The following is a 57,671-nucleotide window of genomic DNA, read 5'->3' on the forward strand; positions in this document are numbered from 1 at the left end:
GTAGTGATTGCAGCGGTCAGCGTTGTTTTACCATGGTCAACGTGGCCGATAGTACCGACGTTAACGTGCGGTTTTGTACGTTCAAACTTTTCTTTAGACATCGATTGTCCCTCTAAGACACGGATAAATCGGTGATATCACCACATCAACCAGGCGAAATGCCTGAATTGTTGAATACAGTAAAATTGAAACAGAGAGAAACGGGAAGGAGAAGTGAAGTGGTGCTGATACCCAGAGTCGAACTGGGGACCTCACCCTTACCAAGGGTGCGCTCTACCAACTGAGCCATATCAGCACGTATTGGAGCGGGCAGCGGGAATCGAACCCGCATCATCAGCTTGGAAGGCTGAGGTAATAGCCATTATACGATGCCCGCATCCTGAAACTCGGCTACCCAGTTCTTTCTGTAACAAAAAAAGAGATTTCTCTCTTTTTCAGTTTGAGCTGGCTAATTTTTCCAACCAGCTCCGGCGGCATTTACGCTGCCAGAAAGTGGTGGTGGGGGAAGGATTCGAACCTTCGAAGTCGATGACGGCAGATTTACAGTCTGCTCCCTTTGGCCGCTCGGGAACCCCACCGGACTTGATGGTGCCGACTACCGGAATCGAACTGGTGACCTACTGATTACAAGTCAGTTGCTCTACCTACTGAGCTAAGTCGGCATCAAGTAGCGCGCATTCTATGGATACCTGCGCGGTCATGCAACTAAAAATTTGCATAAAACGTTCTTTCGCTCACATTTTATGCGAACGCAGCGCTAAGCGATGTAAAAGTAGTCATTCCGGGTCAAATAATCAACATACAGGCATGATTTACATCGCATACACCGTAGCGTGACGGCTTCCGCGTAACGCAGCGCTTTCCATCTTTTTTCTTATTATTCCCGCCATCTGGTGTTAACCTCCTGCCCATTGTCCAAAATTAACTGTGTGATGAGCCACGTCCCGGCAGCATAGCGCTGGCTCACTGAAGCATGCTTATGAGCAAAAAAGAGCAAACGTTAATGACGCCTTATCTTCACTTTAACCGCAGCCAGTGGGCTGCCCTGCGTGATTCCGTCCCTATGACGCTGACGGAAGGTGAAATCGCACGGTTAAAAGGGATAAACGAAGATCTGTCCCTTGAAGAGGTGGCAGAAATTTATCTCCCCCTCTCTCGCTTGCTTAACTTCTATATCAGCTCCAACCTGCGCCGTCAGGCGGTGCTGGAGCAGTTCCTCGGAACCAATGGTCAGCGCATTCCTTATATCATTAGTATTGCGGGCAGCGTGGCCGTGGGTAAAAGCACTACCGCACGCGTGCTGCAGGCGCTGCTGAGCCGCTGGCCGGAACACCGCAGCGTTGAGTTGATCACCACCGACGGCTTCCTGCACCCGAACGAGGTCTTAAAAGAACGCGGGCTGATGAAGAAGAAGGGCTTCCCGCTCTCTTATGATATGCACCGTCTGGTAAAATTTGTCTCTGACCTGAAATCTGGCGTGCCGCACGTCACGGCGCCGGTCTATTCACACCTGATTTACGACCGCATCCCGGATGGGGATAAAACGGTAGTCCAGCCGGATATCCTGATCCTTGAAGGTTTGAACGTGCTGCAAAGCGGCATGGACTATCCTCATGACCCGCATCATGTATTCGTTTCGGATTTCGTCGATTTCTCTATCTATGTTGATGCGCCGGAAGATCTGCTGCAGAACTGGTATATCAACCGCTTCCTGAAGTTCCGCGAAGGGGCATTCACCGACCCGGACTCCTATTTCCACCACTACGCCCAGCTTTCTGAAGAAGAGGCGATTAATGTGGCCAGGGGGCTGTGGAATGAGATCAACTACGTGAACCTCAAAGAGAACATCCTCCCGACGCGCGAGCGTGCGAGCCTGATCCTCACCAAGAGCGAGAAGCACGCCGTCGACCAGATTCGCCTGCGAAAATAGTCAGGCAGACATAAAAAAACCGGCTTAGCGCCGGTTTTTTTTCGTTATGCGTGCGGCTTCTCGCCATTTTCATCCTGATCGACCGCAAAGCAGGCGACCAGCTGACCGCCATAATCCTTCAGTTGCGGCTGAAGCTGGGTGCACGGGCCAAAGCGGCGGCTGCAGCGCGCGTTGAAGGCACACCCCGGCGGCGGATTCAGCGGACTTGGCAGTTCACCCGTCAGCTTAATGCGCTCGCGACGATCGTCCGGGTTCAGACGCGGCGTCGCAGACAACAGCGCCTGGGTGTACGGATGACGAGGATTACTAAAGATCTGCTCTTTGGTCCCCTTCTCCACGCAGCGCCCCAGATACATCACCATCACTTCATCGGCAATATGCTCCACCACCGACAGGTCGTGAGAGATGAACACATAAGACAGCCCCAGATCCTGTTGGAGATCCATCATCAGGTTCAGCACCTGCGCGCGCACGGACACGTCGAGCGCCGAAACCGGCTCATCGGCAATCACCACATCCGGATCGAGCATCAGCCCGCGGGCGATAGCGATACGCTGACGCTGGCCGCCGGAGAACATATGCGGGTAGCGGTCGTAATGCTCGGTTTTGAGGCCGACCTTCGCCATCATCGCCAGCGCTTTTTCACGGCGCTGCTCTTTGCTCAGATTGCTGTTAATCAGCAGGGGCTCTTCCAGGATCTGTCCCACTTTTTTACGCGGGTTCAAAGAACCGTACGGGTTCTGGAACACAATCTGGATTTTCTGGCGGCGCAGCTTCTGCGCCTGCGGGTCGTGCTTGAGCAGATCCTGGCCCTGATAATAAAGCTCACCGCCGGTCGGGACTTCAATCATTGTCAGCAGACGGCCCAGCGTCGATTTCCCGCAGCCTGACTCCCCCACCACCGCCAGCGTTTTACCGCGTTCGAGATTAAAGGAGACGCCGTCCAGCGCTTTCACCAGGCGCTCAGGGGCAAAAATCCCCTTTTTCACCGGGTAGTGTTTTTTCAGGTTGATGGCCTGCAACAGCGGTTGTTGCGTGGTGGCCTGTTGCGTACTCATAGTGTTGGCCTCCCGGCATCATCGAGTGGGTAGTGGCATTTTGACTGTCGACCGTCGGCCAGCAGATTCAGCTCTGGCTCCTCAACGCGGCATTTGTCCGTCGCATACGGGCAGCGCGGATTAAGCAGACAGCCCTGCGGACGGTCGTATTTGCCCGGAACCACGCCCGGCAGCGACGCCAGACGCGCTTTGTCCTGAGCAAACTCCGGCAGCGCGCGCAGCAGTGCCTGCGTATACGGATGACGCGGCGCGCGGAAGATATCGTGCGAATTTCCGGTCTCAACCACCTGGCCGGCATACATCACGATGATCTTGTGTGCGGCTTCGGCCACCAGCGCCAGATCGTGCGTAATCAGCACCAGCGCCATGTTCTCTTTCTGCTGCAACTCCAGCAGCAGCTCGATGATTTGCGCCTGGATGGTCACATCCAGCGCCGTTGTCGGTTCATCCGCAATCAGCAGCTTTGGTCGACAGGCAATCGCCATGGCGATCATCACGCGCTGGCTCATCCCACCGGAAAGCTGGTGCGGGTATACGTCCAGCCGCGATGCCGGGTCAGGAATACCCACCTGGTTCAGCAGGTCGATCGCGCGCTGGCGACGGGTTTTCTTGTTACCACCCTGGTGCACCTTAATCGCTTCCATAATCTGGAAGCCGACCGTGTAGCACGGGTTCAGGCTGGTCATCGGGTCCTGGAAGATCATCGCCACTTCGGCGCCCACCAGCTGGCGGCGCTGTTTCTCAGAAATGCGCTTAAGGTCCTGACCGTTGAACTGCAGGTTTTCCGCCATCACGCGGCCCGGGTAATCAATCAGCCCCATGATTGCCAGTGAACTCACCGACTTACCGGAACCGGACTCCCCGACGATACCAACCACTTCGCCCTGATTGACGCTGTAGCTGATGCGGTCCACGGCGCGAAACGGGGTGCCTTCGTCGCCGAAGTGCACCGATAATTTATCTACATTTAATAACGCCATCTCGTGCCTCTTACTGCTTCAGTTTGGGATCAAGCGCATCACGCAGGCCATCACCCATCAGGTTAAATGCCAGCACCGTCAGCAGGATTGCCAGACCCGGGAAGGTGACAACCCACCAGGCGCTTTGTGCGAACTGCAACACGTCGGAGAGCATGGTGCCCCACTCCGGTGTTGGCGGCTGCGCACCCATGCCCAGGAAGCCAAGAGCGGCCATATCAAGAATGGCGTTAGAGAAACCGAGCGACGCCTGAACGATCAGCGGCGCAAGGCAGTTAGGGAAGATATTAACGAACATCTGGCGCATCGCGCCGGCACCCGCCACGCGAGAGGCGGTGACGTAGTCGCGGTTCACTTCCACCAGCACCGCCGCGCGTGTTAATCGCACGTAGTGAGGAAGCGCCACGAAGGTCAGCGCCAAGGCGGCGTTACCGATCGACGGGCCGAAGATCGCCACCAGCACCAGAGCCAGCAGCAGGCTTGGCAGTGCCAGCATGATGTCGACGATACGCATAATGATGTTATCAACGATGCCGCCGAAGTAACCGGCAACCAGGCCGAGGATGATCCCCATAATCAGGGAGAGCACCACCACCAGACAGCCAACCAGCAGCGACAAACGCGCGCCGTACATCAGACGCGACAGCACATCGCGGCCCACATCATCGGTACCCAGCAGGTGCGCCAGGCTACCGCCATCCTGCCATGCAGGAGGTGCCAGCAGCGCATCGCGGAACTGATCCGCCGGGTTATATGGCGCCAGAAAGTTCGCAAACACCGCAATCAGAATCATGATAGCGACATACACCAGCCCGACTACCGCGCCTTTATTGCGCTTGAAGTAGTGCCAGAACTCCTGCAGCGGCGTCATTGGAACCGGTGCAGCAACAGCTTTGTTTTCAGAAACCTGTGACATGATGGCCCCTTACTTCTTATGACGAATACGCGGGTTCACCACGCCGTACAGCAAATCGACCAGCAGGTTGACGAGGATAATCATCGTCGCGACCAGCAGCACCCCACCCTGCACCACCGGATAGTCACGGCGTTGCAGCGCATCAATCAGCCAGCGTCCGAGGCCCGGCCAGGAGAAGATGGTTTCCGTCAGGATCGCCCCCGCCAGCAGCGTACCCACCTGGAGGCCGATAACGGTCACCACCGGCAGCATGGCGTTACGCAGCGCGTGGACGATGATGACGCGCATGCGGGTTAAACCTTTGGCGCGCGCGGTACGGATGTAATCTTCACCCAGCACTTCCAGCATGGAGGAACGGGTCATACGCACGATCACCGCCAGAGGAATGGTGCCCAGTACCATGGCAGGCAGGATCATGTGCGCAACGGCATCAATGAAGTTGCCCTCCTCGCCCCAGATGGCCGTGTCGATCAGCATAAAGCCGGTTAACGGATTGGTATCATCAAGGAAGACCATATCGCTGACGCGTCCGGAGACCGGCGTCAGGTTCAATTGCACCGAGACCAGCATGATCAGCATCATGCCCCACCAGAAGATAGGCATGGAGTAACCGGTCAGCGCCAGACCCACGGCGGTATGGTCGAAAATAGAGCCACGCTTAACGGCAGCCAGTACCCCAACAGGAATACCCACCGCAGTGGCGAAAATCATGGCGCAGATGCCAAGCTCCAGCGTCGCTTTAAAACGCGGCACGAACTCGTCCCACACCGGAAGACGGCTTTTTAACGAAATCCCTAAGTCACCGTGCATCACGCCCCAGATATAGTGGAGGTACTGCTGCCACATCGGCTTATCGAGGCCGAGTTCAGCCAGCAGCTGCGCATGACGTTCAGGGGAGATACCACGCTCACCCGCCATAATCATTACCGGGTCGCCGGGGATCATATGGACGAAGGCAAAAGTGAGAAGGGTGATACCGATAAACGTCGGGATAACAAGTCCCAGACGTCGGAGGATGAACTGCAACATAACCCGGATTCTCTCTGATGACGCACGGCCAGTGGCGTGACGTCTGTATTGCTCACAAATCTTATTCCCTCCCCTTTCAGAGAGGCAATAAAGCACTGCTGCCGGGTGGCGCTACGCTTACCCGGCCTACATACCGTAGGCCAGTGCAAGCGCAGCGCCGCCTGGCGTTGCTTTTAATTATTCAACCGATACGTTTTCGAAGTGGTGTTTGCCCAGTGGATCAACCACGTAGCCCTTCACTTCTTTACGCACTGGCTCATACACGGTGGAGTGAGCAACAATCAGCGCCGGAGCCTGATCGTGCATAACAACCTGAGCCTGCTTGTAGAGTTCAATACGTTTGTTGTGATCGTCGGTCGCACGCGCCGGCTGGATCAGGTCTTCAAACGGCTTGTAGCACCAGCGAGAGTAGTTAGAGCCGTCTTTCGCTGCCGCACAGCTGAACAGGGTGGCGAAGAAGTTGTCCGGATCCCCGTTGTCACCGGTCCAGCCCATCATTACCGCCTGGTGCTCACCCGCTTTGGCGCGCTTCAGATACTCGCCCCACTCGTAGGTCACAATCTTGGCCTGAACGCCAATTTTCGCCCAGTCAGCCTGGACCATTTCCGCCATACGGCGTGCGTTCGGGTTGTACGGACGCTGTACCGGCATCGCCCACAGTTCGACGGTAAAGCCTTTATCCTGGCCCGCTTCTTTCAGCAGCGCTTTCGCTTTCTCAGGATCGTAACTGTAGTCCTTAACGTCGTCGTTATAGCCCCACATGGTTGGTGGGATCAGGTTCTTGGCAGCAACGCCCGCGCCCTGGTAAACGGCCTTGATGATCGCTTCTTTGTTCACCGCGTAGGTCAGCGCCTGACGTACTTTCACGTCATCAAACGGTTTCTTCTCGGTGTTGAAGGAGAGATAGCCTACGTTCAGGCCCGCCTGCTCCATCAGGTTGATGTTCTTGTCCTGCTTCATGCGCGCGATGTCTGCCGGGTTCGGGTACGGCATCACCTGGCATTCGTTTTTCTGCAGTTTAGCGTAACGCACGGATGCGTCAGGCGTGATGGAGAAGACCAGACGGTCGATCTGCGGCTTGGTGCCCCAGTAGCCCGGGAAGGCTTTATACAGAATACGGGAGTCTTTCTGGTACTGCAGCAGCTGGAACGGGCCGGTACCGATTGGGTTCAGGTCCACTTTTTCCGGCGTGCCGGCTTTCAGCATGTTGTCCGCATACTCTTTAGAGAGAATAGAGGCGAAGTCCATGGCCAGGTCAGCCAGGAATGGCGCTTCCGGACGGGTCAGCACGAACTGAACGGTTTTATCGTCTACTTTTTTCACTTCGGCGATCAGGTCCGGCAGACCCATCCCTTCGAAGTATTCGTAGCTGCCGCCAGACACTTTGTGGTACGGGTTCTGGGCGTTTTTCTGACGGTCGAAGGAGAACACAACGTCGTCGGCGTTAAAGTCGCGCGTTGGTTTGAATTCTTTGCTGTCCTGCCACTTCACGCCCTGGCGCAGGTGGAAGGTATAGGTTTTGCCGTCTTCGCTGATGTCCCACTTCTCGGCCAGACCCGGAATCACTTCCGTGGTGCCGGTTTTGAATTCAACCAGACGGTTATAGATCGGTACAGAGCTTGCGTCGTAAGTCGTACCAGAGGTAAAGAGCTGTGGGTTAAAGCCTTCCGGCGAGCCTTCAGAACAGTAAACCAGGGTTTTTGCCTGTACGCTTGCTGCCACGGTCATAGCCACCAGGCTCAGACCAAGCTTCAGCATCCCTGACTTCTTCAAGGAAATACTCATTATTCTGCTCCAATGTGATGTTTTGCTTTGTTGTGTTACGCCGCCAGACCTTTATTTATTTTTTACCCGGTCCGGTCGGAGGTGCCCGAAGGCGTTAAAGGGATGGAGAATCCTTTCAGAAGAGCGTTTGAGTTGCAGCGCAGATCGTCCCTGAAATGCCCCTCATGCCCTACAATCTGTCAACAGAATGTGAAAACGTCAATACAGGTGACGGGGATTTGCGCCGAGTGTGAGAAACCGCAAACAAAGATTAAAAAAACCCTGAACGCCAGTTTTCAGCAGGGAAATTTATGCTACTCGCCAACTTGCAGCACAAATATCTTCATATTTCGCAACAATCAGTGATTAACTTTTATTCAGAATGGGTAAATTTTCTTGCAGAATGGTGATTATCTGAGCACTAAATACCGCGAACGTTAAAACGCACAGCGAAAAATGCTGAGGTTATCCATAAGCAACGCGAAAAAAGATCAATCTATATATAAAAAAATACAATGGATTATGTCACAAAATCGTTAACAGGCAGGAAGAAGCGGGGATAAGGGGCATTTTACTGAATCAGGATGAGTAAGCCGTTAATGCAAAAAGGGCTAACCTTGCGGTTAGCCCTTTTCAGAATGTGGTCGGCGAGAGAGGATTCGAACCTCCGACCCACTGGTCCCAAACCAGTTGCGCTACCAAGCTGCGCTACTCGCCGAATGCGGAGCGCATCTTACTGCTGAGGTGCGCCCCCGTCAATCCCTTATTTTCAAAAAGCCATTCAACTGGCGATATTCTCGCCAGAGCAGCTACTGCGCGGCTTTTGCGGTGTTATCAGGGAGTTTACACCAGTTGTTGTTTTCGTTAATCCCACCGTTCGGTGAGGTATAGCCGAGGCAACCCATAATGGTGTCGTACAGCTCAACGTGACGGCGCGGCACCTTCATTTCCGCCTCTTTCTTAAGCTGAGCAAACATCTTCGCTTTCTCCGGATTTTCAAGATACTTATCCGACATCCACATGATCATCGGCACGCGGAACTGCTCCGGCGGTGCCAGCTTGCGCGGCGTACCGTGCAGGTGCTCTTTCTCATTAATGGACTCACCGTGGTCTGCGGCGTAGATAACAATCGCTTTTTTATCACGCAGTTGGTCAATCACGCGGCTCAGGAAGGTATCCACATACAGAACGGAGTTATCGTAGGCGTTGATCAGCTCCTGCTTGCTGCAGTCTTTATTAATGCCTACGCACTCAGGCTGCCATTTCGCGAAATCGCGCGTGTAACGCTGGTAATAACTGTAATGCGACCCTTTGGTATGCAGAATGACGAGATGTTTGCCCTGCGGGTGATTCTTCAGAGACTGGGACATCTCCTCAAGGAGCAGCATGTCGTCCACGTTTTTCCCGCGGTTGCGAGGCTCGGCACCAATCTGCTCACGATACGCGATGTTATCTGCCAGCGTGTTGGTGTAGAACCACATCTCACTTTGCATGGCGAACAGATCGGAGCTAAATCCAAGCTGCTTCAGCACGGCAAAGACGTTTTGCTCTTTGAGGGTACGCTGCGGGTTATCGCTCGCCCCGCCTTCACGCACAAACATACAGCGCAACGAGAGCTTCGTGGCGGTATCGCAGGAATAGCCGCGGTAAGCCACCAGATTCTTCTCCTGCGCCAGTTTCGGTGTGGTATCGCGGTCATAACCGAGGATACCCATATGATCCCAGCGCGTCGTTTCACCGATGACAAAGACTACGTAAGTATCATCCAGCCCGTCAGCCGGCGCCTGGTAGGTGAACTTTTTGGTCGGGTTAATCAGTGATTTCACATCGCTGGATTCGTCCGCCTGCGCCCAGGCGTAAAGACCTAACGCGGACAGCCAGTTGGACGGCAGATACGAGTTAGCCACCACGCCGCCATAGCTCGGCATATCCACGCCCGTCGCTTTTTCGATCCGTTTTTGCTGTTTTTCCATCAGGCGAATCGGCGCCCACACCAGCAGGCCCGCCAGCAGAACGACGGCGACGTTGCGGATGCGCTGTCCCCGGGTACGCAGCTGGCGTAACAGGGTATAACGGCAGGTATTACTCCAGATAAAGAAGAGCGGGATCAGGCAGGTCAAAATCGTCCATATGATGAACCCTTGACCCACCACCTCTTTCGAGAGGTCGATGTCCGTGGTCATCACCGAGGCGACAATACCGTAGCCAATGACCACGTTCATGAATGTCATGTAATAGCTTGCGGCGGCAGAGATAATCACCACCAGCGAGGCCAGAATTTGCCATGTACGTCGGCCAAAAAGTGAGAGCAGGCGTAACAGGAAGAAGGTTGCCAGGATAGAGCCAAACACTTCAATGACGGCAAAAATTCCATTTCTTACGCTGAGGTGTTCGAAATAACCTTCCACACGTCTGAACAGTACCGCGCCATTCAGAAACAAACCGATATAGACAGCCAGCATCAGACACAATCTTTGCTGGGTAAGAGACCTAATATATTTCATGCAAACAACCCTGGGGGAAGGGGTATAAAGATCCGCCGAATCTCAGTGAGAAAGCTGACAGAGTAAGTAGATGCGAGCGAAACCGTTATCAGAAACGTCTACAAGCGCGATAAGTAGACCACAGCGGGAAAGAAAAGTGGCAGCAGAGAGTGTGATCGAGGAAATTTTTTACAAAATAACAAGTCCGAAAGTGATGTTGAGATAAAAAAAGAGGCCCTGAGGCCCCTTTTCATCGAATCATGCATGCGCTTCTTTATACACCTCGCGCTGCGGCTGACGAATCGTTGTGGACAGCGCCAGCGAGATAATCAGCAAGGCAAATATCACGCAGAAGGTTACGTAGAAGCCACCGAACAGCGAGGCAATCAGCGACCCGCAGATACTGCCGATACCGAAGCCGAGATAAATGACGCCGTAGTTTTTCGCCAGATTGTTGAGGCCAAAGAACTCGCTCACCAGCGACGGGAAAACGGTAATAGTGCCGCCGAAGTTAAAGGCGACGCAGGCAATCGCCGCAAAGAAGGTCGCCTCGTTCAGCGGTGCAAACAGCAGCGCCGCCATGCCTACCAGAGAGATGACCTGCCCCAGCGTAATCACGCGGATGCGGGCGATTTTGTCAGACAGGATACCGAGCACCAGACGACCCGAGAGGTTAGCAATGGAGATGACCGTCACCGCATTCGCCGCCGTCGCGGCATCCAGTTTTACCATCCCCTGCGCGATATCCTTTGCCACACCGATGACATACAGACCGCTCATGCAGGCCGTCAGGAACATCACCGCCAGCATCCAGTACTGCGGTTTACGCATGGACTGCGCGAGGGTGAAATCATTCTCCACCACGCCGTTAACGGTTTTCACTTCCTGCTGCGGGGCATCTTTCATCAGCGTGGCGCCAAACAGAATCATCACCAGGACAATTGCCCCCCAGATCATGAACGTTTTTTCGAGGCCAACGGACGCCAGCAGTTGAGAGTCGATAAATTTAAAGCCAAGGCTGCCCAGGCCATAGGAGCCGATAGCAAACGCGGAGATCAAGCCTTTACGCTCCGGGAACCACTTCACGCAGTTCGACAGCGTCAGCAGGTAACCTGCGCCGTCCGCCAGCCCCACCAGCACGCCGGCGCTCAGCCACAGCATCATCAGGTTGCTGGAATGCGCCGTCAGGAAAAAGCCCAGGCCCAGCAGAATGCCGGAGGCCATGGTCACGCGCTTCACGCCGAAGCGTTCCTGAAGTTTGCCCGCCACGGAAGAGGAAATCGCTAATCCAAGACTCAGCAAGCCGAAAGAGAATGCCACCTGGCTTATCGGCGCGCCGAGCTTATCAGACAAGGCGCTGTTAAACAGACTCCAGGTATAGACCGAACCCAGTGCGAACTGGGTAATGATGGTGCCGAATAGCGTCAGCCAGCGCGTGCGGTTATAGGTTGAGGTGTTCATGGCAGTATCCTGCAAGAGAAATTAAGGAAATTCGCTGAGGACACGATAAACAAAACCCCAAAACGCCAGGGGTAAAACGGCATGAAATGCAGGAGAAACGGAATGAAATGCCTGGAAGCGGGAATGAACGACCTTGCCAGAGAAGAAAACGTTTAAAGGTGAGTGACCACTATCACCACACCCCTCGCCGTTATTGTATTAAATATGTTACCGCAGCGTTTAAAAAAGTAACAACCCTAAAATTTGGCGCTTAAGCCCAGGGTATACAAATATTCTTCTTCCGACTGCTGGTTGTAGCTGATCTTCGCCCAGGGGTGTAAATCGCCGTACTGGGTATCAACACGCCACCCCAGCGAGTTCACGCTGGCATGCCAGAGGGGTTCGGTAAGCGACTGCGCGGTGGTTGTATCACTAAACGTATTTACCGTTGAGGGTGGAGTGCCCTCTGTGCGCCACGCCATGACCGGCCCGGTTGTGATATGCCCCGCCACGGGAAAATTCCAGCCAACGCTCAGAACGGTTTCCGCATCCGAACCGGATGGGTCGTTCAGCGAAAAGCCCGCAGCATTCTGCGAATGGTTAATACGCTCCGCGAGAATATCTTCATAACGAGGTTGGTGATCGGCGTCCCATGTATAGCGTTCTGTCGTATTACTTTGTGCATCTGAAACGATATATTCCTGTTGCCACGCAAAAACGGTGTTACATATAAGCAGGCAGGCTGAAACGCCCACCAGGCCAGAAGCAGCATGGCGACCACTGATTTTTTTTATCATCATCAAAGCGACTCCAGAAAGAGCCGAGTTCGGCGATATATGTCATTGTTCGAAGAGGTATTAGGGCATATAGCCCTGTATTAACTATTGTCTCTTTAGCAGACACGTCAAGCCGGGCAGATTGAAATTTTTGCGTTTATCGTATCAGGAAGGGAGATGACCTATGCAACGTTGCGGTTGGGTAAGCCAGGATCAGCTTTATATCGATTATCACGACAAGGAATGGGGCGTACCGGAGACCGACGGTGAAAAACTGTTTGAAATGATTTGCCTTGAAGGCCAGCAGGCCGGTCTGTCGTGGATCACCGTTCTGAAAAAGCGTGAGAACTACCGCAATGCCTTCCACCGGTTCAATCCGGCTGCGGTGGCCGCCATGACCGACGACGACGTGGAAAGACTGGTTCTGAATCCCGGTATCATCCGCCATCGCGGTAAAATTCAGGCCATTATCGGTAACGCGAGGGCTTATCTGGCGATGGAGCAAAACGGCGAACCCTTCTCAGCATTTGTCTGGTCGTTTGTGGATAACGAGCCGAAGGTGACGCGGGCCGCCACGCTTGCAGAGATCCCAACCTCGACCCCTGCCTCGGATGCCCTGTCGAAAGCGCTGAAAAAACGCGGCTTCAAGTTTGTGGGCACCACCATCTGTTACTCCTTTATGCAAGCCTGCGGGCTGGTCAATGACCATATTACGGGCTGCATCTGCCACCCGGAGGGCAACCATGATCCGCAAATGGCACAGTGAGAATACCGCTCAGCTCCTGAGACTGTGGCTTGAGAGCACCACCGAGGCGCATCCGTTTATCGACGCCGACTACTGGAAAGCGAACGAAGCGCTGGTGCGGGATGAATACCTTCCCGCCGCCGAAACCTGGGTCTGGGAGGAGAACGGTACGCCGCGCGGTTTTATCAGCGTCATACAGTCGCAGTTTGTGGGGGCGCTGTTCGTTACGCCAGCGTATATCGGAAAAGGCATCGGGCGCGCGCTGCTGAACCATGTTCAACAGCGCTTCCCGCACTTAACCCTGGAGGTGTATCAGAAAAACGTCCGGGCGGTGAATTTCTATCATGCTCAGGGCTTTCGCATTGAAGACAGCGCCTGGCAGGATGATACCCAGCACCCGACGTGGATCATGAGCTGGCAGGCGGATCAAACGCCGTTAAGGTAAGCTCGGGCCCCTCATATTTCTCGACCCAGGCCAGCGCCGTGTTCCCTGCGCAACCATTCCCCAGCTTCGAGCTGGGGAGATCTTTGGTCAGCACGTTAACCGCCCCGTTTTTACAGATCCCACCTTCGGTGGGCTCAAGGTCGGGCCAGGCTCCCTGATGAATACAGATCACGCCTGGCTTAATCCCGTCGCTGACCACCGCCCCTGCCAGCACCTGTCCACGCTGGTTCCAGACGCGCACCACGTCACCGTCCGCAATCCCACGCGCTTTGGCGTCTAAAGTATTGAGCGTAATTGGCTCCCGCCCGGCGACCGCATACTGCTCGCGCAGAGAGGTGTAATTAAGCTGACTGTGCAGACGATGCGCCGGATGGGCAGACAGCACCTGCAGCTGCTCCGGCTGAGCGTTGCCGTGCCACTCGTCCGGCTCCAGCCACGAAGGGTGTGGCGGACAATCGGCATATCCAAAGCTGGCGATGCGCTCGCTGTAGATCACAATCTTGCCGCTCTCGGTTTTCAGCGGATGGTTTTCCGGGTCGCGACGGAAATCGGCGAAACGGACAAATCGGGCGTTCTGTTCGCTTTCCGGCATTTCGAGAATCTGGTTCGCCTCCCAGAATTCAGCAAATGGCGGAAGCGTCACGCCCTGCGCCGCACCACGCTGTCCGGCGATCTGGTAGAAACTCTCCAGCCACTGCAGGTCATTTTTCCCTTCGGTAAAGCGTTCGCGACCACCCGCTTCCCAGAGCTCGCTCAGTTCAGCAAACACGTCAAAATCATCACGCGCTTCATCACGCGGGGCCACCACGCGCTTCATCGGCACCATATGCTGGTTGCTGTAATCGCCGGTCATGGTGAGATCGTTACGCTCAAACGACGTGGTCGCCGGCAGCACGATATCGGCATGTTTGGCCGAGGCGGTCCAGAAGCACTCGGAAATCACCACCAGCTCCGGCTTTTGCCAGGCGCGGATCAGGCGATTGGTATCCTGATGGTGCGTGAAGTTTGCCCCGCCCGCCCACCAGACAAACTTAATGTCCGGGAAGTGGCGGTCCAGACCATTATGCTGATAAAAACCGCCCGGGTTTTCCAGGGCTTCAACGATTCGCGCCACCGGGATTTTATCCACGGCATCCACGCCGCCCTGCACCGAGCCTTGCAGGGACGCCAGCACCGCCGCTTTACGCGTTGGGTTACCGCCATTCGCAAAGTGATAGGAAAGACCAAAACCGCCGCCCGGCGTACCAATCTGTCCTAGCATCGCGGCAAGCGTCACCAGCATCCAGTGTTTCTGCTCGCCAAACTGCTGGCGCTGCATCCCCCAGCCGGACATTAACATCGTGGTATTTTTATGGAACAGTGCCGCCAGTTCGCGGATTTTAGCGGCTGGAACGCCACAAATTTTCGCGGCCCACTCTGCCGTTTTCACTACCCCATCAGATTGGCCCGTCAGGTAGTCGGCGAATTTGTCGAAGCCGGAGGTGCACCGGGCGAGGAAATCGCGGTCGTGCCAGCCGTTCTCCACCAGCGTATGGGCGATACCCAGCATCATCGCCACGTCGGTGCCCATATGAGGAGCAATCCACTCGGCGCTGTCGCCGAAGAAATCCATGGTTTCAGAACGCATCGGATCAATGCAGATCACGCGCTTGCCGCTTTTGCGCAGCGCGTCGAAATACCCAATCCCCTGCTCGTCGCTGGCATTCCAGGCAATTTTCAGCGTGTTCAGCGGGTTGGCGCTCCACAGCACCACCACGTCGGTGTGCTGCAGCACCAGCGGCCAGCTGGTCTGCTGCTGGTACACTTCGTTCCCGCCCACGACGTACGGCATGATCGCCTGCGCCGCGCCGGTCGAATAGTCTCCCAGATGACCGGTATAGCCCCCGGCCAGGCTCATGTAGCGCTGCAGCAGGGTCGAGGCCTTATGCAGCACGCCGTTCGAGCGCCAGCCATAGGAGCCGGCAAAAATGGACGACGGGCCATAGCTTTCGCGAATGCGCTTATGCTGCGTATGGATCAGCGCCAGCGCATCGTCCCAGCTCACGCGAACAAACTCATCCTGACCACGGATCCCCTGCGGCTTATCCGGCGAGGCCAGAAAACCTTTGCGCACCATCGGCCAGCGCACGCGCGTTTTGCTGTGCACCTGATCGCGTACGACGGTCTGTAACGAATTGGGATGTTGTGTTGGCAGTGCCCCACGGGACGACAGAACATTTTCGCCATCGGTTTCGACCAGCATCGGCCCCCAGTGGGCGGCGGTCAGAATGGTTTTTGTTGAGGTGCTCAAGCGTGCGCTCCTGGTTGCGTGCAGGTTTACGGCCTTCTCGTTGAGGCCGTTTATGGTTTGTCACAAATTTCAGAGTTATACCCGGAATTTTCTCCGTATCTGGACGTCATAATCAACTGCCACGCTCGCCGTGGCAAAGAATAAAAAGGATTAAGGAAAGAAGATGAAAAAACGCGTACTCGTTATTGCCGCTCTGGTGAGCGGTGCACTGGCTGTTTCTGGCTGCACAACCAACCCTTACACCGGTGAGCGCGAAGCGGGTAAATCCGGCATCGGCGCAGGTATCGGCTCGCTGGTCGGCGCAGGCGTTGGGGCGCTCTCCTCCTCCAAGAAAGACCGCGGCAAAGGTGCGCTGATTGGCGCAGCGGCAGGTGCGGCGCTGGGCGGCGGCGTCGGTTATTACATGGACGTGCAGGAAGCGAAACTGCGCGACAAAATGAAGGGAACCGGCGTGAGCGTCACCCGCAGCGGCGATAACATCATCCTGAACATGCCGAACAACGTGACCTTTGACAGCAGCAGCGCCACGCTGAAACCTGCGGGCGCGAACACCCTGACCGGCGTGGCGATGGTGCTGAAAGAGTACAACAAGACCGCCGTGAACGTGATTGGCTACACCGACAGCACCGGCAGCCAGGATCTGAACATGCGTCTGTCTCAGCAGCGTGCCGATTCCGTGGCCAGCTCCCTGATAACCCAGGGCGTTGAAGCAAACCGCATCCGCACCAGCGGCATGGGCCCTGCCAACCCTATCGCCAGCAACAGCACGGCGGAAGGTAAAGCGCAAAACCGTCGCGTAGAGATTACGTTGAGTCCGATTCAGTAATCCCCGAGGGAGAGGGCCGGGGTGAGGGCAACAGACCGCACACCCCGGCATGAACCACTTGCCATCGTTGATTTTCCCGCTAAGGTATTCTCACTAAATTCAGGGAAATCAGCGATGAGCAAACCAGCCCGGGCCACCATCAGCGACGTGGCGAAAGCCGCCAAAACCGGTAAAACCAGCATTTCGCGCTACCTTAACGGCGAGAAACATCTGCTGTCCGACGCATTGCTGGCGCGTATTGAACAGGCCATTGCCGATCTCGACTATCGTCCCAGCCTGATGGCGCGCGGGCTCAAACGCGGTCGCACCCGTTTGATCGGCCTTATTATCGCCGATATCACCAACCCCTACTCCGTCAACGTCCTCAGCGGTATCGAGGCCGCCTGCCGCGAGAAGGGCTTCACGCCGCTGGTCTGTAATACCAACAACGAAGTCGACCAGGAGCTGCACTACCTCGATCTGCTGCGCAGCTACCAGGTGGAAGGGATTGTGGTTAACGCAGTAGGCATGCGTGAAGAGGGCCTGAACCGCCTGCAGCAATCCTCCCTGCCCATGGTCCTCATCGACCGCAAAATCCCGGAATTCGCCTGCGATGTCGTCGGGCTGGATAACACCCAGGCAGCCACAACCGCGACCGAGCACCTGATCGAACAGGGCTTCGAAGCGATTCTTTTCCTGAGCGAACCGCTGGGCATGGTAAATACCCGACGCGACCGCCTGGCGGCATTTCGCGCCACGCTTGCGCGTTATCCCGGTGCGATCGCCGAAAATGCCGAAACGCCGCTTCACGAAGCCGACCAGATCGACAACACCCTGCGCCAGTTCCATACCCGCCATCGCGGGATGCGCAAAGCCGTTATCTCCGCCAACGGGGCGCTGACGCTTCAGGTCGCCCGCTCGCTCAAGCGCATTGGCCTGCACTGGGGCAGCGATATCGGTCTGCTGGGCTTTGATGAGCTGGAGTGGGCGGAGCTCGCTGGCGTAGGTATTACGACCCTTAAACAACCCACCTGGCAGATTGGCTATGCCGCTGTAGAACAGGTGATTCGTCGTATTGAAGGCACCCGCGATGCCGTACGCGAGCAGGTCTTCTCCGGCGAGCTGATCGTTCGCGGCTCCACCGCCCGTTAATTCCCCCTTGTGATAGCGATCATAAATTCGACATCCTGATCTTTTCTTTGGAACCGGTTCCATCTAGCGTAATAGTATTGATATGTTGCGATGGAGTCCGAAGATGGGCAGGAAAATCATGGTGGTCACCGCCGCGTATGGCACGGAACAGGTGCGACAGGCAGGCGGTCAGCGGGCGATGCTCCCCGTTATTGCAGGCGCAGGGGCAGACGGCGTGGAGATCCGCCGCGAACTGTTTAACAGCGAAGAGCTGCTGGCGCTGCCTGCACTGAGCGAATCCATCGAGCTAATGGGTCTGCTGGCGTGCTACTCCGCGCCCGCCGCCCTGTTTATGGCCGACGGCACCCTTAACCCGGACCTGCCCCGCTATCTCTCTGAGGCCAACACCCTTAACGCCCTGTGGCTGAAGGTTTCCCTGGGCCATTTCAGCGACACACAGCCTCTCGACGCCCTGCGCGCCCTGCTGAATGCCAGCGGTATGGCGCTTGTTGTGGAGAACGATCAGACCGACTGCGGGCAGCTCGTGCCCATGCGGCGCTTCCAGGCCGCCTGTCGGGAAATGGCGTTGCCCGTCACGCTGACCTTCGACATGGGCAACTGGCTGTGGGTCGGCGACTCCCCCGAAGAGGCCGCACGTCACCTGGCCCCTGCGGTGAGCTATATCCACGTTAAAGCCGCCGTGCCGCATAAAGATAACTTCCGCGCCGTGGCGCCGGACCGCGCAGACGCGCGCTGGCTGGATCTGCTCGGCCAGCTGCCTGCAGATGCTCCGCGCGGTATTGAGTTCCCGCTGGAAGGGGCGGATTTAACCGCCGTTACCCGTCATTACGTCAACCTGCTGCGCGAGGAGTAAATCATGCACAAAACGCTGGATGCCATCACGATCGGCGAGGCTATGGCGATGTTTGTCGCGACCGAAACGGGCGAACTGAGCGCGGTAGAGCACTTTATCAAACGCGTAGCGGGCGCAGAGCTGAACGTCGCGACCGGCCTGGCGCGTCTCGGTCTGAACGTCGGCTGGGTCAGCCGCGTGGGGGATGACAGCTTTGGCCATTTCGTTCTCGACTCGCTGAAAAAAGAGAATATTGATGCCGCAGGCGTCACCCTGGACGGACGCTTTCCTACCGGCTTTCAGCTTAAATCTAAAGTCGAAAATGGAACCGATCCCATCGTGGAGTATTTCCGCAAAGGTTCGGCGGCAAGCCATCTCTCAACGGAAGATTACCACGCCGGCTATTTTGCCTCCGCCCGCCATCTGCACCTGAGCGGCGTGGCGGCGGCGCTCTCTGACAGTTCCTATGAACTGCTGGACCATGCGGCAACGACCATGAAGTCGCTGGGCAAAACGATCTCTTTCGATCCGAATTTGCGCCCGGTGCTGTGGAAAAGTGAAGCGGAAATGGTCGAGAAGCTGAACCGCCTGGCGTTCCAGGCTGACTGGGTTCTGCCGGGCCTGAAAGAGGGGATGATTCTGACGGGTGAAAATACGCCGGAAGGCATTGCTGATTTCTATCTGAATCAAGGGGTAAAAGCGGTGGTGCTGAAGACCGGTGCCGATGGTGCATGGTTCAAAACGGCCGACGGCGAACAGGGCGCGGTCGCGGCGGTGAAGGTTGAGAACGTTGTCGACACCGTCGGCGCGGGCGATGGCTTTGCCGTAGGCGTCATTAGCGCCCTGCTGGAAGGCAAACCGCTGCAGCAGGCCGTCGCGCGGGGCAATAAGATTGGCTCGCTGGCGATTCAGGTGCAGGGCGACAGCGAAGGATTGCCAACGCGAGCAGAGCTCGGCGTTTAAATTCCCTCTCCCTGTGGGAGAGGGCCAGGGTGAGGGCAGCATGCCACACCAAATAATTAAGCCACCGTGTACCCTACAGACAACGGCGGTAACAACCTCAACAACAGAGGCAAGCCTATGAACAGTTCGACCAATGCAGTAAAACGCTGGTGGTACATCATGCCAATCGTGTTTATCACGTACAGCCTGGCGTACCTCGATCGTGCCAACTTCAGCTTCGCGTCCGCGGCGGGGATCACCGAAGACCTCGGCATCACCAAAGGTATTTCATCCCTGCTGGGTGCCCTTTTCTTCCTGGGCTACTTCTTCTTCCAGATCCCCGGCGCGATTTACGCGGAACGCCGCAGCGTGCGTAAGCTGATCTTCATCTGTCTGATCCTGTGGGGCGCCTGCGCGTCACTGACCGGCGTGGTGAACAATATTCCTGCCCTGGCGGCCATTCGCTTTATCCTCGGCGTCGTTGAGGCAGCGGTCATGCCGGCGATGCTGATTTACATCAGCAACTGGTTTACCAAATCTGAACGTTCACGCGCGAATACCTTCCTGATCCTCGGTAACCCGGTCACCGTACTGTGGATGTCGGTAGTCTCCGGCTACCTGATCCAGTCCTTCGGCTGGCGCGAGATGTTTATCATCGAAGGGGTACCCGCAATTATCTGGGCATTCTGCTGGTGGGTGCTGGTAAAAGATAAGCCTGCCCAAGCGAAGTGGCTTTCCGAAGATGAAAAAGCCGCGCTGCAGGCGCAACTGGATAAAGAGCAGCAGGGGCTGAAGGCGGTACGCAACTACGGCGAAGCGTTCCGCTCCCGCAACGTTATCCTGCTCTGCGCGCAGTACTTTACCTGGAGTATCGGCGTGTACGGGTTTGTGCTGTGGCTGCCGTCGATTATCCGCAGCGGCGGCGAGAACCTCGGCATGGTGGAAGTGGGCTGGCTCTCTTCCGTACCGTATCTCGCAGCGACCATCGCGATGATCGTTGTCTCCTGGGCGTCGGACAAGCTGCAAAACCGCAAGCTGTTTGTCTGGCCGCTGCTGCTGATTGCCGCTTTCGCCTTCATCGGCTCGTGGGCGGTGGGCGCGAATCACTTCTGGGCCTCTTATACCCTGCTGGTGATTGCCGGTGCCGCCATGTACGCCCCGTACGGTCCGTTTTTTGCCATCATCCCGGAAATGCTGCCGCGTAACGTCGCGGGCGGTGCAATGGCATTGATTAACAGTATGGGCGCGCTGGGGTCGTTCTGCGGATCCTGGTTCGTCGGCTACCTGAACGGTGTGACCGGCAGCCCATCCGCGTCGTACATCTTTATGGGGGTAGCGCTTTTCGCCTCCGTGTGGCTTACTTTGATTGTTAAGCCTGCTAATAATCAACAGCACCTCGTCGGCGCACGCCACGCCTGAATCCTTAAAAATCAACGGAGATTAGCATGAAGCCGTCCGTCATTTTGTATAAAGCTCTGCCGGAAGATCTGCAGAAACGCCTGGAAGAACACTTCACCGTTACGCAGGTGAAGAACCTGAGCCCGGAGACCGTGGCGCAGCATGCCGATGCGTTCGCCAACGCCGAAGGCCTGCTGGGTTCAAGCGAAAAAGTGGATGTCGCCCTGCTGGAGAAAATGCCGAAGCTTCGTGCTACCTCAACCGTTTCCGTGGGTTATGACAATTTCGACGTGGATGCCCTGAACGCCCGTAAAATCCTGCTGATGCACACGCCGCATGCCCTGACGGAAACCGTGGCAGATACGCTGATGGCGCTGGTGCTCAGCACGGCCCGTCGCGTGGTGGAAGTGGCCGAGCGTGTGAAAGCCGGTGAATGGACGAAAAGCATTGGGCCGGACTGGTTCGGCGTGGATGTGCATGGCAAAACGCTGGGCATCGTGGGTATGGGGCGTATCGGGCTGGCGCTGGCGCAGCGCGCGCATTTCGGCTTCAACATGCCGATTCTGTATAACGCGCGCCGTCATCACAGTGAAGCAGAAGAACGCTTCAACGCGCGTTACTGCGAGCTGGATACGCTGCTGCAGGAAGCCGATTTTGTTTGCCTGATCCTGCCGCTGACGGATGAAACGCGCCATCTGATTGGCAAATCCGCGTTTGAAAAAATGAAGAAGTCCGCCATCTTCATCAACGCGGGTCGCGGTCCGGTGGTGGATGAGCAGGCGCTGATTGAAGCGCTGCAAAGCGGCGAGATCCACGCCGCGGGTCTGGACGTGTTTGAGCAGGAGCCGCTTCCGGTGGACTCCCCACTGCTGAGCATGCCAAACGTCGTCGCCCTGCCACACATCGGCTCTGCTACCCACGAGACGCGCTACAATATGGCGGCGACGGCGGTAGATAACCTGATAGCCGCGCTTGCTGGAAAAGTAGACAGGAACTGCGTTAACCCGCAGATCCAACAGTAGAAACGAAAAAACCCGCCAGAAGGCGGGTTTTTGAATTTTGTGCTACTGGGTTGGAAGCTTACAGGCTTACAACGTTACCAGCTGCTGGGCCTTTAGCGCCGCTTTCGATGGTGAAGGAAACTTTCTGACCTTCGTCCAGAGATTTGTAGCCATCGTTCTGGATAGCAGAGAAGTGTACGAACACGTCTTTAGAGCCATCGTCAGGAGTGATGAAGCCGAAACCTTTATCAGCGTTGAACCATTTAACCAGACCAGTCATTTTAGCAGACATAGAAATTACCTTATTAACAAATATATTGTGCCTTCCGGCTTGATGGATTGCGTTACAGATTTTTAAGCGATGAAGGAAGGGTCACTACGAAGGGTATCTATGGATAACAATCTGGACTGCTTTACTAAACTGCTTTAGGTCTGTGTAACAAACCGACGCGAACAGTTATACCGATGTGGTAGAGGAATGACAAGCGTTATTTTCTGAATGCCGAAAAAAAAACCCCGCCTGAGGCGGGGTTTTTCGGTTTATTCTGTGGCAGCGACTGCTGCGCCCCACGCCTGGCTAAAGGCCTGGTGCTGGGCGGCCAGCGGCCCAATCAGCGTATTGTACTGACTTGCCTGCTGCGAGGTTGGGAACTGAATGCCGTTGGCAACAAAGCTCACCTGTGTCCCCTGCTGCGAGATGAAATCCCCGACCTGAACCAGCTGCTGAGTGAAGACCTGCGCGGCCGGAATCAGCGGTTGTATCGCTTCAGAGGGTTTCGTCACTACTTTCTCATACACTTTATCGAAGACCGGTTTAAGATCCTCGCCCTGCTTCAGCGCAGAACGTGACGCGTCAGCCTGCATTTTCGCATTTTGCAGCTGCTGGCTCAGCACGCCGAGCGCACCGTTGGACTGGCGCAGCGGCTCGCGCTGAGTCATATAATCCTGGGGAACACGGATGGCGTTCACGCTATCCACTACCGGGCGGATACCGGAGTCCATCGCCTGGCTCACCTGCTGTGAATACCCATAAAGAATGGCGTAATCGGACACATAGGGGCCAAACTGTTTTTTCTGATCCGCAGTCAGCGTCGGCAACCGCTCGCCGCTGCGCATCACTGTATTCTGCAGAAAATCGATAAACGCTTTGCGCTGATCGCCTTCTTTATCAAAACACCCACTCAGGCTAACAACCATCAACAACGCCGCAATAGGCGCAAACCAGCGAGAGCAGGACTTTCCTGTCGCCATTTTATTACTCCTTTCACCCAAAAAAGCGCACACCGGCACACGCGTGCCCGACGCTGACAAGGATAGTCCAGGTCAGCCTTGCAAGATACTCTTTTCATGTAAAACGACTATTGCCGATTTATTTCTTACTATTTACAAAAAAATACCTGGCGAAGCCGACATATGGTTAATCAGGGAATTAGCATAACTATCCAGATAGCTGAATCGCGTAAAGCGATCGTTACCGCACGATTAATCACAGCCGTGACGATCCTTGGTTTGTATTAGGGACTATTCTTAATTGGCTCTCTGATGTTCTTGATCACGATGTGAGATTTAAGAGGAGTTCTCAATGGAATATAAAGATCCTGAGTTTGAGCTGCTGAGCAGTCTGGAACAGATCGTTTTTAAAGATGTACCGCAGGCCATTACCCTGCAACAAAAATCCAATCCCTTTACAGAATATGAGCAATTGCGCAAAGGGACAGGACTGAAAACTGAAGAATTCGCCAGAGCGATGGGTGTCAGCGTGGCTATGGTGCTGGAGTGGGAGTCAAAACGAGAGAAACCCACCCCAACCGAGTTAAAGCTGATGCGCCTGATTCAGGCCAACCCTGCACTCAGCAAACAGATAGCGTAGTAAAGTTTGAACGCCCCCGCCTCTGCGGGGGCTTGTGTTTAAAGGCTCTCGAAACGCCAGCCCGTCTCTTCCCACACCATCTCGTGCGTCAACATTAACCCTTTTAAAAACGCATCATCGTGTGACACCACCAGCAGCGCGCCGGGGAAACCAGCCAGCGCCGCTTCAATAGCCTGCACTGAAGCCAGATCCAGATGGTTGGTCGGTTCATCCAGCAACAGGAGCTGCGTGGCCTCCCCGCGCCAAAGCACGCAGGCCAGCGCAGCCTTCAGACGCTCACCGCCGCTCAGTTCCGCCAGCGGGAGCGAGACTTTGTCGGCCCCCAGCTGAAGCTGGGCTAAACGGGTGCGTAACATACCCTCTTCCAGAGGCGTATTGCCCAGGTTGAGGTGCGTCATGACCGACTGCGACAGATCGAGCCGGGAAAGATGCTGATCGAGATAAGCACAGCTGACCGACACCTTGCAGGTTCCTGAGCGTGGACTAATGTCGCCGAGGATGGCTTTCAACAGCGTCGATTTCCCGCAGCCGTTCGGACCTTTTAGCGCCACGCGCATTGGCCCATCCATCCGCCAGCTAAGCGGAGGAACAGGCACATGCGGTAACACCAGATCTTCCAGCACCAGCACCTGTTTACCTTCCGGGATCTGACTCCCCGGCAGGGTAAACATCACCGGGTTATCTTCTTCAACCCGCTCACGCGCCTTGTTTACCGCGGCATTCAGGGCTTCATTTTGCTCGCTGTGCTGTTTTTTCCAGGAGCCAATACGTTCCTTTGCCGCGCCTTTGTATTTGACGCGTTCAAACGACGCGATATTCAGAGTATCGACGGTGCGTAATGTTTTTGCCGAGCGCCGCTGGCTGTCGTCATGCTCTTTTTGCATACGTGCGCGGGTGCGTTTGCGCTCCGTGGCCGCGTGCTCCAGCGCCGCGCGGGCCGCCTGCTGTTCGGCATCGCGCTGGGTTTGATAATCCGCATAATTCCCACCGTAGCTGCGCAGCCCGCCGCTGCTTAGCTCAAGAATACGCGGCACCTGCGCCAGCAGCTCACGGTCATGGGAGGCGACGAGCATGCCGCCCTGATAACGGGCAAGCTGGTCGTAGAACCACGCCCGTCCTTGTCGATCCAGATGGTTAGTCGGTTCGTCCAGCAGCAGGAAATCCGCTTCAGCCGTAAATGCCCCGCACAGCAGCGCGCGAATACGCTCGCCGCCGCTGAGCTCACCGGCTGGCTTATCTGGATCAAACGGCGGGAGTTTCGCCCGGGCAAACGCCTCGCCAAGACGTTCAGCTAAATCCCAGAATCCATCAAGCATTTCCAGATCGTCAGGCTGGTAATCGCCGCTGTCGATACGCGCTCGCGCCGCGAAGATGGCCTCGTACCCGAGCAGCTCAGCCAGCGTCGTGTGCGGCAAAATGTCCTGCTGCTGAGCCACATAGACATATGTTCCGGTACGTTCAATATGCCCGCTTGCAGGCTCATCAAGCCCCGCCAGCAGACGCAGCAGACGCGTTTTCCCGCTGCCGTTACGGCCAACCAGAGCGCACAGAGACGGCTCCAGAGAAAAACTCAGCGGACCAAAAAGGGTATCGCCCGTCGCAAACTGACAGGTGACCTGATGCAAAATAAAAGAAGGGGACTGCGCAAAATGAGCCATAAGCACTCCTGAATGAAATCAAAACATCCCCTGCCCACGCGGTGGCGTTTAGCAAGGATCGAAATTCATCAGTCGTGTTTGTTCATTTTTGGGGGGCGCTCCAGAGCGAGAAATTTAACGGAGATAAGGATAGCGGTAATGTGTTGACCATTTCAAGGTTAAATTTTCAGCGACACGGTATTAAAAAAACCCGCCGAAGCGGGTTTTGAGCATGTGTTACAACGGGCACATTACTGCAACAGCGAAATATCCGCCACGCGCAGGAACAGCTCGCGCAGTTTTTCGAGCATGGAGAGACGGTTAATACGCAGTTCTTTATCTTCTACGTTCACCATCACTTTCTCGAAGAAGGCGTCGATCACGTCACGCAGCTCCGCCAGCTCCACCAGCGCTTCCTGGTAGCGACCTTCCGCGAAGTACGGCTCGAGCTTGTCGCGCAGCACCACAACCTGCATCGCCAGGGCGATCTCTTCCGGCTCTTTCAGCGTCGCGGCGTTTACGCGCTCGTTCAGCGTCTCGTCGGATTTCGCGAGGATGTTGGATACACGCTTGTTGGCCGCCGCCAGGGCAGATGCCGCTTCCAGCGTACGGAAGTGGGAAACCGCCTTCATACGCGCATCGAAATCAGCCGGACGGGTTGGACGACGCGCCAGCACCGCCTGAATGGTGTCGACGGTGTAACCTTCGTCCTGATACCACGCGCGGAAACGGCCGAGCATAAAGTCGATCACGTCATCCACCACGTTCGCGTTGGTCAGCTTGTCGCCGTACAGACGCACCGCTTCTTCGGTCAGGGTCTGCAGATCAAGGTTCAGGTTCTTCTCAACGATGATGCGCAGCACGCCCAGCGCGGCACGACGCAGCGCAAACGGGTCTTTATCGCCTTTCGGATGCTGGCCGATGCCGAAGATACCCGCCAGGGTGTCCATCTTATCGGCAATCGCTACAGCGCAGGCAACCGGGTTGGACGGCAGATCGTCGCCCGCAAAGCGCGGCTGATACTGCTCGTTCAGAGCTACGGCTACGTCTTCCGCTTCGCCATCGTGACGCGCGTAGTGCATGCCCATTACGCCCTGGGTGTCGGTGAATTCGAACACCATGTTGGTCATCAGGTCGCATTTGGAGAGCAGGCCCGCGCGGGTCGCGTGGTTAACGTCGGCACCGATTTCACGGGCGATCCAGCCGGACAGCTCCGCGATACGGTCGGTTTTGTCGCGCAGCGTACCCAGCTGCTGCTGGAACAGCACGGTCTGCAGGCGCGGCAGGTTATCTTCCAGACGCTTTTTACGGTCGGTATTGAAGAAGAACTCGGCATCCGCCAGACGCGGGCGCACCACTTTCTCGTTACCGGAGATAATCTGGCTCGGATCTTTCGATTCGATGTTCGCCACGAAGATGAAGTTTGGCAGCAGCTTGCCGTCGTTGGCGTAAACCGGGAAGTACTTCTGGTCACCCTTCATGGTGTACACCAGCGCTTCTGCCGGAACGGCCAGGAATTTCTCTTCGAATTTTGCGGTCAGCACAACCGGCCATTCCACCAGAGAAGTGACCTCTTCCAGCAGGCTGTCGCTCAGGTCGGCATTACCGCCAATCTTACGCGCCGCTTCTTCCGCGTCCGCTTTAATTTTGGCTTTACGCTGTTCGTAGTCGGCAATCACTTTACCGCGTTCCAGCAGGATCTGTGGATACTGGTCGGCATTGTCGATGGTGAACTCTGGCTCGCCCATAAAGCGGTGGCCGCGGATCACGCGATCGGACGCCACGCCCAGAATGGTCGCCGGAATAACGGTGTCGCCCAGCAGCAGGGTCACGGTGTGTACCGGACGCACGAAGTGTACGTCAGACGCGCCCCAGCGCATCAGCTTAGGAATCGGCAGCTTCGCCAGAGAAGTGGCGATCATGTTTGGCAGCAGCGCTTCCGCGCTTTCGCCTTTCACGTGGGCACGATACAGCAGCCATTCGCCTTTATCGGTGGTCAGACGCTCGGCCTGATCGACGGTGATGCCGCAGCCGCGCGCCCAGCCTTCGGCAGCCTTGCTTGGCTTGCCTTCCGCGTCAAACGCCTGGGCAATCGCCGGGCCACGTTTTTCGACTTCACGATCCGGCTGAGACGCCGCCAGATTTGCCACTTTCAGCGCCAGACGACGCGGCGCGGCAAACCACTCAATTTTACCGTGCGCCAGGCCAGCGTTATCCAGCTCGGCGGTCACGTTCGCAGCAAAAGATTCAGCCAGGCTGCGCAGGGCTTTTGGTGGCAGCTCTTCGGTGCCGATTTCCACCAGGAAAGTTTTCTCAGACATGGCCGCCTCTTATTTGTTTCGGTTGCACATCGGGAAGCCAAGGGCTTCACGGGACGCGTAGTAAGCTTCTGCAACGGCTTTGGTCAGGGTGCGAATACGCAGAATGTAGCGCTGACGTTCAGTCACGGAGATCGCTTTGCGGGCGTCCAGCAGGTTGAAGCTGTGGGCGGCCTTCAGAATACGCTCGTAGGCAGGCAGCGGCAGCGGAGTTTCCAGCGCCAGCAGCTGCTGTGCCTCTTTCTCGTACTGCTCGAAGCAGGTGAACAGGAAGTCCACGTCCGCGTATTCGAAGTTATAGGTGGATTGCTCCACTTCGTTCTGATGGAACACGTCGCCGTAGGTGGTTTTACCCAGCGGGCCGTCGCTCCAGACCAGGTCGTAAACGCTGTCTACGCCCTGAATGTACATGGCCAGACGTTCCAGACCGTAGGTGATTTCACCGGTGATTGGCTTACATTCCAGACCGCCAACCTGCTGGAAGTAGGTGAACTGGGTCACTTCCATGCCGTTCAGCCACACTTCCCAACCGAGACCCCAGGCACCCAGCGTTGGGTTTTCCCAGTTGTCTTCCACGAAACGGATGTCGTGGATGGTTGGATCCATACCCAGCTCTTTCAGCGACCCGAGATACAGTTCCTGAATGTTGTCGGGTGATGGCTTAATCACCACCTGGAACTGATAGTAATGCTGCAGACGGTTCGGGTTTTCACCGTAACGACCATCGGTCGGACGACGGGAAGGCTGCACATACGCGGTCGCCATTGGCTCTGGCCCCAACGCGCGCAGGCTGGTCATCGGGTGTGAAGTGCCGGCGCCGACTTCCATGTCCAAAGGTTGAACAATGGTACAGCCCTGACGAGCCCAGTAATCCTGTAAGGTCAGGATCAGGCCCTGGAAGGTCTTGGTATCAAACTTTTGCATAGTATTTCGTGCTGGATACGTGTGGTTTTAAATGGAAGGGACCAGTATACCCGCTGGCTGCAAGATATACAGTACGAAACGGGGTTGTTTAGGGAAAATTGGGAAATAAGCCTTCCGGCCAGAACGCTGGCGGCGTCTGGTTGTTGATTATGCGAGCAGGCTAGCGCATGGAGAGATGTAAAAACTGACCGTCCGCATCAAACGAGCAGACAAAGCCCTCTTTGCGCGCAGTATACCCTCTAAGCTCATAGCTGCCCTGAAAGCGCTCAAACCCAATGACGTTAATTTTCTGAACGTCCGAGTTATAGCGCCGAGCGGCCCGCTCTTTACAGAGCGCTTCCATATTCAGCGAACGCTCCGGGCTTATTTTTCCCTGCTGCGCTTTTTGCACGGGGACTTCCTGTGGCGCACTGCATCCTGCCAGCATCAACAGCAGAAAGAGTGATGCCACACGCTTCATCATCATTTTTATTACCGTCCTGGTCAGCGGCTGTTATTTTTAATATCAACACTTTTATAGATTAAGGTCTGCCATTCTGCGAATCTCGCGGTCTCCCGGCAAGCCTGCGCATAAAACTCAGAATTTTCCAAACGAAGACTTTTGGACGATGGGAGTCCCACTCACTTTACAGGGAATACGAGGAACTGATGCCGTCAAAAATTAACTGGATTGATAACCTGCGCGGAATAGCGTGTCTGATGGTGGTCATGATCCACACGACGACCTGGTATGTCACGAATGCCCACAGCATCAGCCCCGTTAACTGGGATATTGCCAATATCCTCAACTCCGCGTCGCGCGTCAGCGTGCCGCTGTTTTTTATGATTTCCGGCTTTCTCTTTTTTGGCGAGCGTAGCGCGCAGCCGAGGCACTTCATCCGCATCGCGGCCTGTCTGGGGTTCTACAGCGCCGTTGCCCTGCTCTATATCACCCTGTTTACCTCCATTAACGCCGGGTTATCCCTCAAATATTTGCTGCAAAAACCGGTTTTCTACCACCTGTGGTTCTTCTTCGCCATCATCGTTATCTATCTGGTCTCTCCGCTCATTCAGGTGAAAAACGTCAGCGGGAAAATGCTTCTGGCCCTGATGGTGGTGATTGGCATCGTCGCCAACCCGAACACGGTCTCGCAGAAAATCGACGGTTTCGAATGGTTGCCGGTAAACCTCTATATCAACGGCGACACCTTCTACTACGTGCTTTACGGCATGCTGGGGCGCGCCATCGGGATGATGGACACGCAAAAGCGCGGTCTGAACTGGCTCTGCGGAGCGCTGTTTATCGCCGGCGTGGCGGTGATTTCACGCGGGACGCTACATGAGCTTCAGTGGCGCGGCAATTTTGCCGATACCTGGTATCTGTATTGCGGGCCGATGGTCTTTATCTGTGCCGTATCGCTGCTCACGCTCGTTAAAAACACCCTGAATGCGCGTCCCCTTCCCGTGCTGGGCTTTATCTCGCGGCACTCGCTGGGAATTTACGGTTTTCACGCGCTGGTGATCCACGCCCTGCGAACAAGGGGCGTTGAGCTCAAAAGCTGGCCGGTGCTGGATATCGTCTGGATTTTTGCCGCTACGCTGGTTATCAGCCTGCTGCTGTCGATGCTGCTGCAAAAAATCGACGCGCGCCGCTTCGTCAGCTAACGCTGCGCTGCCGGGCGCGGTGGTACTGGCGCGGGGAGGAGAAGCCTGCCGCCAGAGAGGCCTGTTCCACGCCGCGCCCCTGCATCAGCCACTGCTCCGCCACCGCCAGACGCAGCTGCTCCAGATAATCGCGGACGCTAATCCCTAAATGCGTCTGGAAAAGCCGGGTGAGATGGCGCGGGCTGACGTGCGCCAGTGCGGCGATATCGGGCAAGCTCCACGTTTTTTGCGGCTCGGCGGTGAGCGCATCCTGCGCCCGATGGATCGCCGGATGAAGATGGTTGCGATAGCGCAGCCACGGTGAAAGCTGGGGATCGTCACCGGAACGGCGGAACCAGACCACCATCTCGCGCGCCACGGCCAGCGCCTTTTCGGGACCGCACAGGCGGTTAATCATATGCAGCGCCAGATCGATGCCCGACGTGATCCCCGCGCTGGTCCAGATATTCTCGTCCTGTACAAAGATGCGGTTTTCTTTAATCGTCGCCGTGGGAGCCACAGTGCGTAAACGGCTGATAACGTCATGGTGGGTTGTGCACTGTTTGTTATTCAGCAGGCCCGATTTCGCCGCCAGCAGCGCACCAGAACAGACGCACATCACCGTGATATCCCGGCGCTGAATGACCGGCTGCAAGCGCATTAGCCAGTGCTGGATCTGCTGCGCCTGCGGCGTTGAGAACTGAACGCGGGAGTCGCTCACCCCCGGCAGGACAAGCAGACTCCCCGGAGGCAGACTTTCCGGCAACGGCTGGATGCCGCCCATCGTCAGGCCTATCGACGTCGGCACGTCCGGTTGCGGCCCAATGTAATGCAGACGAAACGCGTCGCCAGCCAGCACAAAGGTCTCAGCCGGGCCTGACATATCCAGTGCCAGTACCCCGGGTAACATCACGAACCAGACGTCGATGCGCATTACAGTGACTCCAGCGTCTCCGCTACCGTTTTAATTTCGGCAAAACGCCCGGCCAGTACCGTCTCGGTACGATGGCGAATTTCCGCTGCGCTCAGGGTAATGCCCTTGTACATCATGGGAAACGTCAGCGTTGCCTCGCTCACAAACGTCACAGCATAACCCAGATCGGATGCTACCCGAGCGGTGGTTTCACAGCATTGTTCCGTGCGAATGCCGCAGATAATCAGCTGGTTGATATCACGCTCGCGCAGCCAGCGATCAAGCCCGGTATCCGTGAAGGCATTATGGACGTGTTTCTGGAAAACCACATCCGGCTGATGACGCAAAAAGGCCATCGGTTTGACATAGCCGCTTTGCAGCGTGAAGGGGCCGTCTTCATCCACATGAAAAATATCAACGACTGGAATACCGCGCGCCTGGCAGCCTTCAATCAGCCCCAGCATCGCCTGCTGAAAGGCAGGAATGTCGCCCTCCTGCCAGTAAGGGCGATGATGGAAGGACTGCTGAGTATCAATATTGATGAGTGCAATGCGTGACATGATAAATCTCCTCGCCAGTGGGTGTGTCACCATACTGGCAAGGAAAGAGAGGCACGCACAGACCAAAAAAGGACATCCTCGTGCCTCTGTCGGACAAGCGAGTTTATGACATCAGCGGCAGCAGCTGCTGATAGATTTTGCGGAACACCTCGCGCCTTTCTGCATAACGGGCATGTCCTGCCGCGTCAGGCACATGCGCCTGTTCAAGCGTAAGCTGCGGCAGCAGCTGCGAAAGCGGCTTTTCCGGGTTCATAGCGATCTGCGCCAGACGCGCGGCGCCGAGCGCGGGGCCAACATCCCCTCCCGTGCGGAAATCCAGCTGCAACCCGCTGATATCCGCCAGCATCTGTCGCCAGTAAGGGCTTCGCGCGCCGCCGCCAATCAGGGTGACGCTCGCCGGTTTCAGGCCGCAGTCGTGCACTACATCCATTCCGTCGGCCAGCGCATACCCCACACCTTCCAGAACCGCACGCGCCAGCTCTGCCGGGCCGTGCTGATGGGTTAGGCCAAAGAATACCCCTTTCGCTTCCGGGTTGTTGTGCGGCGTACGCTCGCCAGAAAGATAGGGTAAAAACCAGACGGTACTCGCCGCGTCATCCGCCTGCTGCGCCGCCGCAATGAGTGCCGGAACGTCCGCCATGCCGGTAAGCTTCGCCGCCCAGTCCAGGCAGGATGCCGCGCTCAGCATCACCGACATCAAATGCCATTTTCCCGGAAGCGCATGACAGAAACTGTGCACAGCGCTTTCGGGATTGCTGCGATAGCCGTCGCTGACGGCAAAATAGACCCCAGAGGTTCCCAGCGACAGCATCGTCTGCCCCGCCTCAACCATCCCGACACCCACGGCACCCGCCGCGTTATCACCGCCCCCGGCCACCACCGGTACGGCAGGCATATTCCAGCGTTCCGCAACGTCTGGCAGCAGCGTACCCGTCACCTCACAGCCTTCGAACAGCGCGGGCATATGTTCCCGGGTCAGATGGCAGGCATCCAGCATCGCCTCGCTCCAGTCGCGCTTCGCCACGTCGAGCCACATGGTGCCCGCGGCATCGGACATGTCGCTGGCGAAATCGCCCGTCATACGAAAGCGCAGATAGTCTTTCGGCAGCAGGACTTTCGCCACCTGACGGAAAATCTCCGGCTCGTGGCGCTGTACCCACAAAAGTTTTGGTGCGGTGAAGCCCGGCATCATCAGGTTGCCCGTAATCTCGCGGGACGTGGGCACACGCGCTTCAAGGATTGCGCACTCTTCCGCACAGCGGCCATCGTTCCAGAGAATAGCCGGGCGCAGAACGCGATGCTGGCTATCCAGCAACGTTGCACCATGCATTTGTCCGGCAATGCCCAGCGCTTTCACGTCGCGCAGGCTGTGCTGCTCGCCTAAGGCTTTTATCGCGCGATCCGTCGCCTGCCACCACTGCTCCGGGTCCTGCTCCGACCACAGCGGATGCGGGCGTGAAACCTGCAGCTTTTCAGTCTGCGTTGCTAACACGTCGCCCTGCTCGCTTAACAGGATGGCTTTCACACCCGATGTGCCAAGATCGATCCCGATATACATTGTGGTGACTCCTTTGACAGAAATGCCCGGTGGCGCTTCCGCTTACCGGGCCTGGATGCTGTTATTTATCGAACAGGTAGTGATTAACCAGGTTTTCCAGCAGTTCCTGATGCCCGCTCTGGTGCTGCGGCGCCAGCTGCTGTTGTTCAGCGTACTTCGCGATCTCCGCAAGCGATAACTGACCCTTCAAAATTTGCTGGCCCAGCTCACTGTTCCAGCCGCTGTAGCGCTTCGCCACGCGCTTATCCAGCTCGCCGTCTTCAATCATACGCGCCGCCACTTTCAGCGCCAGCGCCATGGTGTCCATCGCGCCAATGTGGCCGTAGAACAGATCGTATTTGTCGGTGCTCTGGCGACGCACCTTGGCGTCAAAGTTAAGGCCGCCGGTGGTGAAACCGCCCGCTTTGACGATCTCGTACATCACCAGCGCATTCTCTTCCACGCTGTTCGGGAACTGGTCGGTATCCCAGCCCAGCTGCGGATCGCCGCGGTTCGCATCTACCGATCCGAAGATGCCCAGCGCAATCGCAGAGGCAATTTCGTGATGGAATGAGTGGCCCGCCAGGGTAGCGTGGTTAGCCTCAATATTCACTTTGATCTCTTTTTCCAGACCAAACTGCTTCAGGAAGCCATACACGGTCGCGACATCGTAGTCGTACTGATGCTTGGTTGGTTCCTGCGGTTTAGGCTCGATCAGCAGCGTGCCGCGGAAGCCGATTTTGTGCTTATGGTCGACAACCATCTGCATAAAGCGGCCAATCTGCTCGCGCTCCTGGCGCAGGTCGGTATTGAGCAGGGTTTCATAGCCTTCACGGCCGCCCCACAGGACATAGTTTTCGCCGCCCAGCTGATGCGTAGCGTTCATTGCCGTCACCACCTGCGTAGCCGCCCAGCTAAACACTTCCGGATCCGGGTTGGTGGCCGCACCCGCACCGTAGCGTGGGTTGGTGAAGCAGTTTGCCGTACCCCAGAGCAGCTTCACGCCGCTTTGCTGCTGTTTTTCTGCCAGCACGTCCACCATCTGCGCAAAATTGTTCAGGTACTCTTTCAGCGACGCCCCTTCCGGCGATACGTCAACATCATGGAAGCAGTAGTACGGCACGTTCAGCTTGTGGAAGAACTCAAACGCCACGTCGGCTTTGCGTTTCGCCAGCTCGATGGCCTCACCCGGCTGTTGCCACGGACGGTCAAAGGAACCCACGCCGAACATATCGGCGCCGTTCCAGCAGAAGGTATGCCAGTAACAGGCGGCAAAGCGCAGATGATCTTCCATGCGCTTACCCAGCACCAGCTCATCCGGATTGTAGTGACGAAATGCTAAAGGATTGGTCGTTTTTGGGCCTTCGTAACGAACGCGATCGAGTTGGTCGAAATAAGCTTGCATATTGAGCTCCATAATCAGGGTATGCGGCGAGTCGTTGATTCAGGAGTAATAGTGAATAGACATTTTGGGTTGCTCAATTACGTTATTTCACACTGCTATTGAGAGAATGCACAACTGTGCGCTGGCTCGCAAAATAATGCGCAGACAAACTATTTTTCGGCGCACATTCCAGAATCAAATGTAATTAAGGCGTTACGAATTTTAAAATCCGATCGCGGTCATAAATTCAGAAATAAACCAAATATCGTAATGAGAAGATAAAAATCTGTAATTGCCAGCCCGCCTTTCCGCGTTAAAAATTTGCTGCGACCCAGCAGTGAATGTTTCTTTTATCTCAGCAACACATACCCCTACAAAAAGGCCTAATAATTATGAAGATAAAGAACCTGACCCTAACGCTCTGCACTACGCTCCTCCTTGCAAGCTTTGCAGGGCATGCCAAGGAGGTCAAAATTGGCATGGCGATTGATGACCTGCGTCTGGAGCGCTGGCAAAAAGATCGCGATATTTTTGTGAAAAAAGCGGAATCACTCGGTGCGAATGTGTTTGTTCAGTCGGCTAACGGCAATGAAGAAACGCAAATGTCGCAGATCGAGAATATGATCAACCGGGGAGTCGATGTTCTGGTCATTATCCCTTATAACGGCCAGGTATTAAGTAACGTGGTGAAAGAAGCGAAGCAGGAAGGCATAAAAGTTCTCGCTTATGACCGCATGATTAATAACGCCGATATTGATTATTATATTTCCTTCGACAATGAAAAAGTGGGCGAATTACAGGCGCAAAGCCTGATCGACAAAGTGCCTCAAGGCAATTATTTCCTGATGGGCGGTTCGCCGGTGGATAACAACGCCAAACTGTTCCGCGAAGGGCAAATGAAGGTCCTTAAGCCGTACATCGACAGCGGCAAAATTAAGGTGGTCGGCGATCAGTGGGCCGACGGATGGTTACCAGAAAATGCCCTGAAGATTATGGAAAATGCGCTGACGGCTAATAACAACAAAATTGATGCTGTCGTGGCCTCCAACGATGCCACAGCAGGCGGGGCTATTCAGGCTCTGAGTGCCCAGGGACTGGCCGGTAAAGTCGCGATTTCTGGTCAGGATGCCGACCTGGCGGGCGTAAAACGCATTATCGCAGGTACCCAGACCATGACGGTCTACAAACCGATTACCGAACTTGCCAATACGGCGGCGGAAATTGCCGTTGAGCTGGGCAACGGTAAGCAACCTAAAGCAGATGCAACGCTGAATAACGGCCTGAAAGACGTTCCGGCTCGCCTGCTCACGCCAATTGAAGTCAATAAAGAGAACATTGACGCCACCGTTATTAAAGACGGTTTCCACAAGAAGAGCGAACTGTAATCCGGCGCTGCCCCTGCTCTGCGGGGGCGCATCACGTTGTACTGTTCTTCCCTCGGGTTATGTGGAGCAGTTATGCCTTATTTACTTGAAATGAAAAGCATCACCAAGCGCTTCGGCGCGGTGAAAGCCGTCGACAACGTCAGTCTCCGGTTGAACCCTGGCGAAGTGGTTTCGCTGTGTGGCGAGAACGGTTCGGGCAAATCAACGCTGATGAAAGTCCTGTGTGGGATCTACCCGCACGGCAGTTACGAAGGCGAAATTGTCTTTGCCGGTGAAGTCATCCAGGCGACGCACATTCGCGACACCGAACGCAAAGGCATCGCCATCATCCACCAGGAGCTGGCGCTGGTGAAACATCTCACCGTGCTGGAGAACATCTTCCTCGGAGCCGAGATTTCCCGCCACGGCGTGCTGGATTACGACAACATGACGCTCCGCTGTGAAAAGCTGCTGGCGCAGGTGAGCCTCAACATTTCACCGGATACCCGCGTGGGCGACCTGGGCCTGGGGCAACAGCAGCTGGTCGAAATTGCGAAGGCGCTGAATAAACAGGTCAGGCTGCTGATCCTCGATGAGCCAACGGCGTCACTCACCGAACAGGAAACTGCGGTTCTGCTCAATATTATCCGCGATCTGCAAAACCACGGTATCGCCTGCATATACATTTCGCACAAGCTGAACGAGGTAAAAGCCATTTCGGACACCATCTGCGTGATCCGCGACGGGCAACACATCGGCACGCGTGAAGCTGCGGGCATGAGTGAAGATGACATCATCACCATGATGGTGGGCCGCGAGCTGACCGCACTCTACCCGAATGAGCCCCACAGTCAGGGCGATGAAGTGCTGCGCGTGGAAAACCTGACCGCGTGGCACCCCGTTAACCGCCACATTAAGCGGGTCAATAACGTTTCGTTTTCCCTTCACAGCGGCGAAATTCTTGGGATTGCTGGGCTCGTCGGTGCCGGGCGTACCGAAGCCGTGCAGTGCCTGTTTGGCGTGTGGCCAGGGCGCTGGGAGGGCACGATATATATAGACGGCCAGCCCGTGAGAATCGACAACTGCCAGCAGGCGATTGCCCGCGGCATTGCCATGGTGCCGGAAGACCGCAAAAAAGACGGCATCGTACCGGTCATGGCGGTGGGTAAAAACATCACCCTTGCGGCACTCGATCGGTTCTCCGGCGCGCTGAGCTGCCTGGATGATGCCGCCGAGCAGCAGTGCATCCTTCAGTCACTTGCCCGGCTGAAGGTCAAAACCTCCTCGCCGGAACTGGCGATTGGTCGACTGAGCGGCGGTAACCAGCAGAAGGCGATTCTGGCACGCTGTCTGCTCCTTAATCCACGCATATTAATCCTTGATGAGCCGACGCGCGGGATCGATATCGGTGCCAAATACGAAATCTACAAACTGATTAATCAGCTTGTACAGCAAGGGATTGCCGTCATTGTCATCTCGTCTGAGTTACCCGAAGTGCTCGGCCTGAGCGACCGCGTGCTGGTCATGCACGAGGGGAAACTGAAAGCCAACCTGATTAACCAGAACCTGACGCAAGAGCAGGTGATGGAAGCCGCTTTAAGGAGCGAACGTCATGTCGAAAAGCAATCCGTCTGATATCAAAGTCGCTGTTCCGACGCCCGGCGCGTTCGCGGGGCTAAAAGCGCTGAACCTGCAGGTTTTCGTGATGATCGCGGCGATTATCGTCATCATGCTGTTCTTCACGTGGATGACGGATGGCTCGTACTTAAGCGCGCGTAACGTCTCAAACCTGCTCCGCCAGACCGCCATCACCGGCATCCTGGCCGTGGGCATGGTGTTCGTGATCATCTCTGCGGAAATCGACCTGTCGGTCGGGTCGATGATGGGTCTTCTCGGCGGCGTGGCGGCCATTTTTGACGTCTGGCTCGGCTGGCCGCTGCCGCTAACCGTCGCGGTTACGCTGGTACTGGGGCTGGTTTTAGGGGCCTGGAACGGCTGGTGGGTTGCCTATCGGAAGGTGCCATCGTTTATCGTCACCCTGGCGGGAATGCTGGCCTTCCGCGGGATCTTGATCGGTATCACTAACGGCACGACCGTCTCCCCGACCAGCGCGGCGATGTCCCAAATTGGCCAGAGTTACCTCTCGGACAGCATAGGCTTTACGATCGGCGTGGTGGGACTGCTGGCGTTTGTCGCGTGGCAGTGGCGTGGACGTATGCGCCGTCAGGCGCTGGGTCTTGCGTCGCCAGCGTCAACGTCCGTGGTAGGACGTCAGGCGCTGACGGCGGTCATTGTGCTGGGCGCCATCTGGCTTCTTAACGACTATCGCGGCGTTCCGACGCCGGTACTGCTGCTGGCGCTGTTACTGCTCGGCGGCATGTTTATGGCGACGCGCACCGCGTTTGGCCGTCGTATTTATGCCATCGGCGGCAACCTTGAAGCTGCTCGCCTGTCGGGTATTAACGTCGAACGTACCAAGCTGGCGGTTTTCGCCATTAACGGCCTGATGGTCGCTATCGCCGGGTTGATCCTCAGCTCGCGTCTGGGGGCAGGCTCTCCTTCCGCCGGTAACATCGCCGAGCTGGATGCTATCGCTGCCTGCGTCATCGGTGGCACCAGCCTCGCAGGCGGTATCGGTAGCGTGGCGGGCGCGGTCATGGGGGCATTTATCATGGCGTCGTTGGATAACGGGATGAGTATGATGGACGTCCCGACGTTTTGGCAGTATATCGTCAAGGGGGCCATTCTTTTACTGGCAGTCTGGATGGACTCTGCCACCAAGCGACGAGCCTGATAACCGCATTGTGACTTAATTGGGAAGCGAGCCATGTTTGAAAAGCGTCACCGCATTACGTTGTTATTCAATGCCAACAAAGCCTACGACCGTCAGGTGGTAGAAGGCGTGGGTGAATATTTGCAGGCGTCGCAATCCGAATGGGATATTTTTATTGAAGAAGATTTCCGCACCCGTCTGGAGAACATCAAAGACTGGCTGGGTGATGGCGTCATCGCCGACTATGACGATCCCATCATCGAGCAGCTGCTGACCGACGTCGACGTGCCGATTGTGGGCGTCGGCGGCTCGTATCATTCACCCGAACACTACCCGCCGGTCCACTACATCGCCACCGATAACCATGCCCTGGTCGAGGCCGCCTTTCTCCATTTAAAGGAGAAAGGCGTCCATCGCTTCGCGTTTTATGGTTTACCCGCCACCAGCGGCAAGCGCTGGGCCGTGGAGCGTGAACATGCGTTTTGCCAGCTGGTCGCACAGGAGAAGTACCGCGGCGTGGTCTATCAGGGGCTGGAAACCGCACCGGAAAACTGGCAGCACGCGCAAAACCGCCTGGCGGACTGGCTGCAAACGCTGCCACCGCAAACCGGCATTATTGCCGTGACGGACGCCCGGGCCCGACACGTGCTGCAGGTCTGCGAACATTTGCATATCCCGGTGCCCGAAAAACTGTGCGTGATTGGCATTGATAACGAAGAACTGACCCGCTACCTGTCCCGCGTGGCGCTCTCCTCCGTAGCACAGGGCACACGTCAGATGGGCTATCAGGCGGCAAAGCTGTTGCACCGTCTGCTGGATAAAGAGGCTCTGCCGCTTCAGCGCCTGCTGGTTCCCCCCGTCCGCGTCGTTGAGCGTCGCTCAACCGATTATCGCTCCCTAAGCGACCCGGCCGTCATTCAGGCCATGCACTATATTCGCAACCACGCCTGCAAAGGGATTAAGGTCGATCAGGTCCTGGACTCGGTGGGCATTTCCCGCTCGAATCTGGAGAAGCGATTCAAAGAAGAGGTGGGCGAAACCATTCATGCCGTCATTCATGCGGAGAAGCTGGAGAAGGCCCGCAGCCTGCTTGTCTCCACGTCACTGTCGATCAACGAAATCTCGCAGATGTGCGGCTATCCGTCGCTGCAGTATTTCTATTCGGTGTTTCGCAAAGAGTATGACACCACGCCGAAAGAGTACCGGGATCGCCACAGCGAGGTGCTGATATAGAAAAGGAAACGCCTTCCACTGGAAGGCGTTTTTTGAGATTACATATGGGCGGCAATTAAGCGCTGGTTATCCTGGTACATAGCGAACAGATAGTTGTTATAGCTATTTCCCTTCGTCGAATAACCTTTTAGCTTGTGAATCATTGCGCTGGCCGTTACTTCCTGATCCGCTTTACGCAACTGAGCGCGTGATTTACGGAACGATGAGTAGGCCGGGTGCGTATTAAGATTCACCGCGTAAGCATTCACGGAATCTTTTACTGATTCAAACTGAGAATAGCCCTTCACTTTGCCGGGCGCATTATTACAACGCCCTTTCGCACATTTCATGCCGAACAGGTTGTTGTTATTACGCGCCAGCTTAGACGTTCCCCAGCCGCTTTCGGCTGCTGCCATGGTCGCTACCATGCTGCCTGGGATAATGTCCACACGCTCAAGGAGAGCATTCCACGGTACGCGACGCGTGTTACCGTTCCAGCTCAGTTTATAGCGCTTCGTGATGTCTTTCAGACGCGCGCGTTCAGACGGCGACCAGCGGCTATCGTACTGTTTTGAAATTAACCAGTTACGATCCGCCGTAATCGCGGCATTTTGACTTGTTATGTAAGGCATTACCGTCCGGAGAAACGCTTTTTTTCTTGGTGTTCCGGAAGGGTATTTTCGCAAATCAGGAAGTGAACTACTCTTTGCACTATTGCGAGAATACTCTTGTTTACTGCTAACCTTACTACTTGTCGTCTTTATTACGTGGGCTTTCTTACTCGTTGTATCCGTGTGCGTCTTCGCAAGCACCCCACCCGAAAATGTCGTGGTGAGTAACATGAGTATCGCGGCCCCATATCGTCGAATGGGAGTCGATATCATTAGGTCTCCTGGTCGGATGTAATCATCCCAACACCTTATTTTTTTCACAAATTTGAGAGCGGAATCTCAAATCATATCAAAAATAGACTTCAAGAGCACGTATAGAAATAGTCCAAATCCGAAACTATGTCACCTGAAACTTGCTCATAAAAACATCATTCCTGAAAAAATGTGTGCGATATCGCAGATAACTGTCTCATTTCGCGCGGGATCACTCATCCTCACAGATCCTCCCGACAGAAAGCGATGGAGGATGAGTTTTTAACCACAACCTGATGGCACACTGGTCAAAAATGCCGCGACAGGAAAATGGAATGAAACGCACCGCATTAGCTTTTCTGATGTTACCCGCTCTGGCACATGCCGACTGGTCATCGCCGGGGTTTAACGCATTTCGTGCCGAAGGCACCGGGGTTTTCACCAGCCAGGCAAAGCTTACGAAGGGTACGCGTCCTCTGACGCTGGGTTTTGACAAGACGTGCTGGCAGCCTTCGGAGGCGATAAAACTCAATGAGATGCTGTCGCTCAAGCCCTGCGACGGGTCTCCGCCGCAGTGGCGCCTTTTCCGCGACGGTGAATACCAGATGCGGATTGATACCCGATCCGGCACGCCAACTCTGTTGCTGACAATTCAGAGCACCGCAGAACAGCCGGTTGCAAGCGTTATCCGCCAGTGCCCGAAGTGGGACGGTAAACCGCTGACGCTGGACGTCAGCCATACCTTCCCGGAAGGCACCGTGGTGCGTGATTTCTACAGCAAACAGACCGCGACGGTGCAGAACGGAAACATAACCCTGCAGCCAGACGCCAGCAGTGGTGGCCTGCTGCTGCTTGAGCGCGCCGAAACCGACAAACCAGCGCCGTTTAGCTGGCAGAACGCCACCGTCTATTTTGTGCTAACCGACCGCTTTGTGAATGGCGACCCGGGCAACGACAACAGCTACGGTCGTCACAAAGACGGCATGCAGGAAATTGGCACCTTCCACGGTGGCGATCTCAAAGGGCTCGCCAGCAGGCTCGACTATTTACAGCAGCTGGGGGTGAACGCGCTCTGGATAAGTTCCCCGCTTGAGCAGATCCACGGTTGGGTAGGCGGTGGCACCAAAGGGGACTTCCCACACTATGCCTATCACGGCTACTACACCCAGGACTGGACGAAGCTCGATGCCAACATGGGCACCGAGGATGATCTGCGCCATCTTGTTGATGAAGCGCACAGGCGCGGCATTCGCATCCTGTTCGATATCGTCATGAACCACGCGGGCTACGCGACACTTGCGGACATGCAGGAGTACCAGTTTGGCGTGCTGTATCTGCAGGGTGATGAGCTGAAAAAGACCCTGGGCGACCGCTGGACGGACTGGAAGCCGGGCGCGGGCCAAAGCTGGCATAGCTTCAACGATTACATCAACTTTAGCGACAAAGCCGCATGGGAAAAATGGTGGGGCAAGAAATGGATCCGCACCGACATTGGTGATTACGACAACCCCGGCTTCGACGATTTAACCATGTCGCTGGCGTTCCTACCTGATCTGAAAACGGAATCCACCGCCCCTTCCGGATTACCCAACTTTTATCAGCACAAGCCCGATACCCACGCGAAAGCCATCCCGGGATATACCCCGCGCGACTATCTCACCCACTGGCTCAGCCAGTGGGTGCGCGACTACGGCATTGACGGTTTCCGGGTGGATACCGCGAAGCACGTCGAGCTTGCGGCCTGGCAGCAGTTAAAGGACCAGGCTAGTCAGGCCCTGGCCGCGTGGAAAGGGGCCAACCCGGACAAAAAGCTCGATAACGCACCGTTCTGGATGACCGGCGAGTCCTGGGGTCACGGAGTGATGCAAAGCGACTATTACCGCCACGGTTTCGACGCGATGATCAACTTTGATTATCAGGAGCAGGCGGCAAAAGCGGTGGATTGCCTGGCCGATATGGATCTCACCTGGCAGCAGATGGCGGAAAAGCTGCAAAGCTTCAACGTGCTGAGCTATCTCTCCTCCCATGACACACGCCTGTTCCGCGAAGGAGGCCAGCGCGCTGCGGAGCTGCTCCTGCTGGCACCGGGCAGCGTACAAATCTATTACGGTGATGAATCCGAGCGTCCGTTTGGCCCGACGGGGTCTGACCCGCTGCAGGGTACACGCTCGGATATGAACTGGCAGGACGTGACGGGCAAGCAGGCCTTAACCGTCGCCCACTGGCAAACGCTGGGCCAGTTCCGCGCCCGCCATCCGGCGATCGGTGAAGGCAAGCAAACCACGCTGTCGCTGAAAGAGGGGTACGGCTTCGTGCGCGAGCACAAGGGCGATAAGGTGATGGTGGTATGGGCGGGTAATCAATAATTATCCCCCCCTCACCCTGGCCCTCTCCCCGCATGGGGAGAAGGCAGGGGTGAGGGGTGAAACACACCAGAACTATTCACTACACAAATCCCACTCCGCCATACAAAACAACAAATCCGACCACATCTCCCGATTTGCACCAGCACAGTGCTAGCGTTATGGTTACCCACTTTCAAAATAAGCTCGATAGAACACCTGCTATGACGTTTTCACTTTTTGGCGACAAATTCACCCGCCATTCAGGCATTACTCGCCTGATGGAGGACCTCAACGACGGGCTGCGCACACCGGGTGCCATCATGCTCGGCGGCGGAAACCCGGCGCAAATTCCGGAGATGACAACCTATTTCCAGACGCTGCTCGCGCAGATGCTGGAAAACGGCAAAGCGACCGATGCGCTCTGCAATTACGACGGTCCACAGGGTAAAACCGAGCTACTGACTCTCCTTGCCAAAATGCTGCGTGAAGAGCTGGGCTGGGATATCGAACCACAGAATATTGCACTAACAAACGGCAGCCAGAGCGCGTTTTTCTACTTGTTTAACCTCTTCGCAGGGCGTCGTGCCGACGGCACCACCAAAAAGGTGCTGTTCCCGCTGGCACCGGAGTATATCGGCTATGCTGATTCCGGCCTGGAAGAGGATCTGTTCGTCTCCGCGCGCCCGAACATCGAGCTGCTGCCGGAAGGCCAGTTCAAATATCACGTCGATTTTGAACACCTGCATATTGGTGAAGAGACGGGGATGATCTGCGTATCGCGTCCGACGAACCCAACGGGCAACGTGATTACCGACGACGAACTGATGAAGCTGGATGTCCTGGCGAATCAGCACGGCATCCCGCTGGTGATCGACAATGCCTACGGCGTGCCATTCCCGGGCATTATCTTCAGCGAAGCACGTCCGCTGTGGAACCCGAACATTGTCCTGTGCATGAGCCTCTCCAAGCTGGGTCTGCCGGGCAGCCGCTGCGGCATCATCATCGCCAACGAGAAAATCATCACCGCCATTACCAATATGAACGGCATTATCAGCCTTTCACCGGGTGGTATCGGTCCGGCGATGATGTGCGAAATGATCAAGCGCAACGACCTGCTGCGTCTGTCTAATGAAGTCATCAAACCGTTCTATTACCAGCGCGTTCAGGAGACGATTGCGACGCTTCGCCGCTACTTACCGGAAGAACGCTGCCTGATCCACAAACCCGAAGGAGCGATTTTCCTGTGGCTGTGGTTTAAGGATTTGCCGATCACTACAGAACTGCTCTATCAGCGACTGAAAAAGCGTGGCGTGCTGATGGTGCCGGGCGATTACTTCTTCCCGGGTCTGGATAAGCCGTGGCCGCACACGCACCAGTGCATGCGCATGAACTACGTGCCCGATCCGGCAAAAATCGAAGCGGGCGTCAAAATTCTCGCCGAAGAAATTGAAAAAGCGTGGCATGAAGGCAGCCAGTAACACGCTACCCCTCACGCACGTTAAAACCCAGCTCTTTTGATATCGCCTCTGCCGTTTCGCGCAGAGGCTTGAGCAGGTTTTTCTCGCCAACCTGCTTCATGCGGGACGTCGACAGCGAAATGGAGATCGCATACGGCACGCGACCATGAATATCAAACACCGGCACGGCGATACAGGAGACACCCAGCTCGTTCTCTTCTTTATCCATTGCCATGCTGCGATCGCGAATTTCCGCCAGCTCATCGTACATAGCACTCAGTTCAGTGATGGTATTGCGCGTCAGCGGTTGAATCTGTTCCTGATGGCTTTGCCAGTAACTGGCCACGTAATCCTGATGACCAAAGGCCATATAGATCTTGCCCATTGCAGAACAATAGAGCGGCATATGCTGGCCGATGTAAGCACGCGTACGCAGCATGCCGGTTGTCGGCTCGAGCTTATAAATTAGGATCGCGTGGTCATCTTCCCGACTGGAAAAGTTCACCGTTTCGCCAGTGGCAATGTTCAGCGCCTCAAGATGCGGGGCCGCCACGTGAATAATGTTGAGCGATGACAGCGCCTTTTGCCCGACAGCAATGAATTTCGTGGTCAAACGATAGCTGCCCGCCGCTGGCGCCGGGGTAACGTACCCGCACGACTGCAGTCCCTGGAGTAACCGGTGGACGGTGCTCTTATTCAAACCAGCCAGTTCCGATAAATGCGCAAGCGGACACCCGTTCGGGTAGTTGCTGAGGATCTCAATCAGCATCAGGCCGCGAAACAGGCTCTGGCTGCCCGCTGGCCTCTCTTTTTCCTGCGTTATTTCGCTCTCTTTCATGCTCATCAAATCGCTCCTTTTTATCGCGCTCCTGATGGTAGCGCAAAGTGTGGTTTAGTTCACGATCTCAACAGAAAAAACACAACCAGTTGATTTTAATGATTTTTGAAAAACGTGAATGTCGTTGATCTGACAAAAATTGATCGCTATATTTGAAATCAGATTTCGCATAGTGAAATTTAACGATAAAAAAGCGTTCGCACTTGCCCCTAAAAAACAGGAGAACAGGGATGAAAGTGACCTTCGAAGAGTTGAAAGCGGCGTTCAATCGGGTTCTGCTCGATCGCGGCATAAAAGTGGAGACTGCCGATGCCTGCGCAGAGATGTTTGCCCGCACCACCGAGTCCGGTGTCTACTCGCATGGCGTAAACCGCTTCCCGCGTTTTATTCAGCAACTGGATGCGGGCGACATCATCCCTGACGCCCAGCCACAACGGGTGACCTCATTGGGTGCCATCGAACAGTGGGATGCCCGACGCTCCATCGGCAACCTGACAGCGAAAAAGATGATGGATCGCGCCACCGAACTGGCATCCGACCACGGTATCGGCCTGGTGGCGCTGCGTAACGCCAACCACTGGATGCGCGGCGGCAGTTACGGCTGGCAGGCGGCTGAGAAAGGTTACATTGGAATTTGCTGGACCAACTCCATTGCAGTAATGCCTGCGTGGGGATCAAAAGAATGCTGCATCGGCACAAACCCGCTGATCGTCGCTATCCCGTCGAATCCCATCACCATGGTCGACATGTCGATGTCGATGTTCTCCTACGGCATGCTGGAAGTGAACCGCCTGGCCGGGCGCGAGTTGCCTGTAGATGGCGGCTTTGACGACGAGGGCAATCTCACCCGAGAGCCTGGCGTGATTGAGAAAAACCGCCGTATTCTGCCGATGGGCTACTGGAAAGGTTCAGGCTTATCCATCGTGCTCGACATGATCGCTACCCTGCTCTCTAACGGCTCTTCCGTCGCAGAAGTGACCCAGGACAACAGCGACGAATATGGCGTATCGCAGATCTTTATCGCTATTGAAGTGGATCGCCTGATCGACGGGCCAACCCGCGATGCCAAACTGCAACGCATCATGGACTTCATCACTACCGCCGAACGCGCTGATGAAAATGTTGCCGTTCGTTTGCCGGGACATGAATTCACGCGTCTGCAAGAAGAGAACCGTCGCAACGGCATAACCATTGACGACAGCGTATGGGCGAAAATCCAGTCTCTGTAAGGAGGGGATGATGATATTCGGACATATTTCGCAGCCCAATCCGTGTCGCCTGCCGCTGGCGATTGAAAAAGCGCTTCATTTTCTGCGCACCACGGATTTCACCACCCTGGAGCCAGGCGTGGTGGAAATTGAAGGCCGCACTATTTTTGCCCAGGTGCTCGACCTCACCACAAAGGAACAACACGAAAACCGTCCTGAAGTGCACCGCCGCTATCTGGATATTCAGTTTCTGGCCTGGGGTGAAGAGAAAATCGGTATCGCTATTGATACTGGCAATAACAAAATAAGTGAATCATTACTGGAACAGCGAGATATTATTTTTTATCACGACAGCGAAAATGAGTCGTTTATAGAAATGGTACCTGGCAGTTATGCCATATTTTTCCCGCAGGATGTTCATCGTCCTGCCTGTATTAAAAACAAGGAAACGGTAATTCGTAAAATTGTGGTGAAAGTGGCAATCAGCGAATTATTGTAATTTTCTGACGAATACAGGAACGCGAAATGACCAACACCGGTTTTATTATTGGTGCGTACCCCTGCGCACCCTCGTTTCACCAGAAAGGGGAACAAGAAGAACAATCCTTCTGGCGGGAACTTTCCGACACACCGTACATACGCGGGCTGGAACAACCTTGCCTGGAAAACCTTCATCCTTTCGGTGACGAGTGGCTGTTCCGTCATACGCCGGACGAGTGGCAAATCGTGGTCACGGCGGTGATGGAAACCATGCGCCGTCGTGGCACGAACGGCGCATTTGGTCTGGCATCAGCAGACGAAGAACAACGTAAAGCATGCGTTGAATTTTACCGGCATCTGCACCAGAAAATTGACGCTGTAAATGTGCGTTTTCCGGGAAAAGTCATAGCCCTGGAGATGCAGGCGGCGCCGCAGGCCGGGAACGCATCCGTCGAACAGGCCACCGAGGCATTCTCCCGCTCAATCTGCGAAATTGTGAGCTGGAACTGGTCCTGCGATCTGGTGCTGGAACACTGCGATGCCATGACCGGACCTGCACCGCGTAAAGGTTTTTTACCCTTAGAACAGGTGCTGGAGGTGGTAAACGGAACCGACATCAGCGTCTGCATCAACTGGGCACGGTCGGCCATTGAAGGCCGTAATTCCACCGTTCCGCTTGAACACGTTCAGGCCGCATGTAAAGCCGGAAAATTGGGCGCGCTGATGTTCTCTGGCACCACCACACGCGGCGAATATGGCGAGTGGCAGGATCTGCACGCGCCGTTTTCTTCGTTCTGTGCCGACAGTTTAATGACGACTGAACAGGCTACATCACTCTTTACTGCGGCGAGCGCCGCAAAATTGAAATTCTCCGGTATTAAATTACTGGAAATAAATGCTAATGCTGATGTCAGCCATCGCATCGCCATTTTGCGTGACGGCATTAGCGCTATGAATAAAGCGACACAATAAAAATAAAAACATATTCCGATTACATTCACAGAGACATTAACTATGAATATTTCAACGAATGCTCTACATGCGGATATTCCGCGCCAGCGCTGGCTAAGAATCATTCCACCTATTCTTATCGCCTGCATTATTTCTTACATGGACCGCGTAAATATCGCCTTTGCGATGCCCGGAGGTATGGATGAAGAACTGGGTATTTCCGCCACCATGGCAGGCCTGGCAGGCGGGATCTTCTTTATCGGCTATCTGTTCCTGCAGGTTCCGGGCGGCAAGATTGCTGTTCATGGTAGCGGCAAGAAGTTTATCGGTTGGTCCCTGGTCGCCTGGGCAGTCATCTCAGTCCTGACCGGTATTGTCACCAACCAGTATCAGTTGCTGGTGCTGCGCTTCTTACTCGGCGTGGCGGAAGGCGGGATGCTGCCCGTTGTGTTAACGATGATAAGCAACTGGTTCCCCGATGCCGAACGTGGCCGCGCCAACGCGATTGTGATCATGTTCGTGCCGATTGCCGGGATCATCACCGCGCCACTTTCTGGCTGGATTATTACCGCGCTCGACTGGCGCTGGCTTTTTATCATTGAAGGTTTGATGTCCATAATGGTGCTGGTGCTGTGGGCGTTCACCGTTTATGACCGTCCGCAGGAAGCACGCTGGATCTCAGAGGCCGAGAAAAACTATCTGGTGCAAACGCTGGCCGCTGAACAGCAGGCCATCGCCGGAAAAGAGGTGAAAAATGCCTCATTGAGCGCCGTGCTTTCCGATAAAACCATGTGGCAATTAATCGCCCTGAACTTCTTCTACCAGACCGGGATTTACGGTTATACCCTTTGGCTGCCCACCATCCTGAAAGAGCTGACGCACACCAGCATCGGCCAGGTCGGGGTGCTCGCCATTCTGCCTTACATCGGTGCCATTGCGGGGATGTTCCTCTTCTCTACGCTTTCTGACCGCACCGGCAAGCGCAAGCTGTTTGTCTCCCTGCCGCTGATTGGCTTCGCACTTTGCATGTTCCTCTCCGTGGCGCTGAAGGCAAACACCTGGCTGGCCTATGCCGCGTTGGTCGGCTGCGGATTCTTCCTGCAGTCCGCCGCTGGGGTGTTCTGGACGATTCCTGCACGTCTGTTTAGCGCCGAGATGGCAGGCGGTGCGCGCGGTGTGATCAATGCGCTTGGTAACCTCGGCGGATTCTGCGGCCCTTATGCGGTAGGCGTACTGATAACGCTGTACAGCAAAGATGCGGGAGTTTACTGCCTGGCGATTTCTCTGGCACTGGCTGCGCTGCTGGCACTGCTGTTACCAGCGAAATGTGATGCCGGAGCAGAACCCAATCCCACGGTGAATCCGCATAAACGTGCGGCCTGATGCCCTCACCCAACCCACTAAACCGAACCGTAGGCCGGGTAAGCGAAGCGCCACCCGGCGAATAAGTGAGATGAAGATGAGTGAAAAAGAGCCCTTCTGGCTGGGTATCGATTGTGGCGGTACTTATCTGAAAGCCGGGTTATACAACCGCCAGGGAAAGGAAATGTGTATCGAACGTCGCTCAGTGGCCACGCTCAGCCCACGCGCAGGCTATGCGGAGCGGGATATGCACCAGCTCTGGCAGCACTGCCACGCTACCGTCGCCACGCTGCTCAAACGTTCAGGCATAGACGGAGAGCAGATCAAAGGCGTCGGCATTTCTGCTCAGGGCAAAGGACTGTTTCTACTCGATAAACAGGATCGGCCCCTGGGCAACGCCATGCTCTCTTCTGACCGCCGGGCGCTGGAGATTGTGCAACGCTGGCAGCAGGACGGCATTCCAGAAAAACTCTATCCGCATACGCGCCAGACGCTGTGGACCGGGCATCCGGCCTCGCTTCTGCGCTGGGTAAAAGAGAATGAGCCTCAGCGCTTCGAGAAAATTGGCTGCGTGATGATGGCGCACGATTATCTACGCTGGTGCCTCACCGGCACCAAAGCCTGCGAAGAGAGCAACATTTCGGAGTCCAATCTCTACAATATGAATACCGGCCAGTACGACCCACAGCTCACACGCTGGCTCGGTATCAGCGAAATTGACGGCGCCCTGCCGCCGATTGTCGGTTCAGCAGAAATTTGCGGGGAAATCACCGCTCAGGCAGCCGCCCTGACCGGTCTCGCGGCGGGTACGCCCGTCGTTGGTGGACTGTTTGACGTGGTTTCCACCGCGATCTGCGCCGGGCTACACGACGAACATACGTTGAATGCCGTAATGGGCACCTGGGCCGTCACCAGCGGGATTGCGCATGGCATCCGCGACAGCGAGCCGTTCCCCTACGTCTATGGCCGCTACGTTCATCCGCAACAGTACATCGTTCACGAAGCCAGCCCGACTTCCTCCGGCAATCTTGAGTGGCTCACCGCGCAGTGGGGCGATATGTCATTCGATGAAATCAACCATGCCGTCGCCGGTCTGCCAAAAGCCGGAAGCGATCTGATTTTCCTGCCCTTCCTCTACGGCAGCAACGCGGGCCTGGAGATGACCAGCGGTTTCTACGGCATGCAGGCGCTACACACCCGCGCACACCTGTTGCAGGCGGTTTACGAAGGCGTGGTATTCAGCCACATGACCCATCTTAACCGCATGCTTGAGCGCTTTACCGAGGTGCAGGCACTGCGCGTCACGGGTGGCCCGGCCCATTCGGACGTGTGGATGCAGATGCTTGCGGACGTCAGCAGTCTGACAATTCAATTACCCCAGCTAGAAGAGACTGGCTGTTCCGGTGCCGCGCTGGCCGCACTGGTCGGTACAGGCATCTATCCCGATTTCCACACGGCGCAACGCGCCCTTAAACATGACATCCGGGTGATTGAACCCGACATGAACGCCCATGCGGCCTATCAACGCAAATATCACCGCTATCAGTTACTGATTTCAGCATTACAGGGCTATCACGCCCAGGTTAAGGAGCACGACCTATGAGCCGACCATTACTGCAGCTGGCGCTCGATCACACCTCACTTCAGGCCGCGCAGCGCGATGTTGCCCTGCTTGTGGATCACGTCGATATCGTCGAAGCCGGTACCATTTTATGTCTGACCGAAGGACTAAGCGCCGTCCGCGCGCTGCGCAAACAGTGCCCGGAGAAAATTATTGTGGCGGACTGGAAAGTGGCCGATGCCGGCGAGACGCTGGCAGAACAGGCGTTTGGCGCGGGCGCGAACTGGATGACCATTATCTGCGCCGCTCCGCTGGCGACCGTTGAGCGAGGCCACGAGGTGGCACTGCGCTGCGGAGGAGAAATCCAGATAGAGCTCTTTGGTAACTGGACGCTGGACGACGCGCGCGCATGGCAACGTATCGGCGTAAAACAGGCGATATACCACCGGGGAAGAGACGCGCAGGCCAGCGGTCAGCAGTGGGGTGAGACGGATCTCGCCAGAATGAAAGCCCTCTCAGATATCGGTTTACAGCTTTCGATTACCGGCGGCATCACGCCTGCCGATCTCCCCCTGTTTAAGCGAATCAACGTCAAAGCGTTTATCGCCGGGCGCGCGCTGGCGGGCGCGGATAACCCGCCACAGGTGGCACAGGCATTCCATTCGCAAATCCGCGATATCTGGGGAGCGTAACCATGCGTCAGCATCCGTTAGGTATTTATGAAAAAGCGCTGCCGAAAGATCTCTCCTGGCCGGAACGCCTGGTCCTGGCGAAGAGCTGCGGATTCGATTTCGTTGAGATGTCGGTTGATGAAACCGACGAGCGTTTATCTCGCCTTGAGTGGAGTACCACGCAGCGCGCCTCTCTGGTTGAAGCGATGCTGGAAACCGGGGTCTCTATCCCTTCTATGTGCTTGTCTGCCCACCGTCGCTTCCCGTTCGGCAGCCGCGACGAAACGGTGCGCCAGCGCGCCCGTGAGATCATGACCAAAGCCATCAGGCTGGCACGCGACTTAGGTATTCGCACCATTCAGCTTGCGGGTTATGACGTCTATTACGAAGAGCACGATGAAGGTACTCAACAACGTTTTGCCGAAGGACTGGCATGGGCCGTTGAGCAGGCCGCCGCCGCACAGGTGATGCTGGCGGTCGAGATCATGGATACCGCATTCATGAATTCCATCAGCAAGTGGAAAAAGTGGGACAGCATGCTCGCCTCGCCGTGGTTCAGCGTTTACCCGGACGTTGGCAACCTGAGCGCGTGGGGTAACGACGTTACCGCCGAGCTGACGCTGGGCATTGACCGCATTGCGGCTATTCACCTGAAAGATACCCAACCCGTTACCGCGCAAAGCCCTGGACAGTTCCGCGATGTACCGTTTGGCGATGGCTGCGTCGATTTTGTCGGCGTGTTTAACACGCTGAATAAGCTGAACTATCGCGGCGCGTTTCTGATTGAAATGTGGACCGAAAAAGCCAAAGAGCCGGTGCTGGAGATTATCCAGGCACGCCGCTGGATTGAAGCCCGTATGCAGGAAGGAGGCATGACATGTTAGAACAACTGAAAACCGAGGTACTGGCGGCAAACCTGGCGCTGCCAGCCCACCAGCTGGTGACCTTTACCTGGGGCAACGTCAGCGCAATAGATCGCGAAAGCGGCATGATGGTCATCAAGCCGTCCGGCGTGGAGTACGACGTGATGACGGCGGAGGATATGGTGGTGGTGAACATTGCCACCGGCCTGGTGGTCGAAGGCAGTAAAAAACCCTCCTCTGACACACCAACCCATCTGGCACTGTATCGCCGTTATCCGGAGATTGGCGGCATCGTACATACCCATTCCCGCCACGCCACCATCTGGTCGCAGGCGGGACAGGATTTACCCGCCTGGGGCACGACGCACGCAGACTATTTCTACGGAGCGATCCCCTGCACGCGGCTGATGACCACGGCAGAAATTGCCGGGGAATACGAATACCAGACGGGCGAAGTGATCATTAAAACCTTCGAGGAGCGCGATCTCAGCCCAATGCAGGTCCCGGCGGTACTGGTTCACTCCCACGGCCCGTTCGCCTGGGGCAAAGACGCTGCCGATGCGGTCCACAATGCCGTCGTGCTGGAAGAGTGCGCCTATATGGGCCTGTTCTCACGCCAGCTCGCACCACAGTTACCGGCTATGCAGCAGGCGCTGCTGGACAAGCATTATCTGCGCAAGCACGGGGCGAACGCCTATTACGGGCAGTAATCAACCGGAATTAATATGCTCTTTACAGTACCGCCGTTTCCAGACGGCGGGGGTTAACCCGGTATGCTTCGAAAATATCTGTCGGAAATATCCCACGTCGTTAAAGCCGCAGCGCGCTGCGACCTCGGTTAATGACGCAGCGTCGTTGAGCAGGAGTTTTTCCGCCGCCCTGACGCGCTGGCGATGTATCGCCTCCGTCAGGGTTAAATGGAAAGTCCGGCGAAAGACGCGCCCGAGATAATCTGCATTACAGTGCAACGCTTTTGCCAGCTGCGAGGTGGATATCGGTAAATGAAACTGCGTGCGAATAAGCTGTTTTGCCTTCCATGCCATCGCCGCGCCGGCCTGATCTGCGCTGTCTTCATATCCTGAAGAGTTTGACACCTGCTGTAAAATCAATAATAAAATCATCTCCAGCGCCAGGCTTCGCCGTAATTTCTCCTGCTCGCTGAGAAATTGACGAAAGAGCGCAATCACATATTCCGCATCCCTTACGCGGCAGTGTTGTTCTATTGCCAGAGGAGCAGCATTGGGTAACGTTGGATCTTGCGGCTCCACCTCAAAATGCAGCCAGTAAAAGCGCAGGTCCGCCGGGAAATCCTCCACGCCCACATGCCGACGCTGCGGCCAGAGCAACAAACTCTCTCCCGCATTGACATCAAAAACATGATTTTCTTCCTGGATCGTTAAAGTCCCTTTTTCGACAAAAATAATCTCCCACGATGTTAATTTTCGCGCAGGGTGGCGGCCCACTCCGCGGGAGATAAATAGCCCGCCATTTTGAACCTTAACCGGAAGCGCTATGGATAATTCGAGCATGGATATTCACCATTCCGCTTTTATTGTCGTTAATATTCGACTTACCCGTTGATTATTAATCAATATTAAAATATCTGTCCGATCGGAATCACATTTTTATCATCAGGTCGGAATCGTCACCTTTTTATACTTTTCCCTTCCCTTGTTGGCCTTCCCGTTCGATGCAGAATAAAGAGGTACCCAGCATAAATACGATAATAAATTCGATCTCCGAGGAGTTACTTCATGACTTCCACACCGATTACAGACGCAGACGCTGCAAAACAGAAAGTCGACGACCGGCTGTCCGTCCGCGAGAAAATGGGCTACGGCCTGGGCGATGCGGGCGGCACGGTGATTACCTGCCTGATCATGAACTTTCTGACCTTTTTCTATACCGATGTATTTGGTCTCACCCCTGCGCTGGTGGGCACGCTGTTTATTGCCCTTCGCGTGTTTGACGCCATTTCCGATCCGGTGATGGGCGTCATTGCTGACCGCACGCAGAGCCGCTGGGGCCGATTTCGTCCCTGGCAGCTGTGGGTCGCCGTCCCGATAGGCATTATCGGCGTAATGACCTTCACCGTTCCGGAAGCCAGCATGGGCGTGAAAATCGCCTGGGCGTTCGGCACCTATTTGCTGTTATCCGTGGGCTATACCGCCATCAACGTGCCCTACTGCGCGCTGATTAACACCATGACCACCCGCCACAACGAGGTGATCGCCTGCCAGTCCTGGCGCTTTGTGCTGTGCGGCGTGGCGGGCTTTCTGGTCTCCGTTGGCCTGCCGTGGCTGGTAGCGGAGCTGGGTCAGGGCGATGCCGCGAAGGGTTATCAACTGGGCGTTGGCGTGCTGTGCGCTATCGCCGTGGTGATGTTCTTGTGCTGCTTCTTCTGGGTTCGCGAACGCGTTCCGCTGGCGCTGATGGGCAAATTCACCCTGCGCGAGCACCTGGCGGGCCTGCGTAAAAACGATCAGCTGCTGCTGATGTTGTTGATGTCGTTTCTGCTGATCAACGTCTTCAACATTCGCGGCGGTGGATATATGTACTTTATCACCTACGTGCTTCAGGGCAGCACGGCGTACACCTCGCTGTTTTTCACCATGGTGACCTTTGCCGCTATTCTGGGCGCGGTGATCGTCAGCCCGCTGTCGCGCCGTATTGATACCGTCAAACTCTACTACTACACCAACCTGGTGCTCGCTGCGCTTGCGGTGGGCATGTGGTTTCTGCCGGGTGGCCCGGCGCACCAGACGCTATGGCTGATCGTCATTTTAAGCAACGGCGTGATCCTGGGCTTCACCCTGCCGCTGCACTTCTCGCTAATGGCCTTTGCCGATGACTACGGCGAGTGGAAAACCGGCGTGCGTTCGTCGGGCATGAACTTCGCCTTCAACCTGTTTTTCATCAAGCTTGCGTGGGCGTCCAGCGCCGGGATTATCAGCCTGGTGTTTATTGCCGTGGCCTATCAGCCAGGCGCGGGCAACCAGACGCCAGCCTCACTGCAGGGCATTACCGCCATGGAGACGCTGCTGCCTGCCCTTTTCCACCTGCTGCTGGCGGTCGCTATCCGCTGGTGCAGGCTTAATAACCCAATGATGTCGCGCATTTCCACCGACCTGCGCCAGCGTCACGTACCGTCCTGAGGAGAACGCTATGTCCATAATGGAACCCGACCTGCACCAGCTGAAAATCAACGATCCGTTTCTCGGGCAATATCAACGGCTGGTCCGTGACGTGGTGATCCCTTACCAGTGGGATGCGCTAAACGACCGCGTGGCGGAGGCCGAACCCAGCCACGCCATCGCTAACTTCCGCATCGCGGCCGGGCTGGAACAGGGGGAGTTTTACGGGATGGTGTTTCAGGACAGCGACGTGGCGAAATGGCTCGAAGCCGTGGCGTGGTCGCTGTGCCAGAAGCCGGATGCAGCACTGGAAAAAACCGCCGACGAGGTGATTGAGCTGGTCGCGGCGGCGCAGTGTGAAGATGGCTACCTCAACACCTACTTTACGGTAAAAGCCCCCGAGGAACGCTGGACGAATCTGGCCGAATGCCACGAGCTGTACTGCGCCGGGCATATGATTGAAGCTGGCGTGGCGTATTTCCAGGGAACCGGAAAACGTCGCCTGCTGGACGTGGTGTGCAGGCTGGCGGACCATATCGACAGCGTGTTTGGCCCGGGAGAAACACAGCTACACGGTTACCCTGGTCACCCGGAAATCGAGCTGGCGCTGATGCGGCTGTACGACGTCACGCAGGAGCCGCGTTATCTCAATCTGGTGAAATACTTTATTGAAGAACGCGGCGCGCAGCCTCACTTCTACGATAGCGAATACGAGAAGCGCGGCAAAACATCTTACTGGAACACCTATGGTCCGGCGTGGATGGTCAAGGACAAAGCCTACAGCCAGGCGCATCTGCCCCTTGCGGAACAACAAACGGCCGTCGGCCATGCCGTGCGTTTCGTCTATCTGATGGCGGGCATGGCGCATCTGGCGCGCCTGAGCAACGACGAGGGGAAACGTCAGGACTGTCTGCGTTTGTGGAGCAATATGGCGCAGCGCCAGCTGTATATCACCGGCGGGATTGGCTCGCAGAGCAGCGGGGAGGCGTTCAGCAGCGATTACGATCTGCCCAACGATACGGTGTACGCCGAAAGCTGCGCCTCAATCGGCCTGATGATGTTCGCCCGCCGGATGCTGGAGATGGAGGCAGACGGCCACTACGCCGACGTGATGGAGCGCGCGCTGTACAACACGGTGCTGGGCGGGATGGCGCTGGACGGTAAGCATTTCTTTTATGTCAATCCACTGGAAGTGCATCCGAAAACGCTGGCCTTTAACCATATCTATGACCACGTGAAGCCGGTGCGTCAGCGCTGGTTCGGCTGCGCCTGCTGCCCGCCGAATATCGCCCGCGTGCTGACCTCGCTGGGGCACTACATTTATACCGTTCGTCCGGATGCGCTGCTGATAAACCTGTACGTGGGGAACGACGTCGCCATTCCGGTGGGCGATAACGCCCTACAGCTGCGCATTAGCGGTAACTATCCGTGGCAGGAGCAGGTGAAGATCGAAATCACTTCGCCGGTTCCGGTCACCCACACGCTGGCACTCAGGCTGCCGGACTGGTGCGCGGAGCCTGCCGTTTCGCTGAATGGCGAAGCCATTACCGGTGAAGCGTCACGCGGATACCTCTACCTCAACCGCCGCTGGCAGGAAGGCGACACCCTGACCCTGACGCTACCGATGCCGGTCCGCCGCGTGTACGGTAACCCCCAGGTGCGCCAGCAGGCGGGTAAAGTCGCGCTACAGCGCGGGCCGCTGGTTTACTGCCTGGAAGAAGCTGATAACGGCGCCAACCTGCATAACCTCTCCTTGCCCCGAGATAGCGAGTTCCGGGTATATGAAGGCAAAGGCATTTTCGCGCATAAGATGCTGATACAGACAGAAGGGATTGGGTGT

Annotated in this window: 50 protein-coding genes and 5 tRNA genes (1 of these 55 running past the window's edge); 27 read left to right on the forward strand and 28 right to left on the reverse strand. The window is 56.0% G+C overall.

Annotated elements, in window-relative coordinates; genetic code table 11:
- From IM295_RS13635 to IM295_RS13655, 5 genes are all read right to left on the reverse strand, one after another.
- Nucleotides 1-101 (reverse strand): GTP-binding protein (locus tag IM295_RS13635; RefSeq protein WP_029364778.1); only part of this gene is annotated, 101 nt, incomplete at its 3' end.
- A gap of 118 nt (nt 102-219) precedes the next feature.
- Nucleotides 220-295, reverse strand: a tRNA-Thr gene (locus IM295_RS13640).
- A 6-nt stretch (nt 296-301) separates the two neighbouring features.
- Nucleotides 302-376: transfer RNA gene (locus IM295_RS13645), tRNA-Gly, on the reverse strand.
- 117 nt (nt 377-493) lie between these two features.
- Nucleotides 494-578 (reverse strand) — tRNA-Tyr (locus tag IM295_RS13650).
- Nucleotides 579-586: 8 nt separating this feature from the next.
- Nucleotides 587-662, reverse strand: a tRNA-Thr gene (locus IM295_RS13655).
- A gap of 317 nt (nt 663-979) precedes the next feature.
- On the opposite strand from IM295_RS13655, the gene coaA reads away from it, so the two are divergent.
- A complete protein-coding gene (gene coaA, locus IM295_RS13660; protein ID WP_032644951.1) occupies nt 980-1,930 on the forward strand; it encodes a type I pantothenate kinase in 951 nt (316 codons plus the stop codon).
- A gap of 44 nt (nt 1,931-1,974) precedes the next feature.
- Here coaA and dppF read toward each other — a convergent pair whose 3' ends face one another.
- The 9 genes from dppF to IM295_RS13705 all read right to left on the reverse strand — a co-directional run bounded on the left by dppF (nt 1,975) and on the right by IM295_RS13705 (nt 12,397).
- A complete protein-coding gene (dppF, locus tag IM295_RS13665) occupies nt 1,975-2,988 on the reverse strand; it encodes a dipeptide ABC transporter ATP-binding subunit DppF (protein WP_193066822.1) in 1,014 nt (337 codons plus the stop codon).
- The gene (gene dppD / locus IM295_RS13670; protein WP_041911597.1) at nt 2,985-3,968 is read right to left on the reverse strand and encodes a dipeptide ABC transporter ATP-binding protein; all 984 of its coding nucleotides are present in this window, start codon (nt 3,966-3,968) and stop codon (nt 2,985-2,987) included. The genes dppF and dppD overlap by 4 nt, the downstream gene beginning before the upstream one ends.
- Before the next feature lie 10 nt (nt 3,969-3,978).
- Nucleotides 3,979-4,881 (reverse strand): dipeptide ABC transporter permease DppC, encoded by a 903-nt coding sequence (dppC, locus tag IM295_RS13675; RefSeq protein WP_028015093.1) that lies wholly within the window; start codon nt 4,879-4,881, stop codon nt 3,979-3,981.
- A 9-nt stretch (nt 4,882-4,890) separates the two neighbouring features.
- Nucleotides 4,891-5,910, reverse strand: a complete 1,020-nt coding sequence (dppB, locus tag IM295_RS13680; protein ID WP_028015092.1) for a dipeptide ABC transporter permease DppB — start codon at nt 5,908-5,910, stop codon at nt 4,891-4,893.
- Between the two features lie 177 nt (nt 5,911-6,087).
- Nucleotides 6,088-7,695, reverse strand: a complete 1,608-nt coding sequence (gene dppA, locus IM295_RS13685) for a dipeptide ABC transporter periplasmic-binding protein DppA (RefSeq protein WP_028015091.1) — start codon at nt 7,693-7,695, stop codon at nt 6,088-6,090.
- 620 nt (nt 7,696-8,315) lie between these two features.
- Nucleotides 8,316-8,392: transfer RNA gene (locus IM295_RS13690), tRNA-Pro, on the reverse strand.
- A gap of 91 nt (nt 8,393-8,483) precedes the next feature.
- Nucleotides 8,484-10,178 (reverse strand): kdo(2)-lipid A phosphoethanolamine 7''-transferase, encoded by a 1,695-nt coding sequence (gene eptB / locus IM295_RS13695; protein WP_028015090.1) that lies wholly within the window; start codon nt 10,176-10,178, stop codon nt 8,484-8,486.
- 237 nt (nt 10,179-10,415) lie between these two features.
- Nucleotides 10,416-11,618: an MFS transporter gene (locus tag IM295_RS13700; RefSeq protein WP_041911599.1), complete on the reverse strand. Its 1,203-nt coding sequence runs from the start codon at nt 11,616-11,618 to the stop codon at nt 10,416-10,418.
- 236 nt (nt 11,619-11,854) lie between these two features.
- On the reverse strand, nt 11,855-12,397 hold the full coding sequence (locus IM295_RS13705; RefSeq protein WP_192971796.1) for a lipase: 543 nt from the start codon (nt 12,395-12,397) through the stop codon (nt 11,855-11,857).
- A gap of 160 nt (nt 12,398-12,557) precedes the next feature.
- Here IM295_RS13705 and tag point away from each other — a divergent pair, with 160 nt between their 5' ends.
- Together tag and IM295_RS13715 are read left to right on the forward strand one after the other, a co-directional pair.
- Nucleotides 12,558-13,139, forward strand: coding sequence for a DNA-3-methyladenine glycosylase I (tag, locus tag IM295_RS13710; protein WP_028015087.1), 582 nt, complete (start codon nt 12,558-12,560; stop codon nt 13,137-13,139).
- Nucleotides 13,117-13,563: an N-acetyltransferase gene (locus tag IM295_RS13715; RefSeq protein WP_028015086.1), complete on the forward strand. Its 447-nt coding sequence runs from the start codon at nt 13,117-13,119 to the stop codon at nt 13,561-13,563. The genes tag and IM295_RS13715 overlap by 23 nt, the downstream gene beginning before the upstream one ends.
- Here IM295_RS13715 and IM295_RS13720 read toward each other — a convergent pair.
- A complete protein-coding gene (locus IM295_RS13720) occupies nt 13,526-15,805 on the reverse strand; it encodes a molybdopterin guanine dinucleotide-containing S/N-oxide reductase (RefSeq protein WP_253956796.1) in 2,280 nt (759 codons plus the stop codon). The two genes, IM295_RS13715 and IM295_RS13720, sit on opposite strands and share 38 nt — an antisense overlap.
- Before the next feature lie 211 nt (nt 15,806-16,016).
- Here IM295_RS13720 and IM295_RS13725 point away from each other — a divergent pair, with 211 nt between their 5' ends.
- The 6 genes from IM295_RS13725 to ghrB all read left to right on the forward strand — a co-directional run bounded on the left by IM295_RS13725 (nt 16,017) and on the right by ghrB (nt 22,004).
- Complete coding sequence (locus IM295_RS13725) at nt 16,017-16,679, forward strand: OmpA family lipoprotein (RefSeq protein WP_008502762.1); 663 nt, start codon at nt 16,017-16,019, stop codon at nt 16,677-16,679.
- A gap of 114 nt (nt 16,680-16,793) precedes the next feature.
- Nucleotides 16,794-17,810, forward strand: a complete 1,017-nt coding sequence (locus IM295_RS13730; RefSeq protein ID WP_028015084.1) for a LacI family DNA-binding transcriptional regulator — start codon at nt 16,794-16,796, stop codon at nt 17,808-17,810.
- A gap of 103 nt (nt 17,811-17,913) precedes the next feature.
- Nucleotides 17,914-18,663, forward strand: coding sequence for a sugar phosphate isomerase/epimerase (locus IM295_RS13735; RefSeq protein ID WP_193066824.1), 750 nt, complete (start codon nt 17,914-17,916; stop codon nt 18,661-18,663).
- A 3-nt stretch (nt 18,664-18,666) separates the two neighbouring features.
- Nucleotides 18,667-19,605, forward strand: coding sequence for a sugar kinase (locus IM295_RS13740; RefSeq protein ID WP_028015082.1), 939 nt, complete (start codon nt 18,667-18,669; stop codon nt 19,603-19,605).
- 117 nt (nt 19,606-19,722) lie between these two features.
- Complete coding sequence (locus tag IM295_RS13745) at nt 19,723-21,003, forward strand: MFS transporter (RefSeq protein WP_028015081.1); 1,281 nt, start codon at nt 19,723-19,725, stop codon at nt 21,001-21,003.
- Between the two features lie 26 nt (nt 21,004-21,029).
- A complete protein-coding gene (ghrB, locus tag IM295_RS13750) occupies nt 21,030-22,004 on the forward strand; it encodes a glyoxylate/hydroxypyruvate reductase GhrB (RefSeq protein WP_028015080.1) in 975 nt (324 codons plus the stop codon).
- Nucleotides 22,005-22,062: 58 nt separating this feature from the next.
- Here the strand turns inward: ghrB and cspA are convergent, their stop codons facing one another.
- Together cspA and IM295_RS13760 are read right to left on the reverse strand one after the other, a co-directional pair.
- Nucleotides 22,063-22,275, reverse strand: coding sequence for an RNA chaperone/antiterminator CspA (gene cspA / locus IM295_RS13755; RefSeq protein ID WP_003860775.1), 213 nt, complete (start codon nt 22,273-22,275; stop codon nt 22,063-22,065).
- A 248-nt stretch (nt 22,276-22,523) separates the two neighbouring features.
- Nucleotides 22,524-23,234, reverse strand: a complete 711-nt coding sequence (locus IM295_RS13760; protein WP_193066825.1) for a DUF3053 domain-containing protein — start codon at nt 23,232-23,234, stop codon at nt 22,524-22,526.
- A gap of 331 nt (nt 23,235-23,565) precedes the next feature.
- Between IM295_RS13760 and IM295_RS13765 the strand changes: the two genes are divergently transcribed.
- Nucleotides 23,566-23,853, forward strand: coding sequence for an HTH-type transcriptional regulator (locus IM295_RS13765; RefSeq protein WP_028015078.1), 288 nt, complete (start codon nt 23,566-23,568; stop codon nt 23,851-23,853).
- A 38-nt stretch (nt 23,854-23,891) separates the two neighbouring features.
- Here the strand turns inward: IM295_RS13765 and IM295_RS13770 are convergent, their stop codons facing one another.
- From IM295_RS13770 to IM295_RS13785, 4 genes are all read right to left on the reverse strand, one after another.
- A complete protein-coding gene (locus IM295_RS13770; RefSeq protein WP_126300636.1) occupies nt 23,892-25,511 on the reverse strand; it encodes an ABC-F family ATP-binding cassette domain-containing protein in 1,620 nt (539 codons plus the stop codon).
- A gap of 230 nt (nt 25,512-25,741) precedes the next feature.
- A complete protein-coding gene (gene glyS / locus IM295_RS13775; RefSeq protein ID WP_028015075.1) occupies nt 25,742-27,811 on the reverse strand; it encodes a glycine--tRNA ligase subunit beta in 2,070 nt (689 codons plus the stop codon).
- Between the two features lie 9 nt (nt 27,812-27,820).
- On the reverse strand, nt 27,821-28,732 hold the full coding sequence (glyQ, locus tag IM295_RS13780; protein WP_003860141.1) for a glycine--tRNA ligase subunit alpha: 912 nt from the start codon (nt 28,730-28,732) through the stop codon (nt 27,821-27,823).
- Nucleotides 28,733-28,892: 160 nt separating this feature from the next.
- The gene (locus IM295_RS13785; protein WP_028015074.1) at nt 28,893-29,198 is read right to left on the reverse strand and encodes a YsaB family lipoprotein; all 306 of its coding nucleotides are present in this window, start codon (nt 29,196-29,198) and stop codon (nt 28,893-28,895) included.
- A gap of 182 nt (nt 29,199-29,380) precedes the next feature.
- On the opposite strand from IM295_RS13785, the gene IM295_RS13790 reads away from it, so the two are divergent.
- Entirely contained in the window at nt 29,381-30,376 is a 996-nt protein-coding gene (locus IM295_RS13790) for an acyltransferase (protein ID WP_126300638.1), read from the forward strand.
- On the opposite strand, the gene IM295_RS13795 is transcribed toward IM295_RS13790, so the two are convergent.
- The 4 genes from IM295_RS13795 to xylA form a co-directional block, all read right to left on the reverse strand.
- Nucleotides 30,369-31,289: a GlxA family transcriptional regulator gene (locus IM295_RS13795; RefSeq protein ID WP_045260023.1), complete on the reverse strand. Its 921-nt coding sequence runs from the start codon at nt 31,287-31,289 to the stop codon at nt 30,369-30,371. The genes IM295_RS13790 and IM295_RS13795 overlap by 8 nt on opposite strands.
- Nucleotides 31,289-31,828 (reverse strand): isochorismatase family protein, encoded by a 540-nt coding sequence (locus tag IM295_RS13800; protein ID WP_028015071.1) that lies wholly within the window; start codon nt 31,826-31,828, stop codon nt 31,289-31,291. Before IM295_RS13800 ends, IM295_RS13795 begins: the two co-directional genes overlap by 1 nt.
- Nucleotides 31,829-31,931: 103 nt before the next feature.
- Entirely contained in the window at nt 31,932-33,386 is a 1,455-nt protein-coding gene (gene xylB / locus IM295_RS13805; protein WP_028015070.1) for a xylulokinase, read from the reverse strand.
- Nucleotides 33,387-33,447: 61 nt separating this feature from the next.
- Complete coding sequence (gene xylA, locus IM295_RS13810) at nt 33,448-34,770, reverse strand: xylose isomerase (RefSeq protein WP_101865891.1); 1,323 nt, start codon at nt 34,768-34,770, stop codon at nt 33,448-33,450.
- Nucleotides 34,771-35,141: 371 nt separating this feature from the next.
- Here xylA and xylF point away from each other — a divergent pair, with 371 nt between their 5' ends.
- The 4 genes from xylF (at nt 35,142) to xylR (ending at nt 40,119) form a co-directional block, all read left to right on the forward strand.
- Nucleotides 35,142-36,134, forward strand: coding sequence for a D-xylose ABC transporter substrate-binding protein (gene xylF, locus IM295_RS13815; protein ID WP_028015068.1), 993 nt, complete (start codon nt 35,142-35,144; stop codon nt 36,132-36,134).
- Nucleotides 36,135-36,206: 72 nt separating this feature from the next.
- Complete coding sequence (locus IM295_RS13820; protein ID WP_193066826.1) at nt 36,207-37,748, forward strand: xylose ABC transporter ATP-binding protein; 1,542 nt, start codon at nt 36,207-36,209, stop codon at nt 37,746-37,748.
- Complete coding sequence (gene xylH / locus IM295_RS13825; RefSeq protein ID WP_041911621.1) at nt 37,726-38,907, forward strand: xylose ABC transporter permease XylH; 1,182 nt, start codon at nt 37,726-37,728, stop codon at nt 38,905-38,907. The genes IM295_RS13820 and xylH overlap by 23 nt, the downstream gene beginning before the upstream one ends.
- A gap of 33 nt (nt 38,908-38,940) precedes the next feature.
- Entirely contained in the window at nt 38,941-40,119 is a 1,179-nt protein-coding gene (gene xylR / locus IM295_RS13830; protein WP_041911622.1) for a D-xylose utilization transcriptional activator XylR, read from the forward strand.
- A 38-nt stretch (nt 40,120-40,157) separates the two neighbouring features.
- On the opposite strand, the gene IM295_RS13835 is transcribed toward xylR, so the two are convergent.
- Nucleotides 40,158-40,982, reverse strand: a complete 825-nt coding sequence (locus IM295_RS13835) for a protein bax (protein WP_045630274.1) — start codon at nt 40,980-40,982, stop codon at nt 40,158-40,160.
- Between the two features lie 314 nt (nt 40,983-41,296).
- Between IM295_RS13835 and IM295_RS13840 the strand changes: the two genes are divergently transcribed.
- Together IM295_RS13840 and avtA are read left to right on the forward strand one after the other, a co-directional pair.
- Nucleotides 41,297-43,327, forward strand: coding sequence for an alpha-amylase (locus IM295_RS13840; RefSeq protein ID WP_193066827.1), 2,031 nt, complete (start codon nt 41,297-41,299; stop codon nt 43,325-43,327).
- Between the two features lie 200 nt (nt 43,328-43,527).
- The gene (gene avtA / locus IM295_RS13845) at nt 43,528-44,784 is read left to right on the forward strand and encodes a valine--pyruvate transaminase (protein WP_045260029.1); all 1,257 of its coding nucleotides are present in this window, start codon (nt 43,528-43,530) and stop codon (nt 44,782-44,784) included.
- Nucleotides 44,785-44,788: 4 nt separating this feature from the next.
- Here the strand turns inward: avtA and yiaJ are convergent, their stop codons facing one another.
- Entirely contained in the window at nt 44,789-45,607 is an 819-nt protein-coding gene (gene yiaJ / locus IM295_RS13850; RefSeq protein WP_041911625.1) for an IclR family transcriptional regulator YiaJ, read from the reverse strand.
- A 224-nt stretch (nt 45,608-45,831) separates the two neighbouring features.
- Here yiaJ and yiaK point away from each other — a divergent pair, with 224 nt between their 5' ends.
- The 8 genes from yiaK (at nt 45,832) to araD (ending at nt 53,407) form a co-directional block, all read left to right on the forward strand.
- On the forward strand, nt 45,832-46,830 hold the full coding sequence (yiaK, locus tag IM295_RS13855) for a 3-dehydro-L-gulonate 2-dehydrogenase (RefSeq protein WP_041911626.1): 999 nt from the start codon (nt 45,832-45,834) through the stop codon (nt 46,828-46,830).
- A gap of 10 nt (nt 46,831-46,840) precedes the next feature.
- Nucleotides 46,841-47,308, forward strand: a complete 468-nt coding sequence (locus IM295_RS13860; protein ID WP_045630272.1) for a YhcH/YjgK/YiaL family protein — start codon at nt 46,841-46,843, stop codon at nt 47,306-47,308.
- Nucleotides 47,309-47,334: 26 nt separating this feature from the next.
- The gene (locus tag IM295_RS13865; protein ID WP_193066828.1) at nt 47,335-48,261 is read left to right on the forward strand and encodes a DUF4862 family protein; all 927 of its coding nucleotides are present in this window, start codon (nt 47,335-47,337) and stop codon (nt 48,259-48,261) included.
- Nucleotides 48,262-48,303: 42 nt separating this feature from the next.
- Nucleotides 48,304-49,623 carry an MFS transporter gene (locus IM295_RS13870; RefSeq protein WP_193066829.1) on the forward strand — a complete coding sequence of 440 codons (1,320 nt, stop codon included), beginning with the start codon at nt 48,304-48,306 and terminating at the stop codon, nt 49,621-49,623.
- A gap of 76 nt (nt 49,624-49,699) precedes the next feature.
- Nucleotides 49,700-51,205 (forward strand): FGGY-family carbohydrate kinase, encoded by a 1,506-nt coding sequence (locus IM295_RS13875; protein WP_193066830.1) that lies wholly within the window; start codon nt 49,700-49,702, stop codon nt 51,203-51,205.
- The gene (ulaD, locus tag IM295_RS13880) at nt 51,202-51,855 is read left to right on the forward strand and encodes a 3-keto-L-gulonate-6-phosphate decarboxylase UlaD (protein WP_048960299.1); all 654 of its coding nucleotides are present in this window, start codon (nt 51,202-51,204) and stop codon (nt 51,853-51,855) included. Before IM295_RS13875 ends, ulaD begins: the two co-directional genes overlap by 4 nt.
- A 2-nt stretch (nt 51,856-51,857) precedes the next feature.
- Nucleotides 51,858-52,718, forward strand: a complete 861-nt coding sequence (locus IM295_RS13885; protein WP_045260035.1) for an L-ribulose-5-phosphate 3-epimerase — start codon at nt 51,858-51,860, stop codon at nt 52,716-52,718.
- Complete coding sequence (gene araD, locus IM295_RS13890) at nt 52,712-53,407, forward strand: L-ribulose-5-phosphate 4-epimerase (RefSeq protein WP_041911632.1); 696 nt, start codon at nt 52,712-52,714, stop codon at nt 53,405-53,407. Before IM295_RS13885 ends, araD begins: the two co-directional genes overlap by 7 nt.
- Here araD and IM295_RS13895 read toward each other — a convergent pair whose 3' ends face one another.
- The gene (locus IM295_RS13895) at nt 53,408-54,226 is read right to left on the reverse strand and encodes an AraC family transcriptional regulator (protein WP_045260037.1); all 819 of its coding nucleotides are present in this window, start codon (nt 54,224-54,226) and stop codon (nt 53,408-53,410) included. It lies immediately after the preceding gene.
- Between the two features lie 225 nt (nt 54,227-54,451).
- On the opposite strand from IM295_RS13895, the gene IM295_RS13900 reads away from it, so the two are divergent.
- The gene (locus IM295_RS13900) at nt 54,452-55,852 is read left to right on the forward strand and encodes an MFS transporter (RefSeq protein ID WP_028015059.1); all 1,401 of its coding nucleotides are present in this window, start codon (nt 54,452-54,454) and stop codon (nt 55,850-55,852) included.
- 10 nt (nt 55,853-55,862) lie between these two features.
- Nucleotides 55,863-57,671, forward strand: partial view of a glycoside hydrolase family 127 protein gene (locus IM295_RS13905; RefSeq protein ID WP_126327135.1) — the 5' portion only. 141 nt of this gene lie beyond the right edge of the window; 1,809 of the gene's 1,950 nt are visible here — the first part of the coding sequence; the start codon lies at nt 55,863-55,865; its stop codon lies beyond the right edge, outside the window.

Source organism: Enterobacter cloacae complex sp. P14RS, from assembly GCF_014895895.1.
Lineage (GTDB): Bacteria > Pseudomonadota > Gammaproteobacteria > Enterobacterales > Enterobacteriaceae > Enterobacter > Enterobacter bugandensis.

Bases quoted from the DNA above. Each gene is read 5' to 3' on its own strand.
- xylH (WP_041911621.1), top strand. From the start codon at position 37,726: ATGTCGAAAAGCAATCCGTCTGATATCAAAGTCGCTGTTCCGACGCCC.
- IM295_RS13870 (WP_193066829.1), top strand. From the start codon at position 48,304: ATGAATATTTCAACGAATGCTCTACATGCGGATATTCCGCGCCAGCGC.
- IM295_RS13700 (WP_041911599.1), bottom strand. From the start codon at position 11,618: ATGAACACCTCAACCTATAACCGCACGCGCTGGCTGACGCTATTCGGC.
- glyQ (WP_003860141.1), bottom strand. From the start codon at position 28,732: ATGCAAAAGTTTGATACCAAGACCTTCCAGGGCCTGATCCTGACCTTA.
- dppF (WP_193066822.1), bottom strand. From the start codon at position 2,988: ATGAGTACGCAACAGGCCACCACGCAACAACCGCTGTTGCAGGCCATC.
- IM295_RS13790 (WP_126300638.1), top strand. From the start codon at position 29,381: ATGCCGTCAAAAATTAACTGGATTGATAACCTGCGCGGAATAGCGTGT.
- IM295_RS13800 (WP_028015071.1), bottom strand. From the start codon at position 31,828: ATGTCACGCATTGCACTCATCAATATTGATACTCAGCAGTCCTTCCAT.
- ghrB (WP_028015080.1), top strand. From the start codon at position 21,030: ATGAAGCCGTCCGTCATTTTGTATAAAGCTCTGCCGGAAGATCTGCAG.
- IM295_RS13840 (WP_193066827.1), top strand. From the start codon at position 41,297: ATGAAACGCACCGCATTAGCTTTTCTGATGTTACCCGCTCTGGCACAT.
- tag (WP_028015087.1), top strand. From the start codon at position 12,558: ATGCAACGTTGCGGTTGGGTAAGCCAGGATCAGCTTTATATCGATTAT.
- glyS (WP_028015075.1), bottom strand. From the start codon at position 27,811: ATGTCTGAGAAAACTTTCCTGGTGGAAATCGGCACCGAAGAGCTGCCA.
- dppD (WP_041911597.1), bottom strand. From the start codon at position 3,968: ATGGCGTTATTAAATGTAGATAAATTATCGGTGCACTTCGGCGACGAA.
- yiaK (WP_041911626.1), top strand. From the start codon at position 45,832: ATGAAAGTGACCTTCGAAGAGTTGAAAGCGGCGTTCAATCGGGTTCTG.
- dppB (WP_028015092.1), bottom strand. From the start codon at position 5,910: ATGTTGCAGTTCATCCTCCGACGTCTGGGACTTGTTATCCCGACGTTT.
- IM295_RS13885 (WP_045260035.1), top strand. From the start codon at position 51,858: ATGCGTCAGCATCCGTTAGGTATTTATGAAAAAGCGCTGCCGAAAGAT.
- IM295_RS13705 (WP_192971796.1), bottom strand. From the start codon at position 12,397: ATGATGATAAAAAAAATCAGTGGTCGCCATGCTGCTTCTGGCCTGGTG.
- IM295_RS13835 (WP_045630274.1), bottom strand. From the start codon at position 40,982: ATGATATCGACTCCCATTCGACGATATGGGGCCGCGATACTCATGTTA.
- IM295_RS13875 (WP_193066830.1), top strand. From the start codon at position 49,700: ATGAGTGAAAAAGAGCCCTTCTGGCTGGGTATCGATTGTGGCGGTACT.
- dppA (WP_028015091.1), bottom strand. From the start codon at position 7,695: ATGAGTATTTCCTTGAAGAAGTCAGGGATGCTGAAGCTTGGTCTGAGC.
- IM295_RS13765 (WP_028015078.1), top strand. From the start codon at position 23,566: ATGGAATATAAAGATCCTGAGTTTGAGCTGCTGAGCAGTCTGGAACAG.
- IM295_RS13730 (WP_028015084.1), top strand. From the start codon at position 16,794: ATGAGCAAACCAGCCCGGGCCACCATCAGCGACGTGGCGAAAGCCGCC.
- eptB (WP_028015090.1), bottom strand. From the start codon at position 10,178: ATGAAATATATTAGGTCTCTTACCCAGCAAAGATTGTGTCTGATGCTG.
- araD (WP_041911632.1), top strand. From the start codon at position 52,712: ATGTTAGAACAACTGAAAACCGAGGTACTGGCGGCAAACCTGGCGCTG.
- IM295_RS13720 (WP_253956796.1), bottom strand. From the start codon at position 15,805: ATGCTGGTCGAAACCGATGGCGAAAATGTTCTGTCGTCCCGTGGGGCA.
- coaA (WP_032644951.1), top strand. From the start codon at position 980: ATGAGCAAAAAAGAGCAAACGTTAATGACGCCTTATCTTCACTTTAAC.
- xylA (WP_101865891.1), bottom strand. From the start codon at position 34,770: ATGCAAGCTTATTTCGACCAACTCGATCGCGTTCGTTACGAAGGCCCA.
- IM295_RS13900 (WP_028015059.1), top strand. From the start codon at position 54,452: ATGACTTCCACACCGATTACAGACGCAGACGCTGCAAAACAGAAAGTC.
- ulaD (WP_048960299.1), top strand. From the start codon at position 51,202: ATGAGCCGACCATTACTGCAGCTGGCGCTCGATCACACCTCACTTCAG.
- IM295_RS13725 (WP_008502762.1), top strand. From the start codon at position 16,017: ATGAAAAAACGCGTACTCGTTATTGCCGCTCTGGTGAGCGGTGCACTG.
- xylB (WP_028015070.1), bottom strand. From the start codon at position 33,386: ATGTATATCGGGATCGATCTTGGCACATCGGGTGTGAAAGCCATCCTG.
- IM295_RS13760 (WP_193066825.1), bottom strand. From the start codon at position 23,234: ATGGCGACAGGAAAGTCCTGCTCTCGCTGGTTTGCGCCTATTGCGGCG.
- IM295_RS13865 (WP_193066828.1), top strand. From the start codon at position 47,335: ATGACCAACACCGGTTTTATTATTGGTGCGTACCCCTGCGCACCCTCG.
- xylR (WP_041911622.1), top strand. From the start codon at position 38,941: ATGTTTGAAAAGCGTCACCGCATTACGTTGTTATTCAATGCCAACAAA.
- IM295_RS13895 (WP_045260037.1), bottom strand. From the start codon at position 54,226: ATGCTCGAATTATCCATAGCGCTTCCGGTTAAGGTTCAAAATGGCGGG.
- IM295_RS13745 (WP_028015081.1), top strand. From the start codon at position 19,723: ATGAACAGTTCGACCAATGCAGTAAAACGCTGGTGGTACATCATGCCA.
- IM295_RS13740 (WP_028015082.1), top strand. From the start codon at position 18,667: ATGCACAAAACGCTGGATGCCATCACGATCGGCGAGGCTATGGCGATG.
- avtA (WP_045260029.1), top strand. From the start codon at position 43,528: ATGACGTTTTCACTTTTTGGCGACAAATTCACCCGCCATTCAGGCATT.
- yiaJ (WP_041911625.1), bottom strand. From the start codon at position 45,607: ATGAGCATGAAAGAGAGCGAAATAACGCAGGAAAAAGAGAGGCCAGCG.
- IM295_RS13735 (WP_193066824.1), top strand. From the start codon at position 17,914: ATGGGCAGGAAAATCATGGTGGTCACCGCCGCGTATGGCACGGAACAG.
- IM295_RS13860 (WP_045630272.1), top strand. From the start codon at position 46,841: ATGATATTCGGACATATTTCGCAGCCCAATCCGTGTCGCCTGCCGCTG.
- cspA (WP_003860775.1), bottom strand. From the start codon at position 22,275: ATGTCTGCTAAAATGACTGGTCTGGTTAAATGGTTCAACGCTGATAAA.
- IM295_RS13715 (WP_028015086.1), top strand. From the start codon at position 13,117: ATGATCCGCAAATGGCACAGTGAGAATACCGCTCAGCTCCTGAGACTG.
- IM295_RS13785 (WP_028015074.1), bottom strand. From the start codon at position 29,198: ATGATGATGAAGCGTGTGGCATCACTCTTTCTGCTGTTGATGCTGGCA.
- IM295_RS13820 (WP_193066826.1), top strand. From the start codon at position 36,207: ATGCCTTATTTACTTGAAATGAAAAGCATCACCAAGCGCTTCGGCGCG.
- IM295_RS13795 (WP_045260023.1), bottom strand. From the start codon at position 31,289: ATGCGCATCGACGTCTGGTTCGTGATGTTACCCGGGGTACTGGCACTG.
- IM295_RS13770 (WP_126300636.1), bottom strand. From the start codon at position 25,511: ATGGCTCATTTTGCGCAGTCCCCTTCTTTTATTTTGCATCAGGTCACC.
- dppC (WP_028015093.1), bottom strand. From the start codon at position 4,881: ATGTCACAGGTTTCTGAAAACAAAGCTGTTGCTGCACCGGTTCCAATG.
- xylF (WP_028015068.1), top strand. From the start codon at position 35,142: ATGAAGATAAAGAACCTGACCCTAACGCTCTGCACTACGCTCCTCCTT.